The organism is Streptomyces sp. NPDC001515 (assembly GCF_053597115.1).
The window spans coordinates 1-56,869 of sequence record NZ_JBSFHN010000007.1; the positions used below are offsets into that span (position 1 = coordinate 1).

At 73.9% G+C, this 56,869-nt stretch carries 46 protein-coding genes and 1 pseudogene (1 of these 47 cut by a window edge); 15 read left to right on the top strand and 32 right to left on the bottom strand.

Translation table 11 applies throughout. The features are described from left to right. Positions 1 to 315: 315 nt before the first annotated feature. Positions 316 to 858 (top strand): annotated as a pseudogene (locus ACWCXC_RS09930) (amino acid permease); the annotation flags it as partial. A 153-nt stretch (positions 859 to 1,011) separates the two neighbouring features. On the opposite strand, the gene ACWCXC_RS09935 reads toward ACWCXC_RS09930, so the two are convergent. Further along, on the bottom strand, positions 1,012 to 2,886 hold the full coding sequence (locus tag ACWCXC_RS09935) for an ATP-binding SpoIIE family protein phosphatase (RefSeq protein ID WP_450887861.1): 1,875 nt from the start codon (positions 2,884 to 2,886) through the stop codon (positions 1,012 to 1,014). A 92-nt stretch (positions 2,887 to 2,978) separates the two neighbouring features. Then, entirely contained in the window at positions 2,979 to 3,140 is a 162-nt protein-coding gene (locus tag ACWCXC_RS09940) for a hypothetical protein (protein ID WP_383636134.1), read from the bottom strand. 281 nt (positions 3,141 to 3,421) lie between these two features. Between ACWCXC_RS09940 and ACWCXC_RS09945 the strand changes: the two genes are divergently transcribed. Beyond that, positions 3,422 to 5,317 carry an ABC transporter ATP-binding protein gene (locus tag ACWCXC_RS09945; protein ID WP_450686175.1) on the top strand — a complete coding sequence of 632 codons (1,896 nt, stop codon included), beginning with the start codon at positions 3,422 to 3,424 and terminating at the stop codon, positions 5,315 to 5,317. 86 nt (positions 5,318 to 5,403) lie between these two features. On the opposite strand, the gene ACWCXC_RS09950 is transcribed toward ACWCXC_RS09945, so the two are convergent. Both ACWCXC_RS09950 and ACWCXC_RS09955 read right to left on the bottom strand, forming a co-directional pair. Then, on the bottom strand, positions 5,404 to 6,249 hold the full coding sequence (locus ACWCXC_RS09950; RefSeq protein WP_450887864.1) for a PepSY domain-containing protein: 846 nt from the start codon (positions 6,247 to 6,249) through the stop codon (positions 5,404 to 5,406). Positions 6,250 to 6,328: 79 nt separating this feature from the next. Further along, the gene (locus tag ACWCXC_RS09955) at positions 6,329 to 7,726 is read right to left on the bottom strand and encodes an APC family permease (RefSeq protein WP_450685980.1); all 1,398 of its coding nucleotides are present in this window, start codon (positions 7,724 to 7,726) and stop codon (positions 6,329 to 6,331) included. 346 nt (positions 7,727 to 8,072) lie between these two features. On the opposite strand from ACWCXC_RS09955, the gene ACWCXC_RS09960 reads away from it, so the two are divergent. Further along, a complete protein-coding gene (locus tag ACWCXC_RS09960) occupies positions 8,073 to 8,390 on the top strand; it encodes a hypothetical protein (RefSeq protein ID WP_450887866.1) in 318 nt (105 codons plus the stop codon). 80 nt (positions 8,391 to 8,470) lie between these two features. Here the strand turns inward: ACWCXC_RS09960 and ACWCXC_RS09965 are convergent, their stop codons facing one another. The 7 genes from ACWCXC_RS09965 to ACWCXC_RS09995 form a co-directional block, all read right to left on the bottom strand. Continuing rightward, complete coding sequence (locus ACWCXC_RS09965; RefSeq protein ID WP_450887868.1) at positions 8,471 to 10,084, bottom strand: hypothetical protein; 1,614 nt, start codon at positions 10,082 to 10,084, stop codon at positions 8,471 to 8,473. Positions 10,085 to 10,279: 195 nt separating this feature from the next. Further along, complete coding sequence (locus ACWCXC_RS09970) at positions 10,280 to 11,005, bottom strand: hypothetical protein (protein WP_450685983.1); 726 nt, start codon at positions 11,003 to 11,005, stop codon at positions 10,280 to 10,282. Positions 11,006 to 11,235: 230 nt separating this feature from the next. Then, positions 11,236 to 11,430 (bottom strand): hypothetical protein, encoded by a 195-nt coding sequence (locus ACWCXC_RS09975; RefSeq protein WP_450685984.1) that lies wholly within the window; start codon positions 11,428 to 11,430, stop codon positions 11,236 to 11,238. 188 nt (positions 11,431 to 11,618) lie between these two features. Beyond that, a complete protein-coding gene (locus ACWCXC_RS09980) occupies positions 11,619 to 12,503 on the bottom strand; it encodes a phosphatidylinositol-specific phospholipase C/glycerophosphodiester phosphodiesterase family protein (protein ID WP_450887870.1) in 885 nt (294 codons plus the stop codon). Between the two features lie 149 nt (positions 12,504 to 12,652). Then, positions 12,653 to 13,777 (bottom strand): acyl-CoA dehydrogenase family protein, encoded by a 1,125-nt coding sequence (locus ACWCXC_RS09985; RefSeq protein ID WP_450887872.1) that lies wholly within the window; start codon positions 13,775 to 13,777, stop codon positions 12,653 to 12,655. Continuing rightward, positions 13,774 to 14,961, bottom strand: coding sequence for an acyl-CoA dehydrogenase family protein (locus ACWCXC_RS09990; protein WP_450887874.1), 1,188 nt, complete (start codon positions 14,959 to 14,961; stop codon positions 13,774 to 13,776). Before ACWCXC_RS09990 ends, ACWCXC_RS09985 begins: the two co-directional genes overlap by 4 nt. Continuing rightward, on the bottom strand, positions 14,958 to 15,926 hold the full coding sequence (locus tag ACWCXC_RS09995; RefSeq protein ID WP_450887876.1) for an NADPH:quinone oxidoreductase family protein: 969 nt from the start codon (positions 15,924 to 15,926) through the stop codon (positions 14,958 to 14,960). Before ACWCXC_RS09995 ends, ACWCXC_RS09990 begins: the two co-directional genes overlap by 4 nt. Positions 15,927 to 16,199: 273 nt before the next feature. Between ACWCXC_RS09995 and ACWCXC_RS10000 the strand changes: the two genes are divergently transcribed. Then, positions 16,200 to 17,117, top strand: coding sequence for an SDR family oxidoreductase (locus ACWCXC_RS10000; RefSeq protein WP_450887878.1), 918 nt, complete (start codon positions 16,200 to 16,202; stop codon positions 17,115 to 17,117). Positions 17,118 to 17,146: 29 nt separating this feature from the next. On the opposite strand, the gene ACWCXC_RS10005 is transcribed toward ACWCXC_RS10000, so the two are convergent. The 3 genes from ACWCXC_RS10005 to ACWCXC_RS10015 form a co-directional block, all read right to left on the bottom strand. Further along, on the bottom strand, positions 17,147 to 17,980 hold the full coding sequence (locus tag ACWCXC_RS10005; protein ID WP_450686189.1) for an enoyl-CoA hydratase/isomerase family protein: 834 nt from the start codon (positions 17,978 to 17,980) through the stop codon (positions 17,147 to 17,149). A gap of 98 nt (positions 17,981 to 18,078) precedes the next feature. Further along, a complete protein-coding gene (locus ACWCXC_RS10010) occupies positions 18,079 to 18,810 on the bottom strand; it encodes a PIG-L deacetylase family protein (protein ID WP_450887881.1) in 732 nt (243 codons plus the stop codon). A 74-nt stretch (positions 18,811 to 18,884) separates the two neighbouring features. Beyond that, positions 18,885 to 19,160 (bottom strand): metal-sensitive transcriptional regulator, encoded by a 276-nt coding sequence (locus tag ACWCXC_RS10015; RefSeq protein WP_383636083.1) that lies wholly within the window; start codon positions 19,158 to 19,160, stop codon positions 18,885 to 18,887. A gap of 166 nt (positions 19,161 to 19,326) precedes the next feature. On the opposite strand from ACWCXC_RS10015, the gene ACWCXC_RS10020 reads away from it, so the two are divergent. Beyond that, positions 19,327 to 19,899 (top strand): rhodanese-like domain-containing protein, encoded by a 573-nt coding sequence (locus tag ACWCXC_RS10020; RefSeq protein ID WP_450887883.1) that lies wholly within the window; start codon positions 19,327 to 19,329, stop codon positions 19,897 to 19,899. Between the two features lie 51 nt (positions 19,900 to 19,950). Here the strand turns inward: ACWCXC_RS10020 and ACWCXC_RS10025 are convergent, their stop codons facing one another. Both ACWCXC_RS10025 and ACWCXC_RS10030 read right to left on the bottom strand, forming a co-directional pair. Further along, positions 19,951 to 21,246 (bottom strand): alpha/beta fold hydrolase, encoded by a 1,296-nt coding sequence (locus ACWCXC_RS10025; RefSeq protein ID WP_450887885.1) that lies wholly within the window; start codon positions 21,244 to 21,246, stop codon positions 19,951 to 19,953. Between the two features lie 33 nt (positions 21,247 to 21,279). Beyond that, entirely contained in the window at positions 21,280 to 21,963 is a 684-nt protein-coding gene (locus ACWCXC_RS10030; protein WP_450887887.1) for a LysE family transporter, read from the bottom strand. Between the two features lie 304 nt (positions 21,964 to 22,267). Here ACWCXC_RS10030 and ACWCXC_RS10035 point away from each other — a divergent pair, with 304 nt between their 5' ends. After that, positions 22,268 to 23,419: a Gfo/Idh/MocA family protein gene (locus ACWCXC_RS10035; RefSeq protein ID WP_450888155.1), complete on the top strand. Its 1,152-nt coding sequence runs from the start codon at positions 22,268 to 22,270 to the stop codon at positions 23,417 to 23,419. Continuing rightward, the gene (locus ACWCXC_RS10040) at positions 23,416 to 24,345 is read left to right on the top strand and encodes a DUF6807 domain-containing protein (protein WP_450887889.1); all 930 of its coding nucleotides are present in this window, start codon (positions 23,416 to 23,418) and stop codon (positions 24,343 to 24,345) included. Before ACWCXC_RS10035 ends, ACWCXC_RS10040 begins: the two co-directional genes overlap by 4 nt. Before the next feature lie 15 nt (positions 24,346 to 24,360). Here ACWCXC_RS10040 and ACWCXC_RS10045 read toward each other — a convergent pair whose 3' ends face one another. Then, a complete protein-coding gene (locus ACWCXC_RS10045; RefSeq protein ID WP_450887891.1) occupies positions 24,361 to 24,939 on the bottom strand; it encodes a PadR family transcriptional regulator in 579 nt (192 codons plus the stop codon). A gap of 70 nt (positions 24,940 to 25,009) precedes the next feature. Between ACWCXC_RS10045 and ACWCXC_RS10050 the strand changes: the two genes are divergently transcribed. The 4 genes from ACWCXC_RS10050 to ACWCXC_RS10065 all read left to right on the top strand — a co-directional run bounded on the left by ACWCXC_RS10050 (position 25,010) and on the right by ACWCXC_RS10065 (position 29,310). Further along, positions 25,010 to 25,402, top strand: coding sequence for a nuclear transport factor 2 family protein (locus ACWCXC_RS10050; protein ID WP_450887893.1), 393 nt, complete (start codon positions 25,010 to 25,012; stop codon positions 25,400 to 25,402). Positions 25,403 to 25,544: 142 nt separating this feature from the next. Beyond that, entirely contained in the window at positions 25,545 to 26,843 is a 1,299-nt protein-coding gene (locus tag ACWCXC_RS10055) for a phosphoribosyltransferase family protein (protein ID WP_450887895.1), read from the top strand. Between the two features lie 371 nt (positions 26,844 to 27,214). Further along, positions 27,215 to 28,279, top strand: a complete 1,065-nt coding sequence (locus ACWCXC_RS10060) for a tetratricopeptide repeat protein (RefSeq protein ID WP_450887897.1) — start codon at positions 27,215 to 27,217, stop codon at positions 28,277 to 28,279. After that, entirely contained in the window at positions 28,276 to 29,310 is a 1,035-nt protein-coding gene (locus tag ACWCXC_RS10065) for a polyprenyl synthetase family protein (RefSeq protein WP_450887899.1), read from the top strand. The genes ACWCXC_RS10060 and ACWCXC_RS10065 overlap by 4 nt, the downstream gene beginning before the upstream one ends. A gap of 182 nt (positions 29,311 to 29,492) precedes the next feature. Here ACWCXC_RS10065 and ACWCXC_RS10070 read toward each other — a convergent pair whose 3' ends face one another. Beyond that, entirely contained in the window at positions 29,493 to 30,011 is a 519-nt protein-coding gene (locus ACWCXC_RS10070; RefSeq protein WP_450887901.1) for a mycothiol transferase, read from the bottom strand. A gap of 90 nt (positions 30,012 to 30,101) precedes the next feature. Next, positions 30,102 to 32,270 carry a discoidin domain-containing protein gene (locus ACWCXC_RS10075; protein WP_450887903.1) on the bottom strand — a complete coding sequence of 723 codons (2,169 nt, stop codon included), beginning with the start codon at positions 32,268 to 32,270 and terminating at the stop codon, positions 30,102 to 30,104. A 282-nt stretch (positions 32,271 to 32,552) separates the two neighbouring features. Here ACWCXC_RS10075 and ACWCXC_RS10080 point away from each other — a divergent pair, with 282 nt between their 5' ends. After that, the gene (locus tag ACWCXC_RS10080; protein WP_450887905.1) at positions 32,553 to 34,628 is read left to right on the top strand and encodes a SpoIIE family protein phosphatase; all 2,076 of its coding nucleotides are present in this window, start codon (positions 32,553 to 32,555) and stop codon (positions 34,626 to 34,628) included. Positions 34,629 to 34,673: 45 nt separating this feature from the next. Here the strand turns inward: ACWCXC_RS10080 and ACWCXC_RS10085 are convergent, their stop codons facing one another. After that, entirely contained in the window at positions 34,674 to 35,135 is a 462-nt protein-coding gene (locus ACWCXC_RS10085) for a hypothetical protein (RefSeq protein WP_450887907.1), read from the bottom strand. A 254-nt stretch (positions 35,136 to 35,389) separates the two neighbouring features. Here ACWCXC_RS10085 and ACWCXC_RS10090 point away from each other — a divergent pair, with 254 nt between their 5' ends. Further along, a complete protein-coding gene (locus tag ACWCXC_RS10090) occupies positions 35,390 to 36,274 on the top strand; it encodes a carbohydrate kinase family protein (protein WP_450888157.1) in 885 nt (294 codons plus the stop codon). Positions 36,275 to 36,349: 75 nt separating this feature from the next. Here ACWCXC_RS10090 and ACWCXC_RS10095 read toward each other — a convergent pair whose 3' ends face one another. Then, positions 36,350 to 39,349 (bottom strand): carbohydrate binding domain-containing protein, encoded by a 3,000-nt coding sequence (locus ACWCXC_RS10095; RefSeq protein ID WP_450887909.1) that lies wholly within the window; start codon positions 39,347 to 39,349, stop codon positions 36,350 to 36,352. A 321-nt stretch (positions 39,350 to 39,670) separates the two neighbouring features. After that, positions 39,671 to 40,270, bottom strand: a complete 600-nt coding sequence (locus ACWCXC_RS10100) for a TetR/AcrR family transcriptional regulator (RefSeq protein ID WP_450685954.1) — start codon at positions 40,268 to 40,270, stop codon at positions 39,671 to 39,673. Between the two features lie 145 nt (positions 40,271 to 40,415). Between ACWCXC_RS10100 and ACWCXC_RS10105 the strand changes: the two genes are divergently transcribed. Then, positions 40,416 to 42,707 (top strand): exo-beta-d-1,3/1,6-glucosidase, encoded by a 2,292-nt coding sequence (locus ACWCXC_RS10105; RefSeq protein ID WP_450685953.1) that lies wholly within the window; start codon positions 40,416 to 40,418, stop codon positions 42,705 to 42,707. A gap of 75 nt (positions 42,708 to 42,782) precedes the next feature. Here ACWCXC_RS10105 and ACWCXC_RS10110 read toward each other — a convergent pair whose 3' ends face one another. The 7 genes from ACWCXC_RS10110 to ACWCXC_RS10140 all read right to left on the bottom strand — a co-directional run bounded on the left by ACWCXC_RS10110 (position 42,783) and on the right by ACWCXC_RS10140 (position 51,612). After that, positions 42,783 to 44,447, bottom strand: coding sequence for an MFS transporter (locus ACWCXC_RS10110; protein WP_450887911.1), 1,665 nt, complete (start codon positions 44,445 to 44,447; stop codon positions 42,783 to 42,785). A gap of 114 nt (positions 44,448 to 44,561) precedes the next feature. Then, the gene (locus ACWCXC_RS10115) at positions 44,562 to 46,421 is read right to left on the bottom strand and encodes a dipeptide ABC transporter ATP-binding protein (protein ID WP_450887913.1); all 1,860 of its coding nucleotides are present in this window, start codon (positions 46,419 to 46,421) and stop codon (positions 44,562 to 44,564) included. Further along, complete coding sequence (locus ACWCXC_RS10120) at positions 46,418 to 47,299, bottom strand: ABC transporter permease (protein WP_450686131.1); 882 nt, start codon at positions 47,297 to 47,299, stop codon at positions 46,418 to 46,420. The genes ACWCXC_RS10115 and ACWCXC_RS10120 overlap by 4 nt, the downstream gene beginning before the upstream one ends. Positions 47,300 to 47,303: 4 nt before the next feature. Next, complete coding sequence (locus ACWCXC_RS10125) at positions 47,304 to 48,248, bottom strand: ABC transporter permease (protein ID WP_450686130.1); 945 nt, start codon at positions 48,246 to 48,248, stop codon at positions 47,304 to 47,306. A gap of 1 nt (position 48,249) precedes the next feature. After that, positions 48,250 to 49,842 (bottom strand): ABC transporter substrate-binding protein, encoded by a 1,593-nt coding sequence (locus ACWCXC_RS10130; protein ID WP_450887916.1) that lies wholly within the window; start codon positions 49,840 to 49,842, stop codon positions 48,250 to 48,252. 394 nt (positions 49,843 to 50,236) lie between these two features. Further along, complete coding sequence (locus ACWCXC_RS10135; protein ID WP_450686322.1) at positions 50,237 to 50,410, bottom strand: putative leader peptide; 174 nt, start codon at positions 50,408 to 50,410, stop codon at positions 50,237 to 50,239. Then, on the bottom strand, positions 50,407 to 51,612 hold the full coding sequence (locus ACWCXC_RS10140; protein WP_450887918.1) for an ROK family protein: 1,206 nt from the start codon (positions 51,610 to 51,612) through the stop codon (positions 50,407 to 50,409). The genes ACWCXC_RS10135 and ACWCXC_RS10140 overlap by 4 nt, the downstream gene beginning before the upstream one ends. 591 nt (positions 51,613 to 52,203) lie before the next feature. Here ACWCXC_RS10140 and ACWCXC_RS10145 point away from each other — a divergent pair. Further along, positions 52,204 to 53,154 carry a TauD/TfdA dioxygenase family protein gene (locus ACWCXC_RS10145; protein ID WP_450686413.1) on the top strand — a complete coding sequence of 317 codons (951 nt, stop codon included), beginning with the start codon at positions 52,204 to 52,206 and terminating at the stop codon, positions 53,152 to 53,154. 50 nt (positions 53,155 to 53,204) lie between these two features. Here the strand turns inward: ACWCXC_RS10145 and ACWCXC_RS10150 are convergent, their stop codons facing one another. The 3 genes from ACWCXC_RS10150 to pcaB form a co-directional block, all read right to left on the bottom strand. Further along, positions 53,205 to 54,380, bottom strand: a complete 1,176-nt coding sequence (locus ACWCXC_RS10150) for a 4-hydroxybenzoate 3-monooxygenase (protein WP_450887920.1) — start codon at positions 54,378 to 54,380, stop codon at positions 53,205 to 53,207. Positions 54,381 to 54,382: 2 nt separating this feature from the next. Then, complete coding sequence (gene pcaDC, locus ACWCXC_RS10155; protein ID WP_450887922.1) at positions 54,383 to 55,579, bottom strand: bifunctional 3-oxoadipate enol-lactonase/4-carboxymuconolactone decarboxylase PcaDC; 1,197 nt, start codon at positions 55,577 to 55,579, stop codon at positions 54,383 to 54,385. A gap of 125 nt (positions 55,580 to 55,704) precedes the next feature. After that, a protein-coding gene (gene pcaB, locus ACWCXC_RS10160) for a 3-carboxy-cis,cis-muconate cycloisomerase (protein WP_450887924.1) crosses the window boundary here: on the bottom strand, positions 55,705 to 56,869 show its 3' portion. 215 nt of this gene lie beyond the right edge of the window; only the last 1,165 of its 1,380 coding nucleotides appear in the window; the start codon falls outside the window, past its right edge; it ends in the stop codon at positions 55,705 to 55,707.

Sequence of the window (56,869 nt, forward strand, 5' to 3'; positions counted from 1 at the left end):
TACCCCGCATAACCCCGTGGGCGTCCGCTGTGGGGGGGGGTGGTGCCGTGGCGGGTACCTGGTCGGCCCCGGATCATGGGAGCGCTCCCATGAGCCGAGCCCATGAAGCCAGCCACTGGATGACGTGTCAACACTTCTGACAGGAACACCTCACGAGTAGGGGGGTTCCGACTGGACGCGGGGCCGCCGTTCCCCTCCACCCCACCCCCATGCGGCCACCCGTTCGGGTGACTTGGGCGCGCGAGGCGGCGCGCGGCGCCGGAAGCCGGCGTTTCGGACGCCGTCCCACCCCCGGCGTCCCGACCGGAGGTACGCATGAGCGCGACGGACATGCCGGCCGAGCTGCCGAAGGACGCGCCGCGGCCGGTGACCAGGGACCGGCCCGCGGCCCCGCGGCCGAGCTGGGTGACACTGGCGCTGACGACCACGGCCTCGGTGGCGAGCCTGCGGGCCGCGCCCACCACGGCCGTCTACGGACTCGCCTGTGTCCTCCTCTATCCGGTCCCCGCGATCGTCTTCCTCCTGCCGACGGCCCTGGTCTCCGCCGAACTGGCGTCGGGCTGGCCGGGCGGCGTGTACCGCCGGGTGAGCGAAGGGCTCTCCCAACCGCTCGGATTCCTCGCGGTGTGGTGCCAGTTCGCGATGACGATCTTCTACTATCCGAGCCTGCCGGCGTTCGTCGCCTCCACGATCGCGTACGTCATCGACCCCTCGCCGGCCTCCAACGGCGTCTACACCGCGATCGTCATCATGGTCCTCTACTGGACCGGGGTCTGGATCTCCTCGCGCGGCACCGAGGCGCTGGCCGGACTCTCCTCCTGGGGGCTCGTGATCGGCACCCTGGTCCCCGGCACCGTGCCGGCAGCTGAGCCTGACGGCCGGGGTGATGCGGGCGTTCGACGCGTTGCTCGTCACGCTGGTGACGGCGATCGGCCTGGGGCTGCTTGGGGGGGCGCGGTGGTGGCGCGGCGCCCGGACCCGGAGGGCTGAGCGGGCGGCCCCGGGGTCCGGTCAGTCAACGGGCTGGCCGGGGCCGTCGGCGGGGGCCTCCTCGGCCAGGGCGAACCAGGCGGTCTTCCCCTCGGGTTCGGGGCGCACCCCCCACTGGTCGGCCAGGATGTCGAGGAGCATCAGGCCCCGGCCCGACGAGGCGAGTTCGCCCGGTGCCCGCTGGTGGGGCAGTTCGTCGCCCCGGTCCATGACCTCGACGAGGAGGCGGCGCCGGCCGGTCTCCCCGGTGACCGACGCGTTCATGGCGCCGTCCTGGTCGGTGTGGACGAGCACATTGCCGAGCAGTTCGGTGGCGAGCAGCACCGCGGTGTCCACCTGGTCCGGGCGGGCCCAGTCGTGCAGCAGCGCCTTGAGCTGCGCGCGGGCCTCGGCGAGCCCCTCCGCCTGGTGCTGTCCGACGGTCAGCATCAGGCTGCGCGGGCTGAGCTCGGTGTGGGCGCGTCCCGAGTCGCGGCGCACCAGCAGCAGGGCCATGTCGTCGCCGTCGCGGCCGGGTGCCGTCTCCCGCTCCCCGGGCCCGGGGGTGAGCACCGTGCTCATCAGCCGGTCGGCCATGCCCTCCAGGTCGTCGGCGGGGCCGGGCGAGAACGCGTCGCGCACCCGGACCCACCCGCTGTACATGTCGTGCCCGCCGTTCTCGATGAAGCCGTCGGTGCAGAGCATCAGGATCTCGCCCTCGTGCAGGCGCACGATGTCGACCGGGTAGTCCTCCTCGCCGGGCATCAGTCCGAGCGGCAGTCCGCCGCTGATGTGCTTGATCAGACAGGTGCCGTCCGGGGTGCGCAGGACCGGGTGGGGGTGGCCGGCGCGGGCGATGTGCAGATCGCCGGTGGACGGGTCGGCCTCGATGTAGAGGCAGGTGGCGAAGCGGTCCTCGTCGAGTGTGGTCAGGAAGCGCGAGGCGCGGGCCAGGACCGCGTCGGGGCCGTGGCCCTCGGCGGCGTAGGCGTGCACGGCGGTGCGCAGTTGGGCCATCAGCCCGGCGGCGTGGACGTCGTGGCCCTGGACGTCGCCGATGACGAGGGCGAGACGCCCGTTGGGCAGGTCGATGCTGTCGTACCAGTCGCCGCCGACCATGAGCCCTCCCCCGGTGGGCACGTAGCGGGTGGCGACGCTCAGTCCGGTGAGGGCCGGGTCGGCGGTGCGCATGCTGCGGCGCAGGCCCCGGGAGAGTTCGAGTTCGGCGCGGCTGGCGCGGGCCCGTTCGAGGACCTGGGCGACGAAGCGCGCGGTCGTCGTCAGCAGGGCCCGTTCGGCGGCGGTGAACTCCACGGGGGTGCGGTAGGCGGTGAGCCAGACGCCGGTCACGCGGCCCGCGGCGACGAGCGGGACGAAAGCCCAGGACTCGCGGCTCTTGCGGTCGGAGAGGTGCCAGGTCGCGGGAAAGCGGCGGCGGTACTCCTCGGCGGAGGGCAGGAAGACGGAGCGCCCGGTCCTGGCCACCTCGGCGGCCGGGTAGCCGGTCGTCATCGGCATCCGGAACCCCCGGTCGGCGCCCCCGGGACGGAATCCGTACTGGCCGAGCGCGACCAGGTTGCCCTCGGCCAGGCCGAAGACGCACTGGCCGTCGAGCGGGAAGTCGGCGGCGTAGACCCCCGCGACCAGCTTCAGCGCCTCGTCGAGCGAGTCCGCCTCGGCGAGGGCGTGACCGGCCGAGAGCAGCAGCGCGTCGCGGCGTCTGGCCTCCTCGCCGCCGGGGCCGGCCGGGTCGGCGTCGGTCCGCCCCTCCGGTGCGTCCGGCGGGGCGGGCTCCATGCGGTTGAGGGCGTCGATCTGTTCCCGTTCCGACGCGAGCGCCCCCGGCGACGGCTCCTGCCGCTCACCACCCATCCGGCATCCCTTCGTCCCGGTGTCGTCACCGACTGCTCGTTCCATGCTCCGACGGGAGGGCCGGGTCCGCAGAACGAGAGGGTGGGCGGGGCGGGACACGGGGCGGGGCGCCCCGGGTGGGGAAGGGCCGGTCCGCTCTAGCGGTACGCCGCCGACCTGCGCACATCGCTGAAGTCGATGGCCCGGTCGGCTTCGCGCATCGTCTCCTCGGCCACCCGGCGCACCTCCGCCGGTACGTCCCCGTGTTCCTCCACGAGTCCGGCGTAGATCGGTGCATCGGTCCTGTCGGTGAAACTCACGTCGCACTGCCTCAATCGGTTGTGTGTGCCATCGTTCGGCCGGAAACAGGGGCCGATTCTACGTGGTCGCTCCGGGCGTCGCGGACGGGCCCGCGATGTGGCCGCACGCAGGGCGAATCGATGCCGGGCGCACCGTGTTCGCTCGTCCGGCCGACGTGTGCGCGGGCGGCGGGTCCGGGCAAACGGTTGACCTCAAGTCCGCTTGAGCTCATAGCGTTCGTTCCACGCCCCGGTCCGGTTCCGGCCTCCGGGGGCCGTCACGTCCGCCCCCGGAGGCACGTATGAGCATGGAAGTCACCGCCTGGTCGTCGATGCACAGCGCGATGAACGCGCAGGAGGACCGCAGACCGTTCTCGCGGGCCACGGTGCGCCGGATCGCCGCGTTCGCCCGGCCCCGGCGGGGCGAGGTGTACCGCTATCTGCTGCTGAGCGTCGTCATGGCGCTGCTCGCGGTGGCGACCCCGGTCCTGGCCGGCAAGGTGGTCGACGCGATCGTCCAGGGCAAGGAATCGGGCACCGTCACCCGGCTCGCGCTGCTGATCGCGGTGATCGCCGTGGCGGAGGCGGGGCTGGGCCTGCTGACCCGGCTGCTGTCGGCCCGGCTGGGCGAGGGGCTGATCCTCGATCTGCGCACGGCGGTCTTCGACCACGTCCAGCGGATGCCGGTCGCCTTCTTCACCCGGACCCGGACCGGGGCGCTGGTGAGCCGGCTCAACAACGACGTCATCGGCGCGCAGCGGGCGTTCAGCAACACCCTGTCCGGGGTGGTCTCCAATCTGGTGACGCTGGTGCTGACGCTGACGGTGATGCTGACGATCTCCTGGCAGATCACGCTGCTGGCGCTCGTGCTGCTGCCGGTGTTCGTCGTGCCGGCCCGGCGGATGGGCGCGCGGATGGCGCGTCTGCAGCGCGAGGCGGCCGCGCACAACGCCGCGATGGGCACGCAGATGACGGAGCGCTTCTCCGCCCCGGGCGCCACGCTGGTCAAGCTGTTCGGCCGGCCGGCAGACGAGTCGGCCGAGTTCGCCGCCCGCGCCTCGCGCGTGCGGGACATCGGCGTCCGTACGGCCATGGCGCAGTCCACGTTCATCACGGCGCTGACCCTGGTCTCCGCGCTGGCCCTGGCGCTGGTCTACGGACTCGGCGGCTACTACGCCCTGCGGGGCACCCTGGAGGCGGGCGCGGTGGTCGCGCTCGCGCTGCTGCTGACCCGGCTCTACGCCCCGCTGACCGCGCTGGCCGGGGCCCGGGTCGAGGTGATGAGCGCGCTGGTCAGCTTCGAGCGGGTCTTCGAGATCCTGGATCTCAAGCCGCTGATCGCCGAGAAGCCGGACGCGCGCAGGGTTCCGGACGGTCCGGTCTCCGTGGAGTTCGACGGCGTGTCCTTCGGCTACCCGGCCGCCGACAAGGTCTCGCTCGCCTCGCTGGAGGAGGTCGCGACGCTCGATTCCCGGGGCGGTACGCGCGTCCTGCACGAGGTGTCCTTCCGCGCCGAGCCCGGTCGGATGGTCGCCCTGGTGGGGTCCTCGGGCGCGGGCAAGTCGACCATCGCCCAGTTGCTGCCGAGGCTGTACGACGCCGAGGAGGGCGCGGTGCGGCTCGGCGGTGTGGACGTACGCGATCTGACCGCCGAGTCGATCCGCGAGACGCTCGGCATGGTCACCCAGGACGGGCACCTCTTCCACGAGTCCGTCCGGTCCAATCTGACCCTGGCCCGGCCGGGAGCGAGCGAGGAGGAGATCTGGGACGCGCTGCGCCGCGCCCGGCTCGAGGGGCTGGTGGCCTCGCTGCCGGACGGGCTCGACACGGTGGTGGGCGAGCGCGGCTACCGCCTCTCGGGCGGGGAGCGGCAGCGGCTGACCATCGCCCGGCTGCTGCTGGCCCGGCAGCGGGTCGTCATCCTCGACGAGGCGACCGCGCACCTGGACTCCACGTCGGAGGCGGCGGTGCAGGAGGCGCTGGCGGAGGCGCTGGAGGGGCGTACGGCGGTGGTGATCGCGCACCGGCTCTCCACGGTGCGGGCCGCCGATCTGATCCTGGTGATCGAGGAGGGCCGGGTGGTCGAGCGCGGGACGCACGAGGAGCTGCTGGCGGCGGGGGGCCGGTACGAGCAGCTGTACCGGACCCAGTTCGAGGGGCCGGAGACGGTACGGGAGGAACCCGCCGAGGCCGTCTGAGCCGGCCGTCCGAGCGAGCGGCCCCGCCCACGCCGATGCCCCCGGTCCGTGCGTACCGGGGGCATCGGCATGCGGGGGACGGGGGGTCAGTCGTCGTCGGTTTTCTGCGAGGTCACGGCGCCGGTGGCGGCGTCGATGTCGAGGGTGTGCTCGCGCCACGCCTTGTCCACGACGTCCACGGACCAGACGAGGACCTTCTTGTCGTTCTCGTCGAGCTCGGCGGAGGTGACCGTGCCCTTCTGCTTGTCCGTGGCGGCCTTGGCCGCCTGCTGGACGGTCTGCTTGGCCTGGGTGAGCCGCTCGGCCGTGCGGCTCTTCTCGGCGGCGTCCTGCCCGGTCTCCTCGACGTTCTGGATGACCTTGCCGGAGACCGCGTCGATGCGGACCATGTGCTCGGTGCCGTCCTTGGCCGCGACGGTGGCGACCCATTCCGGCCCCTTGGGGGCGGGCGAGGGGCTCGCGGCGGTCGGCGAGGCGGCGGTGCCGGTGGGCGACGCGCCGGTGCCGGTGGGCGAGGGGCTGCCGGTCGGCTCGGGGGACGCGCTCTCTTCGCGGTCGGTGTCGTCGTCGGACTTGCCGGGGCCGCGCAGGTCGAGCTCGACGACCTTGCCGCCGGAGACCGCGCCCTCGGCCGTGGTCACCGCCGTGTCGAAGGTGATCTTGGTGGAGTCGAGCAGGGTCTTGCGGTCCTTCATGTCCTTGGTCATCGAGGCGGCGGCGGATGCCTTCGCGCTCATCGAGGCCGTGGCGGTCCGCTCCGGGACGGCGCGGGCGGCCTCCGAGGTCGCGGTGCCGGTGGACGAGGAGCCGCCGCTGTCCTGGCCGCAGCCGGTCAGCAGGGCCGCGACCAGCAGGACGCCCGCGGCTCCGGCCGCCCGGAGGCGGTGGGCGCGCAGGGGCCCCGTGGTCTTCGGTGGGAGGTGACGTGTCATGCCGCAATCCCTAACCGCCGCGGCGGTCCGTCATGACGCATCACCGCCCGGAGTCACCCGATCAACCGCGTGCGGACGCTCATCCGCGGGCGTCCTCGGGGATGCTCACCAGCCACCGGGTGGCGCGGCGCGGCCTCAGGTACAGGGCCCAGTAGAGCGTGGCGGCCGCGGTGATCCCGCCGGTCCACAGCAGGTACGCGGCGTCCTGCTGGGTCAGGACGTAGCCGAGGACGAGGATGAGCAGCACGGGGACGGCCGGCCACAGGGGCATGCGCCAGGCGGGGGCGGTGCGGTGGGCACCGCGCCGGCACAACAGTGCGGCGACCGCCACCAGCAGGTACATCGCGGTGACGGAGACGCCGGTGACGCCGTACAGGGTGTCCAGGTCGACGAAGCAGAGGGCGGCGCCGGGGACGCCGACGAGGAGCGTCGCCACCCAGGGGGAGCCGAAGCGGCCGAGCCGGGACAGTGCCGTGTTGACGGGGGCGGGCCACGCCTTGTCCCGGGCGGAGGCGAACAGCACGCGGGAGTTCTGGATGACCATCACGATGCCCGCGTTGATGATGGCGAGGGCGACGCAGAGGCTGACGAAGGTGCCGACGGCCGAGTTCGACCAGGTCTCGACCATGGAGCCGAGATCGCCGGAGGTAAGCGCCGCGAGGTCGGGGGCGCCCAGGGTGAGGGCGATGACCGGGACGAGGATGACGGCGCTGGAGATGGCGAGGGTGGCGAGCACGGTGCGCGCCACGTTGCGCCGCGGGTCCTCCAGTTCCTCCGACAGATAGACGGCGGTGGAGAAGCCCTGCGTGATGAAGAGGGCGATGGCGAGCCCGGAGACGACCATCATCGCGGTCACCGTCGAGGTCGTGCCGTGCTCGGAGGCGACCGTTCCGTGGACGAGCGCGGAGGCGCCGCGTTCGGTGTGGGCGAAGCCGAGGACCGCGACGACGCCCGCCGCGATGACCTCCAGCACCAGGAAGACGCCGGTGATCCAGGCGTTGGCGCGCAGGTCGAGCAGTCCGGCGAGGGTGGCGAGCAGCATGACGCCCGCACCGGCCGGCGCGGCGGGGATGTGGACGAGCGGGGTGAGGTAGTCGGCCGTGCCCATGGCGATGACCGGGGGCACGATCATGACGACGAGCAGCGAGAGCACGAACACCAGCCAGCCGGCGAGCCGTCCGGCCATCGTCGAGACCATGGCGTACTCGCCGCCCGCGCTGGGGATCAGCGTGCCCAGTTCCGAATAGCAGAAGGCGACCGCGACGCACAGCAGCGAGCCGATGGCGATGGTCAGCGCGGTGTAGGTGCCCAGACCGGCGAAGAGGTCGGGCACCACGACGAAGAGCGTGGAGGCGGGGGTCACGCAGGAGAGCGTGAGCAGGGTCCCTCCGACGACGCCGATGGAGCGCCTGAGCTTCTGCGGGGTGGGTCCGGTCGCGGGGGCGAGTGCCTGGGGAGCGCTGAGCGTGTCGGTCATCGAGCGGGGTTCCGATCAACAGGTGCGGTGACTGAACGCGGGAGCGGTATCGCCTCCGGACAACGGTGTGGGGGATGGTTCCGGTGCTCCCGTCGCGCCATGCAATACCGACGCGTTCCGCAGGTCAATAGGGGTTTTCCTTCGGAATCCGTCGCCAAGATCGCTTCCGTCGACGGTTTGCGGCCAAGACCGGGCAGGGACAAAGGGATCGGGCGCTGCGGGAACCGCAGCGCCCGCCGGGCAAAAGTTTCCTCCGTTTCCCCGGCTCCCCGGCACCCGGCCGTGTGATTCCGGGAATCCGGGCGGGCGGGTCGCGGTACGCGGCCATCGGTGCGAGCCTGGATGCATGACCTGGGCCTCCTGGACGACGCGCGGAGTGTATTCGGGGCACGGCGGCGTGCTGACCGAAGAGGTCGGGCCGCTCTCGGGCGACCTGACCGTCCACACCACGTGGGCCGATGGCACCGCGCAGATCACCGTGCAGTACACCGGAGCGGCCGACTGGTTCACGATGGCGGGCAGCCCGGTGGAGTGCCCGTCGGAGGAGGCCAGCCGGGCGCTGCACGAGGCGGCGGTCGAAGCCGTCAGACAGGGCGACCGGGCCACGGGCCCCTTCGCCCGGCCCGGCACGGATCTGCCGGCCGGGGGCACGGCCGCCGACTAGCCCGGACTCCCCGCCCCCGCACGCGTGAGTGCCCGTACGCCGGTCGCGTACGGGCACTCGTCGACGGCCGGACCCCGGGCTCACCCGCTGTCGCGGACCGCCACGATGCCGTTGAAGACGCCGACGTACGCCGTCCCGTCGGGGCCGATGGTCACCGGCGCCCAGTTGTTGTCGTACGAGAGCCCGGTGCCGGTCAGCTTGGACCAGCGGCGGGCCCCGGTGCGGTAGTCGACGGCGGTCAGGTACCACGCGTCGATGCCGAGGACGTTGGGCTGCTTCTCGTAGAAGTAGAGGAGTCCGCTGGCGGTGGAGAGCTTGGGCACGGTGGAGGGCGAGCGGACGGCGCTCTCCCACACCGTGTCGCAGCCGCTGCCGTCGGGCCGCACGTCGATCCTGGCCACGCCGCCGACGACGCTGCGGCCGAGCAGGAGCGTGGTGACGTCCTCGTAGCCGTAGTTGTTCTCGACGACGAGGCTGTTCCCCCAGCTGATCATGGAGTTGTCCGTGGTGGAGGCGCCGGAGCCGAAGACGGGGACCTTGCAGACGAGCCGCTCGCCCTCGGGGATCCCCGGAGCGCGGCGGTAGACGAGGACGTTCATCCGGTCGTCGGCGTTGTCGGTGATGGCGACATAGGCGTCGCCGTCGCCGAACAGGTCGGGGGTGGTGCCCGAACCCTGGTTCACCGAGCCGGGTTTGGTGCCGGTCCCCCGGTCGTAGGTCTCCCGCCACTGGACGCGCGGGGTCCCGTCGTCCGTCGCGGCGAAGCTGTAGAGGGCGTGGTCGGTGACGATCGACACCCCGTCCTCGGCCACGGAGAAGGAGTTCTGGATCTCCTCGCCGAGTTCGACCGAGCGCACCACGGCGGTGCGGGGGTCGACGGTGCCGACGCGGCCGAGCCGGGTCACCCACCAGATGCGGCCCTGCCAGTCCGGCATGACGGAGGTGACGGGGTCGCAGGTGCCGCTCGGGTAGAGGTTGGTCCAGCTGACGCAGTCGTGCGGCACCCGGGCGGTGAGGTCCCAGTCGTCCACGACGGTGAACCGCCAACTGCCGTCGGCCGCCTGCTCGTGGGCGATGCGCTGGATGTGCTGGCGGGAGTCGGCCAGCACCACCCGGTCCCGGTCGTCCAGGTAGAAGTAGGCGCCGCCCGAGGTGTCCTTGAAGATCTTCGAGAAGTCGAGCCGGGTGATGGCCTCGACGGTCGAGGAGCGCTGCGGCAGCTTGTACTCGGCGAGGGTGTCGAGCGTGCGCGGGTCGAGCAGCTTGAGCAGGAATCCGGTGAAGGTGCCGCAGACCGTGATCAGGCGGCCCGCCGCGTCGAAGGTGGCGGTGGCGCACTCCCCGCCCAGCGGCGCGATCTGCTCGCTGTCCACCTGCGGGGACCGGCCGAGCGGGCCGGAGTACGGGTAGGTGCCGCTGCCGGCCGCGTCGGCGTGCATGCCGCTGCGGCCGTTCGGGGCGAGGAAGGGGTGCTGCGGCGCGGGGCGGCCGGGCACGGGCGCCGCGGTCGCGGGAGCGCCCTCGTAGTCGCTGACGAGCCGGTGTCCGGGGGCCCGTGGGATATCGGCCGCGCCGGCCGGGGCTCCGGACATCGTGAAGGCCCAGGCGCACAGCGCGAGCACCAGGGCGGTCGCGCGGAAGGGTCTGCTGCGGGACGGCGGGGACAGCCGGGGCGGCTGGGGCAGCGCGGGCATCGGACTCCTCGGTCGGGGGGCGGGGTCGCACCGGCGCCCGACGCTAGAACCGACCCCGTGAGGTGTCCATGGAAACGCCGCAGGTTTCATGGGCGCTTCACGGGGATGCAACAGGCCCGGGGCGCCGTCCCCTCCCCGCCGCCCGCCACGGCGGCCGCGATCCGTCCGCGGGTGGCCCGCCCGGCCTCGGACCCCTCAACGCGGGCGCCGCGTACGGCGGTCGAGCAGCTCGCGCCGGATCGCGGCCGCCGTCGCACGGGCCCGTTCCGCCCCCGCCCTGCGGTCGGCCTGTCCCGGTACGAAGCGGTGCAGGGGGATCGCGCAGCGCGGGCAGGGAGCGTCGGCGGCGAGCAGTCTGCCGTCCTCGCACCCCGGTTCGGCGCAGAGTCCCGGACGGAGGAGTTGTTCGGCGATGTCGAGGGGCCGTCGACGGTGTCCCGATTCGTCCGCCTCCCGGAGCGCATGGGACCAGCGGGCGTTCCACCGGCGTTCGATGCGGTCGAGGAGCTGGTCGGGGGTGCGCCGGACGAGTTGATGACGGACCAGATCCACCAGGTCGGCCGGGAAGCGGCCCCGGAACTCCCGCGCCAGGGACGGCGGCAACGCGTTCAGGACGTAGCCGACCGGATCGGCGCCCGGAAGCCGCCTGCGCGGGCAGGGACACTCCCCGTCGGCCGGGAGCCGGGCCCCGCAGCGCCCGCACAGTCCGCGGCAGTCCCCGCAGAGCCCGTGGTCGAGACCGTCCAGATGCGGGGCGGGCGCACGGCCGCACTCCCGGCAGCAGGAGGCGCAGAGTCCGCACAGCCGCTCCCCGCCGGCCTCGGTGGTCCAGGGCCGCTGCTGGCAGCGGCAGCAGCGGCTGCTCACGCAGTGCTCGTGGTGGGCGGGTCCCGTACCGCGCCCGGGGAGGGAGAAGGACATGGTCGCGCGCTCCGGGACCGGCTCGGTGCGCCGCCCGGCGGCCGTGTCGTACCGGCGGACGGGGCCGCGGTCCGGTCCGGCCCGCGCCCAGGTCGGACCGTGGCACACGGCGCCGTGCCGCGTCCCGGTGCGACCGAAAGAGCCGCACACCCGGCCGTAAAGATCCACTGGCCGCACGGGTTTGGGCAATCGCCGCCCGTTCACGTGCCGGAATCCGACCGGCCGCGCCGTCAGGGCCGGATGCCGCTGACCAGGTCGGCGGTGGCCGTGATCCCCTCGTGGATGGTCGGCGCCATGCTCGTCCCCGCGAGGAAGAACCCGAGGAGTGCGCAGACCAGGGCGTGGGAGACCTTCAGCCCTCCGTTGCGCAGGAAGATCACCGCGAGGATCAGCAGAAGCAGCACCACTGAGATCGAAATGGCCATGGCCAACCTCCTTCGCCGCGCCGGAATCGCGGCATGCGGCGCCAGTGTGGCGGAGCGGAGGGGCCGGGCGGCGCACCGGCGTGTACGCCAAACGGGTAAGGCTGCGGGAGAGGTGGGGTGCGGCGAGGTAGGGGCCGGCCGGGTGCGCCGGGCGGCCCGTACACGGACCCGCCCGGCGCACGGGCGTTCTATCGCGCGTGGCCCTCGTGGGCGCGCAGGAAGCGGGCGAGGCCGGCCAGGTCGTCCGAGTTGAGGTGGTCGACGCCGGCCGCCAGCAGTTCGGTCCAGACCGCGTCCCGCCGGGGTCCGGGCGTGTCGGGCGTGGCCCAGAAGCGGACGCGCTGTCCGGCGCGGTGCGCCCGGTCGGTGAAGTCCCGCAGCGCGGCCCGTTCGGCGGGCGGGATCGGGCCCTCGCCCTGCCAGCGGAAGGCGCCGGTCCAACTGGTGCTGACCAGCGGGACGAACGAGGCCGGGGCGGCGGTGCCGAGGTCCTCGGGGCGGCCGTCGTAGAAGGCGTGACGGACCTGCTGGGCCTCCATCGGCTTACGGGCGGCCCGGTCCCCCGAGATGACGGCGGTGACGGCGCCGGGGCGCACCCGGCCGTGCCGCCAGCTCGTCAGCATCCGCTGGTAGGGCCGGAGTTGGCCGTCGAGTTCCCGGTAGGCGGCGGCGCCGTCCGTCTTGATGTCGATGAGCAGTTGGAGCGGGGTGCGGTCACCGGGGAAGACGCTGCCGCGGTGGGCCGCGACGCGGGCGAGGAGCGGGTCGAGGTAGAGGGCGCGCAGGGTGCGGGCCGGGTCGAGGCCGGTGGCCTCGTGGGCGACGAGCAGGTCCCCGTCCACGAGGAAGATGTCGGCCTCCACGCTGGTGAAGCCCTGGTCCAGGGCGTCGTGGAGGGGGCGGGGGTGCAGGTAGTCGTTGTGGGCGTGCGCGTGCCGCAGCGGTCGCGGCCCCGGGGAGCGCCGGGCGGCGGGGACCGCGCTCGCGGTGGCCGCCGAGAGCGGCACGACGGCGCCCGCCGCGGCGGTGACCAGTGCGGTGGTGACGAGGTGACGACGGGTGGGGAACGCCATGGACTCTCCCGGGTGCGAGACGTGCCGGACGGGCGGACGCGACCGAGTATGGGAGCGCGGACGCGCCACCGGGCGGCGAACCGGGGAGAGTTGTCCGGTTCGCCGCCCGTGCTTCCCGTGGCGTTCCGCCCGTCGTGGCCGGATCCCCGCTACGCGGTGGGGGCCGGCAGGTCCGTCAGCGCGGCGAGCGCGGCGCGGTGGCGGCCGGCCGTGCCGAAGGCGGTGGCGTCGGCCTTGGCCCGCTTCAGATAGAGGTGGGCGGGGTGCTCCCAGGTCATGCCGATGCCGCCGTGCAGCTGAACGCACTCCTCGGCCGCGTGGACGGCGACGCGGGAGCAGTACGCCTGGGCCACGGCCACCGCGAGCGGGGTGTCGGGGCTGCCCGTGGCCAGGGCGTCGGCGGCGTTGCGCGCCGCCGCGCGGGCCGAGACGACTTCCAGCCAGAGCTGTGCCATGCGGTGCTTGAGGGCCTGGAAGGAGCCGATGGGGCGGTTGAACTGGTGGCGTTCCCGGGTGTGGCGGACCGTCTCCGTCAGGCACCATTCGGCGAGTCCGAGCTGTTCCGACGCCAGCAGTCCGGCTCCGGCCAGCAGCCCCTGTTCGACCGCGGCGCGTGCGGTCGCGGCGTCCGCGAGCGGCGTCGCGGCGGCCCCGTCGAGGGTGACCTCCGCGAGCGGGCGGGTCAGGTCGAGGGGGACGAGCGGGGTGACGGTGACGCCGGGCGCGTCGGCCGCCACGGCGTACAGGCCGTCGGCGGCGGGCACCAGGAGGACGTCGGCGGTGGCCGCGTCGGCGACGGGTCCGCGTGTTCCGTCGAGGGGGGCATCCCACAGCGGCGTGTCGCCCGGTGCGGTGGAGAAGGGGGCGGCCAGGGCGGCGGTGCGCCGGCCCTCGGCGAGATCGGTGAGGAGTGCGGCCGCCGGGCCGTCCGCGGCGTCGAGGGCCAGCAGGGTCGCGGTGGCGACGACGGAGCTGGTCAGATACGGGACGGGGGCGATGCCTCGGCCCAGTTCCTCCAGGACCACGGCGGCCTCGCGGGGGCCGGCGCCCTGGCCGCCCCGCTCCTCGGGGACCAGCAGCCCGGCCACGCCGATGTCGGTGGCGAGGGCCTTCCACAGCGCGGGGTCGTACGGCGTGTCGGTCTCGGTGCGGGCGATGACCCCGGGCGCGTCGCACCGGTCGGTGAGCAGCGCCCGTACGGCCGCCCGCAGGTCCTCCTCCGTCTCGGAGTAGAGGAGGTCGGGCGCCGCGTGGGGTTCGGTCGGTGCGGTCATCGGGAGAGGTCCTTCCAGGCGACGTCCTTGTCGTTGCGCGGTTCGGCGGGCAGGCCGAGCACGCGTTCGGCGACGATGTTGAGCAGTACCTCGCTGGTGCCGCCCTCGATGGAGTTGCCCTTGGAGCGGAGGTAGCGGTAGCCGGCGTCGCGGCCGGTGAAGTCGACGAGTTCGGGCCGTCGCATGGTCCAGTCGCCGTACAGCAGCCCGTCGTCGCCGAGGAGTTCGACCTCCAGGCCGCTGATCTCCTGGTTGAGCCGGGCGAAGGCGAGCTTCATGCCGGAGCCCTCGGGGCCGGGCTGTCCGGCGACGAGCTGCTGGCGCAGCCGCTCTCCGGTGAGGCGGGCGACCTCGGCGTCGACCCAGAGGGTCAGCAGCCGCTGGTGCAGGTCGTGGGTGCGCAGCTCGGGGCGTTCGCGCCAGGTCCGGGCGACGGGGCCGATCATGCCGCCCTCGCGCGGGATCCGGGATCCGCCGATGGAGACGCGTTCGTTCATGAGGGTGGTCTGCGCAACCTTCCAGCCCTCGCCGACCGGGCCGAGCCGGCGGCTGTCGGGGATGCGGACCCCGGTCAGGAAGACCTCGTTGAACTCGGCCTCGCCGGTGATCTGGCGGAGCGGACGCACCTCGACGCCGGGGTCGGTCATGTCGCAGACGAAGTAGCTGATGCCGCGGTGCTTGGGCACGTCCGGGTCGGTGCGGGCGATGAGGATCGCCCAGCGGGCCACATGGGCGCTCGACGTCCAGACCTTCTGCCCGTCCACCACCCAGTCCTCGCCGTCGCGCACCGCGCGCGTCCCGAGGGCGGCCAGGTCGGAGCCCGCCCCCGGTTCGCTGAAGAGCTGGCACCACACCTCCTCGCCCACCCACAGCGGGCGCAGGAAGCGCCGCTTCTGCTCGTCGGTGCCGAAGCCGAGGATCGTGGGCGCGGCCATGCCGAGGCCGATGCCGATGCGGCGTGGGTCGTTGTCCGGGGCTCCGGCCGCGGCGAGTTCGGCGTCCACGACGGGCTGGAGGGAGCGGGGCGCGTCGAGTCCGCCGAGTCCGGCGGGGTAGTGGACCCAGGCGAGGCCGGCGTCGAAGCGCGCCTTGAGGAAGTCGGTGCGGCCGGTGGTGGCCGGGGGGTGCGCGGCCAGCAGTTCGCGGGTGCGGCGGCGCAGTTCGGCGGCGTCGGGTGCGGTCATCGGGCGGCTCCTGACGGGAGGACGACGATGCGGCCGGTGCTGGTTCCGTCGGCGACGCGCTGGACGGCGGCCGCCGCCCCGTCCATCGGGACCCGTTCGCTGACCAGGGGGGCGACGATGCCCTCGGCGGCGAGCCGGGTCAGTTCGCGGTGGCAGTCGCGGACCGCCTGCGGGTCCCTGGTGTTGTAGAGGCCCCAGTGGAGTCCGAGGACGGAATAGTTCTTCACGAGGGCGTGGTTGAGGGCCGGGGCCGGGATGTGGCCGCTGGCGAAGCCGACGACGACGACGCGGCCCTCGAAGGCGATGCACTTGACGGACTTGGCGTAGGCGTCGCCGCCGACGGGGTCGTAGACGACGTCGGCGCCGCGTCCGGCGGTGAACTCCTTGACGGCGGCGACGATGTCCTCGGTGCGCCGGTCGATGACGAGGTCGCAGCCGAGCGCGGCGGCGGTCTTCGCCTTCTCCGGCCCGCCGACGACGCCGATGACGGTGGCGCCGGCGGCCTTGCCGAGCTGGACGGCGGCGCTTCCGGTGCCGCCCGCGGCCGCGTGGACGAGCAGGGTCTCGCCGGGCTGGATCCGGGCCCTGCGGTGCAGGCCGAACCAGGCGGTCTGGTAGCCGATGTGCAGGGCCGCCGCCTGCGCGTCGTCGAGGGCTTCGGGTGCGGGCAGCAGGGCCGCCTCGTCCGCGACGACGACGTCGGCGAAGCCGCCGTGGGGCAGGGCGGGGGTGGCGAGCACCCGGCGCCCGTCCTCGGTGCGTCCGCAGATCTCCACGCCGGGGGTGAAGGGCAGCGGCGGACGCACCTGGTACTGGCCGCGACAGAGCAGCGCGTCGGGAAAGTTGATGTTCGCCGCGAGGACGTCGACGCGCACCTGGCCGTCGCCGGGTACCGGCCGTTCCGTCTCCTCCAGGGTCATCACCTCGCTCGGCTCACCGTTCCGGTGCACTCGCCATGCCTGCATGAGGGGCCTCCACAACACTGTCGGCATTACCACTGCTCCGGCGCATACTAAGCGGTCGCTTGCCTCTGTGGGAACCTTCCTCGGCAAGGGATTCGCCCGGCTCGCGCACATGGGTGCACCGGCCCCTCCCCCGGCGAGGCGGGGCGCAGGAATGCGACGCCGACGGCGTCGTGGCGCCCGCAGGTCCGCGGCCCGGGCGACATCGGCGCACCGACCCGGTCGTTCGTCCCGACGTTCTGGTGTTCTGCCGGGGGATGGAGTAGGCATACGGCCATGACGGAGCGCACGCGCACGCCCGGATTCCCCGCCCCTCCCGCGCTCGGGGCGAGCGCCCTGCCCGCCGGGACGTACGAGGGGAGCGTCGTGCTGGTGACCGGCGGCGGCTCGGGCCTCGGGAAGGCCGTCGCGGCGGAGTTCGCCCGGCTGGGCGCGGATCTGGTGCTCGTGGGCCGCGACACCGGCCGGCTGGCCGCCGCCCGCGAGGAACTGCTCCCCCTGACCTCGGGCCGGGTTTTCACCTCGGGCGCCGACATCCGCGACCCCGGCCGGATCACGGAGGTGTTCGACGAGGCCACCGAGGCCCTCGGCCCGCCCGACGTGCTGGTGAACAACGCGGCGGCGAACTTTCCCTCCCCCGCCGAGGACCTGTCGCCGAACGCCTGGCGGGCGGTGCTCGACATCACGCTGACCGGCACCTGGTTCATGAGCCGGGAGTTCGGCCGGCGCCATCTGGCGGCGGGGACCCCGGGGTCGGTGATCTGCGTCGGGGCCTCGTACGCCTGGACCGGCGGCCCCGGCCACGCGCATTCGGCGGCGGCCAAGGCCGGGGTGAAGAACCTGGTGGAGACCCTGGCCGTGGAGTGGGGCCCCTACGGCATCCGGGTCAACGGCCTGGTGCCGGGGCTGATGCCGCACCCGGACCTGCCCGGGGCCCTCCGCGCCCACCTCGACCGCGACGGCGGCGACGAGGACGGCCTCGGCGCCCGGCAGCCGGCCCTGCGCGTGGGGCTGCCGCGTGAACTGGGCTGGGCCGCCACCTTCCTGGCCTCCCCGTACGCCGGATTCGTCTCCGGCCACTCCCTGGTGGTCGACGGCGCGAACTGGCAGCGCCGGTCCCTGGTCGCCCCGCCCGTGGTGCCGGTGCGCGAGCAGCTGGGCCGGGGCCCGTTCACCCTGCCCGGCGAGGCGTAGGGACGTACGGGCGGAAGGACCCCGAGGAGTCAGGTGCCCTCGAAGCGCGGGGGCCGGCGGGCGGCCTTCGCGGCGTACCCCTCCGACGCGTCGCGCGAGGTGAGGGTGAGGGCGGCGGCCAGGGCCGTGCGGTCCAGGGTCCGGGCGATGCCGTCGTCCGCGTAGGCGTCGACGGACCGTTTGATCTGGCGGACGGCGAGCGGCGCGTTGGCCGCCATCGCGTCGGCGAGGGCACGCGCGGTGGACTCCAGCTCGCCAGGCGGGGTGACGCCCTGGAGCAGCCCGATGCGTTCGGCGGTCGACGCGTCGATCCGGCGGCCGGTGAGCGCGAGGTACTTCGCCCAGCCGGCCCCCGCGTCGCGGGCGATCCGCAGATCGCCGCCCGCGTCCACGGCGACCCCGATACCGGCCTCCGGCAGGGCGAACACGGCGTCGTCGGCGGCAATGCGCACATCCGCCATGAGGGCCAGTTCGAAGCCGAATCCGAGGCAGTAGCCCTGCACGGCGGCGATCACCGGCTGCGGAAGTCCGGCGAAGGCGGCGAACCGCTCGTGCACCCAGCGGATGCCCTCGTAGAAGCGCTGGGTGCGTTCGGCCGGGGAACGGCCGGTGATGCCGCCACCGGGCGCGGTGACGTCGATCCCGGCGCAGAACGCCCGGCCTTCGCCCCGCAGCAGCACCACCCGGATCGCGTCGTCGAAGCGGATGCGGTCGGCCATGATCCCGAGCTGTCTGCTGGACTCCCAGCTCCAGCCGTTGAGCCGGTCGGGGCGGCAGAGCGTCAGCAGGCCGATCCCGTTCTCGACGCGCAGGGTGAGACGCTCCTCCCCCGCCGGGATCGTGTGGTCGAGGATGTCCAGCACGCCGCCCCTCCTACATTCCTGACGAGCCGTCAGTTCGTGGTGCGCGGCTCAGCGTACGGCGGGGGCGCGGCGGGGGCCAGAGCGCCGCGGGGGCGGGGTCAGCGGGCGAAGAGTTCGAAGGTGACGGCCGGGCGGCCCCCGAAGCGTTCGGCGGCGGCCTGCGCGGCGCCGGTGAGGAAGGTCCGGCAGTACGCCTCGGGCTCCTCGTCGGTGAGCACCTCGATGTAGGTGCGGTGGGCGAGCAGTGAGCGCACGGACCGCTCCAGGCCGTCGGTGGCGTCCACGGCGTGGGTGGGCGTCGAGGATCCGGCGACCGCCACCCAGCGCACCCCGTCCCAGGGTTCGAGCCCCTGCTCGGCCAGTTCCGGGAAGATCCACCGGTTCCCGGCGTCGGCCGCCGCGTCCAGGGTGGCGCGGCCGACCGCGCGGTGGTCGGGGGTGTTCCAGGCGACACCGCCCCAGGTGTCGCGGTGGTTGAGCGTGATCACCAGCTCCGGGCGGTGCCGACGCACGGCCGCCGCGATGTCGCGGCGCAGCGCCACGCCGTATTCGATCACCCCGTCGCGGTGGTCCAGGAACTCCACCCGGGAGACGCCCACGACCGCCGCGCTCGCGCGCTGCTCCTGTTCGCGCAGCGGCGCGCAGCGCTCCGGATCGAGGGTGTCGATGCCGGCCTCGCCGCGCGTGGCCAGGAGGTACGTGATGTCGCGCCCGTCGTCCGTCCAGTGGGCGACGGCCGCCGCGCAGCCGTACTCCAGATCGTCGGGGTGGGCGACGACGGCGAGGGCGCGCCGCCAGTCCTCGGGCATGGGCTTCAGCTGCTCGGTCATGCACGGCAGGTTAGGGCCCGGGCCCGCCCGGGTCCGGGTGACGCGCACACCGGCTCCCGGTGCCGCGGTCCGTCTCAGGCCAGCGAGAGGAAGAGCTTCTCCAGCCGTGTCCGCATCTGGTCCTGGTCCGCCGGCTCCGCGCCGTCGGCCATGCACTGCTGGAGCCCCGTCGCGATGATCGCGAAACCGGCCCGGTCCAGGGCCCGCGAGACGGCCGCCATCTGCGTGATGACGTCCTCGCAGTCCCGGCCCTCCTCGATCATCCTGATGATGCCGGTGAGCTGGCCCTGTGCGCGGCGCAGACGGTTGAGCACCGATTTGAGTTCGGCCGCCGCCATGTCGAGTTCCACACATCCTCCATTTCATACCCCAAGGGGTATTCTAGCCCGTGCGGGACGGAAGCGGCCCAGGGCCTTTCGTCCCGATCGGGCCGGACCCCGTGGTCCGCGCGCCCGGCGTGATCCGCGCGACGGGCCCCGCCTCCGTCCCCACCGGAGAAGAAAGGAATCACCACACGTGCCCAGCCCCGTGTCCCTCTCCCCCGCCCAGGCCGCCGCCCGTCTCGCGGAGTTCACCGTGATCGACGTGCGCGCCCCCGGCGAGTACGCCTCGGGGCATGTCCCCGGCGCCCTGAACATCCCGCTCGACCGGCTCCACGAGGCCGTTCCGGCGCTCAAGTCGGCCTCGGCCCGGGGCTCGCTGCTCGTGGTGTGCGCCTCCGGCGTGCGCTCCACGCGCGCCTGCGACATCCTCTCGGCCGCCGACATCGACGCGGTCACGCTGAGCGGGGGCACCTCGGCGTGGGAGGGCGACGGCCACGACCTGCACCGCCCGGCCGGAGCCCGCGCCACGTGGCCGATGGAGCGCCAGGTGCGGCTCGCGGCCGGTTCCCTCGTGGTGGCCGGACTGCTGGCGGGCGTGCGCATTCCGGCGGCGCGCTGGCTGGCGGCCGGGGTCGGCTCCGGTCTCGTCTTCTCCGCCGTGACCAACACCTGCGGCATGGCAGCGGTCCTGTCGAAGCTTCCGCACAACCGGTCCCCGCGCGCGGCGGGGGACCTGGACGCGACGCTGCTCGCCCTCCAGGGCTGATCCCTGCCGGCGTGCCGCTCCCCGGGACGGCGCCCCGGGGAGCGGTCCGGCTCAGATCTCGTCGCGGACCAGCGCCAGGAGCCGGTCCAGCACCCGGGGCCCGCCGGCCCGCAGCCCGTCGTGCTCGAACTCGTCGGTGACCCAGGTGCGCAGCCCCCGGATCGCGGAGGCGGTACGCAGGGCGTGGGCCGTGTCCACGTACATGTCGTCGTGGTAGACGGCGGCGGCCACCGGCACCTCGTTGGCGGCCAGGCGCCCGGCGTCGTACAGCGGCTCCCAGCCCGTACGGGCGGCGAGCAGGTCGGCGGTCTCGCGCAGCGGGCGCAGCGCCGGGTCGACGTCGAAGTGCCAGGGGTGGATGCTCTCGCCGGTGAAGAGGACCGGTCCCCCGCCCCGGAGCGCCGCCTCCGCGTCGAACTGCGGGAACTCCGCGCGCACGCGCTCGGCCGCCCAGCCGGTGGGGCGCTCGTCCTGTCCGTAGATGGCCTCGTGCAGCAGGGCGTAGAGCGGGTGCCCGGCGAACGAGGTGGCGGTGCGCACGGCCTCCTGGAAGGCGTCGGACAGCTCGGTGCCGTGCGGGGTGGTGACGAAGGCGTTCTCCATCAGGTAGTGGAGCTGGTGGCTGCCGCTGCCGCCGCCGAGCAGGATGCCGAGGGACTGGAAGCCCTCGGGCGTCAGCCGGTGTCCGGCGCTCTCGGGGCGGTGCTCGGCGAGGTGCGCGGTGATCGCGCGGGCGCGCTCGACGTCCTGGGGGTAGCGGGCGTAGTGGGCGGCGACCTTGCGCTCGATCCTCGGGTACGCGGCCCGGTAGACGTCGTCGGCGTGGGCGTCGAGGGAGGGCAGACCGCCGGTGATCAGGACGGTGCTGAGTCCCTCGGGCGCGGACGAGAGGTAGCGGACCGCGCAGAAGCCGCCGAAGGACTGGCCGAGGACGGTCCACGGCGCGCCGCCGGTCAGCTGCGGCCGGATCAGCTCGCAGTCGCGCACGATGCTGTCGGCCCGGAAGTGCGCGAGGTAGTCGGCCTGCTCCCGGGGGCCGCCGCGCAGCGGAAGCGTCTGGCGGTTGGCCGGTGTGGACCGCCCGGTGCCGCGCTGGTCCAGCAGGAGGACGCGGAACTCCCGCACCGCCCGCCCCAGCCACGCCTCCGCGCCACTGAACCGGCGGGCACCGAAGCCGGGCCCGCCCTCCAGGTACAGCAGCCACGGCAGGTCCTCGGAGATCCGGGAGGACGACACCACCTGGCGGCCGTACAGCTCGATCTGCTCACCGCCGGGGTCGGCGTGGTCGAGCGGCACGGTGAAGTGCCGGTCGGTGAGGACGAGGCCGGGCTGGCGGTAGCTGTTCACGGGATGCTCCTGGATCGATGGTTCCCCGACAGTTCAGCACACGGCCCCCGCCCGGTCCGCCCCGGGCCGGACGCCCGCGCCCCGTCCACTCCCCCGCATCACCAGCCGCACGGCGAGCACCGTGATCAGCGTGCTGGACCCGAGCGCGGTGACGAGCCGGCCGCGCCGGCCCGTGAGCGCCCGCCCCAGCAGCGCCCCGCCGCCGGCCACGAGCAGCTGCCAGGCGGACGACGCGGCGAAGGCCGCGAGGGCGAAGACCGCCCGGTGCGCGGGCGGCGAGGCCGCGACGGTCCCGCTGCCGAGGACGAGCGCCGTGAAGTAGACCACGGTCATCGGGTTCATCAGCGTGATCGCCAGCAGCGTGACGTACGCCCTCGACGGCGACGGCGGCACTTCGTCGTCGCGGGCCGCCCCGGGCCCGCCCCGGTAGTGGCCGAGCGCGGTGACCGCGCCGTGGACCGCGAGCCCGACCAGCACCACGGCCGAGGCCCGGCGGAAGCACGGCATGACCGGCCCGATGAACGGGGTGAGCGTCGATCCGCCGACGACGGCGACCAGGGCGTACAGCCCGTCCGCCGTCGCCACTCCGAGCGCCGCGAAGGCGCCGGTGCGCCGCGACGTGCGGATGGTGAGCGCGGCGAGACAGGCCGCGACCGCTCCGACCGGCATGGCGATGCCGAGTCGGGCGAGCAGCCCCGCGACCAGGGCGCCCGTCATCCGCCGAGCGGCACGGGCCTTTGACGGCGGTCACGCTGCTGTCGGCCGCTCGCCACCGGGGAGTCGGCGGGGCGCGGCGGCAGGGTGAGGTCCGAGGTCATGCGCTCATGCTGGGCGGGGCCCGGCGTGGAGGCAACGGGTTTTCGCACCCGGGGCGCGAGGGCCTCCGTTCCGGCGCGTGGCCGCCTCCGCAGGCCGGGCCTGCATCGCCGACCTGGGGGAACCTTGACCGGATAGCCGGCCAGAGCCTAGGTTTCCCCGGGAGAAAGCGCTTGCTATCAGGTGGGCGCCCTTCACCGTGGAGGTGTTTGTCACGCCCAGCCAGGCTTCCCCCAGCAGGCCGGTCCGGGTCGCGATCGTCGGGACCGGGGCCATCGCGCGCGTCAGTCATCTGCCGGCGCTCCGGGCGCTGTCCGATGACGTCCCGCTGGAGATCGTCGCCGGGGTCGATGTCGACGCCGCCTCCGCGGAGTCGTTCTGCGCACAGGCCGGTTCCGGCCGGCCGTACACGGATCTCGACGCGATGCTGGCGCGCGAGCGCCCGGACCTGGTCACGCTCGGCACGCCGCCGCGCTTCCACCGGGACCAGACCATCGCCGCGCTGCGGGCCGGGGCATGGGTGTGGTGCGAGAAGCCGCCGTGTCCGTCACTGGAGGACTTCGACGCCATCGAGGCGGCGGAGGGCGCGGAGGACGGGGGTCCGTTCGCGGCGATCGTGTTCCAGCACCGGTTCGGTTCGGGCTCCGGCCATGTCCGGTCCCTGCTGGCCGAGGGGGCGCTGGGGCGGCCGCTGGTCGTGCACTGCCAGACCACCTGGTACCGGGACGAGGCGTACTACGCGGTGCCGTGGCGCGGGCGCTGGGACACCGAGGGCGGCGGCCCCGCCATGGGCCACGGCATCCACCAGATGGATCTGCTGCTGGACCTCCTCGGCCCGTGGACGGAGATCCGGGCGATGGCGGGACGGCTGGTGCACGAGATCGAGACGGAGGACGTCTCCACGGCGCTGGTCCGGTTCGAGAACGGCGCGCTGGCCACGATCGTGAACAGCGTGCTCAGCCCGGACGAGGTCAGCCGGATCCGGATCGACTGCGAACGGGCCACGGTCGAGCTGACGCATCTGTACGGCCACCGCAACGCGGACTGGCGGATCACGCCGGCCCCCGGGGTCTCCCCCGAGGAGGCGGCCCGCTGGCAGGACTTCGGGGCCGACGTGCCCAGCTCGCACGAGGCGCAGCTGCGCGGCCTGCTGGCCGACTTCCGGGCCGGGCGCCGTCCGCGCAGCAGCGGCGCCGACGGCCGGACCAGCCTGGAGCTGGTGGCGGCGCTGTACAAGGCGGCGTTCACCGGGGGGACCGTACGGGCGGGCGAGATCCGCCCCGGTGACCCGTACTACAGCGCCCTGCACGGCAACGCGCCCGGCTGGGCTCCCGGCACGGCGGGAGCGGGCGCGTGACGGGCGGGCTGGAGCTGACGCACCGGCACGGCGACCATCTCGCGGTCACGTGCGGGGACACGGGGGTGGAACTGCTGCGGTACGTGTACCGGCCCGAGGCGGCCTGGGAGGCGCCGAAGCCGTACATCCATCCGCTGCGCACCCTGGCCGGCCACACGGTGACGGGCTACCGCCCCCACGACCACCGCTGGCACAAGGGGCTCCAGATGACCGCCTCGCAGCTGTCGGGGCAGAACCTGTGGGGCGGCAACACCTATGTGCGGGGCGAGGGGTATCAGCCGCTGCCCGAGCGGGTGGGGTCCATGGCGCACCGGGGTTTCGAGGAGCTGACCGCGGCGGCGGACCGGGTCACGGTCGCGGAGCGGCTGAGCTGGCATCCGCACGACGGCGCGCTGTGGGCGGAGGAGACCCGGCGGATCGAGGTGCACGATGTCGACCCGGACTCCGGGAGCTGGGTCCTGACCTGGTCGTTCTCGGTCACCAACCGCCGGGAGGAGCCGCTGCGGTTCGGCAGTCCGACCACGGAGGGCCGGAGCGCGGCGGGGTACACCGGGCTGTTCTGGCGCGGTCCGCGCGCCTTCCGGGACGGGGTGGTCCTGACACCGGACGGCGAGGGCCCGGCCGTGATGGGCGCGCAGGCACCGTGGCTGGCGTTCCGGGGCGAGCACGACGGGGCGGACGGGCACGCGACGCTGGTGTTCGCGCACGCCCCGGAGAACGACCACACGGGCGCTCGCGGGGAGCATCCCGCGCACTGGTTCGTCCGCAACGACCCGTTCGCCGCGGTGGCACCCTCCTTCGCGTTCCACGACCCCCTCGTGCTGGAACCGGGCGCCACGCTGGCCCGGCGCTACCGGGTGGTGGTCGCGGACGCGGCCTGGGACCGGGAGCGGATCGCGAGCGGACTGGCCGCGATCGGCTGGTGAACGGCGGCCCGGGGCTCAGCCCCGGGCCGCTCCGGCGTCCGCGGCCGCGCGGCGCTCCAGGACCGCCAGGGCGCGTTCGCCCCAGCGCAGGTTCTCCTGTTCGAAGGCGCGCCCGCGCATCAGCGTGAGGTAGGGGCCGACACGGTCCGCCCCCGCCAGGTACGCCTCCTCGTCGCGGCCCTCCAGCAGCCGCTCCCGCAGCCGGTCGTAGCGGGCGAGTTTGGCGCGCGACCACTCCATGCGCTCCGCGATCGAGGCGCGGACCGCCTCGGGGTCCCCGCCGTCCAGGGCCTGGGTCATGACCATGAGTTCGTCGCGGATGGCCGTCGGGCGGGGCGCGCGGGAGGTGAAGGCGGCCAGCTCGCCGCGTCCGGCCCCGGTGAGGGTGAAGACCCGCTTGTTGGGCCTGCGTTCCTGCTCGACGACGCGGGCGCCGATGAGCCCGTCCTCCGCCAGCCGGTCGAGTTCGCGGTAGAGCTGCTGCGGGGTGGCCGACCAGAAGTTCGCCACGGAGACGTCGAAGACCTTCGCCAGGTCGTAGCCCGAGGCCTCGCCCTCCAGCAGCGCCGCCAGGACCGCGTACTTCAGAGACATCTGGACAGGCTATCAGCGACATGATTAATCTCATGCGCACCTATTCAATTAATTGACTACGGGAGCGCAGATGCACCCCTTCCGCAGGGCCGCCGAGGCGGACGACCTCGGGGCGATCGAGGCGATGCTGGCCGAGGACGTGGTCTTCACGAGCCCGGTGGCGTTCACGCCGTACGCGGGCCGCCCGCTCACGGCGGCGATTCTGCGCGCGGTCTCCCAGGTCTTCACGGATCTGCGCTACGTGCGCGAGATGGCGAGCGCCGACGGCCGCGACCACGCGCTGGAGTTCGTGGCCAGGGTGGGCGACCGCGAGATCAACGGCTGCGACTTCCTCCACATGAACGAGGCCGGCGAGATCGACGCGCTGAAGGTCATGGTCCGCCCGCTGTCGGCCGCCCAGGCGCTCGCCGCGGCCATGGGCGAGCGCTTCGAGCAGATCGGCCGGGAGGCCGCGGCGGGCTGATCCCCCGCCCCGGCGCCCCCGCGCGTGCGGTTACGGGCGGGCCGGGGGCGGCCGGCGGTTGCGGGGCGGCGGACCGTGGGGTTCATTCGAAGGGCAGGTGTCCGGGCGGCCTCCGCCTCCCCGACCGTGGGGGTGATGCCCCGTGCTCTTCACCGACCGCGCAGACGCGGGACGGCGCCTCGCCGATGCCCTCCGCCCGGCCGCCGCCGAGGAGCCCGTCGTGCTGGGGCTGCCGCGCGGCGGCGTGCCCGTGGCCTTCGAGGTCGCCCGGACGCTCGGCGCCCCCCTCGATGTGATCGTCGTGCGCAAGCTCGGCGTCCCCTCCCGGCCGGAAGTGGCCTTCGGCGCCCTCGGCGAGGGCGGGATCCGGGTGATCAGCGAGGACATCGTGCGCCGGGCCGGCGTAACGCCGGCGCAGTCGGCGGCGGTCGAGCGGGCCGAGGAGGACGAACTGCTGCGCCGCGCACGGGCGTTCCGCGGCGACCGGCCCCGCATCCCGCTGGCCGGGCGCACGGTCGTGGTGGTGGACGACGGCGTCGCGACCGGCGCGACGGCGCTCGCCGCCTGCGAGGTCGTACGCGGCGCGGGCGCCCGGCGCGTGGTGCTGGCCGTTCCGGTGGCCGCACCGGAGGCGGCGCGGCGGCTGCGCGAGGCGGTCGACGAACTGGTCTGCCTGGAGGAACCGGCCGGGTTCGCGGCCGTCGGCGAGTGGTACCGCGACTTCGGGCAGACCCCGGACGAGGAGGTCGTGGCCCTGCTGGCACGGGCGGCAGCGCCCACGGCCCCGGCGCCCCCGGACCCGGCGAAGACCGCCGCCGAGGTCGAGGTGGAGGCCGGCGGCGTCACACTCCCCGGTGAGCTGACACGCGCCGGGGACGACCGCGCGCTCGTGGTGTTCGCCCACGGCTCGGGCAGCAGCCGGCACAGCCCTCGCAACCGTGCCGTCGCGGCGGCCCTGAACCGGGCGGGTCTCGGCACCCTGCTCCTCGACCTGCTGACACCCGACGAGGACGGGGACCGCGCCCGCGTCTTCGACATCGGGACCCTGGCCGGCCGGCTGGTGGACACCGTCGCCTGGGTCCGGCGCCGCTCCCCCGCCTCCGTGGGCCTCTTCGGTGCGAGCACCGGGGCGGCCGCCGCGCTGCGGGCCGCCGCCGCGCCCGGTTCCGCGATCGGCGCCGTGGTCTCCCGGGGCGGACGCCCCGACCTCGCGGGGCCCCACCTCGCGGACGTACGGGCCCCCACCCTGCTCGTGGTGGGCGGCGCCGACGGCCAGGTCCTGGACCTGAACCGACGGGCCCAGGCCCACCTGCGCTGCGAGAACCGGTTGAAGGTCGTCCCCGGCGCCACCCATCTCTTCGAGGAGCCGGGCGCCCTGGACCGGGTCGCCGAACTGGCCCGCGACTGGTTCACCGCGCATCTGGCCGCGCCCGGCGGCTGAAGCAGCCCGTCCCGGCACACCGACTCCCGACCCGCGCAGGCGAGTTCGCCCCCTCCGGGCGCCCCGGACACGCCCGGCGTTCGCCCCGCCCGACCCCCGGCAGGCGGGGCGAAGCCCGATCCGGAACCCGATCCGAAATCGGTTCCGGAGTCGGTTCCGAACATCGTTCCGGACTTCGTTTCCGAGCGAGGCAACCCTGGGCGCGTGTGCGCCGTCTTGATCCACAACAGGGCGGCACCCCCGCCCGGTCATCTTCGTCCACCCCACGCTTCAGCGCACGGGGGCAGAACCGCATGCCACTATGCGCTCTGTGTATACATGGAGCGCATAGTACGGCCTCCGCTGCCCCGGTCGCGCGCGAAAGGCCCCCCATGCAGAGCAGAGCACGGGCACCCGAGTACCAGGGCGCCCTGACCAGGATGTCCGTGAACGCCTCGCTCACCGACGTACTGGCCGAGGGACAACGCCATCTGGCGGAGGCCGAACGGGCCGGATCCGCACAGGAGGTGGCCCGCGCCGGGCTCGCGGTCGCCGAGGCGCACCGCAGGCTCGGCCAGGTGGACGAGGCGGACCGGGCCTGGAAGGCCAGCTACCGGGCCGCGCGCACGGCCGGCGACACGGGCGCCCGCGCGTGGGCGCTGTGGAGCGGCGGGACCCTCGCCCGGCAGTGCGGGCGGCTGCGCCTCGCCTTCCGGCTGCTGGAACTGGCCGCCCGGCTCGGCAAGGAGGGCGGGGACGTCGTCGCGCGCGGCTACTCGCTCGCCGGGCTCGCGGAGACCGGACGCATCCAGGGCGACTACGCGACGGTCGCCGCCCTGCACGAGCGGCTTCTCGCCGAGGCACGGGCCAGGGGCGAGGCCCGCCACACCGTCTGGGCCCTGGAGGGCATCGCCCAGATCCACCGCAACACCGGCTCCTTCGACACCGCCCTGGAGATGTTCGAGGAGGCGGCGCGTCTCGCCGGCGAGGCCGACGACCGGCGGGGCCGCGCCTGGGCGCTGCGGGGCATGGCCGACGTCCTCTCCGTCCGCGACGGCGACACCGACCGGGCGCTGGCCCTGCTGACCGAGGCCGAGGCCGTCTGCCGCGAGATGACCCTGTCCAGCGCACTGGCCTACAACCACAAGATGCGCGGCAACGTCCTCTACCGCGCCGGGCGGTACGAGGAGGCCCGGGACATGTACGCGGGGGCACTGGAGGAGTTCCGGGGGATGCGGGAGCCGCGCGGGACGGCGCTCGCCCGGCTCGGGCTGGTCAAGAGCCTCGCCCGGCTCGGCCGGGACCGCGCCGGGACCGCCGCCGATCTGGACCGGCTGCGCGACACCCTGGACCGGATCGGGCTGCTCAACGCCCGGGAGATGGTCGACCGGGCCTACGCCGAACTGGACGTCCGGCCGGCCGGGGAGAGCGCCGCCCCGGCGGAGGCCGGCCGATGACGCCGTCCCCGGTCCGCCACGGCGACGCGCCCCTGGTCCTCGCCCGCTGCCGCGATCTCGTCCGGCCGTCCCTGCGCCGCGCAGTGCGGGAACTGCATCCGTGGCACGCGGAGATCACCGCGTACTCCTTCGGCTGGGACGGGAGCGGCGGCGGGCAGGGCAAGGGAGTCCGGCAGGCGCTCGCCGTGCTCGGCGCGGAGGCCGTGGGCGCGCCCGCCGGGGACGCGGTTGTCGGCGCGGTCGCCGTCGAGCTGATCCACACCTTCTCCCTGCTCCACGACGACATCATGGACGGCGACGAGACCCGCCGGCGGCGGGCGACGGCGTGGAAGGCGTACGGGACGGGGCCGGCCGTCCTCGCCGGGGACGCGCTGTTCGCGCTGGCCGTGCGCATCCTGGCCCGAGCGCCGGGCGACGCCGGCCCCGCGGCCGTGCGGCTGCTGGCCGCGGCCCTGGACGACCTGGTGCGCGGCCAGGCCGACGACCTGCTCTTCGAGGAGCGGCCCTGGACCGGGCCCGATGCCGTGCGGCCGGACGAGTACCGGCTGATGGCCGAGCGGAAGACAGGTGCGCTGCTGGGCTGCGCCGCCGGTCTCGGCGCGGTGCTCGGGGGCGCCGGACGGTCGCGGACCGACGCGCTGTCGGCGGCGGGGCGCCATCTCGGGGTGGCGTTCCAGGTGGTGGACGACGTGCTCGGGATCTGGGGCGATCCGGCGGTCACGGGCAAACCGGTCCACAGCGATCTGCGCCGGGGCAAGAAGACGTACCCCGTGCTCGTCGCGCTCATGGACGGCGGCGCCGCCGCCGGGAGGCTCGGCGCGCTGCTGCGCTGCGGGGCCCGGCTGGACGACGGGGCCGCCCGGCGGGCTGCCGGGCTGATCGAGGAGGCCGGGGGGCGCAAGGCGGCGGAGGCGGAGGCCGCGCGGCAGGTGGAGAGCGCGCGGGCCTGCCTGGAGAGCGCCGCGCTCGCACCGCAACCGCTCGCGGAACTGCTGTCCCTGGTGGCGTACGCCGCCTTTCGTACCGGCTGACGTCCACGGACCGTGCGGCTCCCGCCGCCGAACAGGGGTGTGTCGAGGCACCCTTGAGGCCCTCGTCCTCGGCGTTGCGGGGGCGGCGCACGCCCCGGCCCGGCCGGGCCGGGGCCGTCGCGCGGCACCGGGGCACCGCGCCGGTGGCGGGCCGGCGCCGCCGTACGGGCTTTCGGCCCTGGTCAGCCGGACCGGCGGCGTTCCAGACAGCCCCGGACGAAGGCCGCCTGGCCGGCGTGCTGGAGGTCGTCCGACAGGACGCTGACCAGCCGCACGCCCAGGGTGACGGCCGGTGTCCAGGACTCGTCGACGATCCGGTCCAGCTCCCTGCCGTTCAGCTCCTCCAGGAACTCGGAGGTCCGTTCGTGGACGGCGTCGTAGTACCCGAGCAGCAGTTCCTCGGACGCCGAGCCGAGGGCGTCGACCTCGTGGCTGCTCTGGCCGTAGCCGGTGGCGTCGTGGGCGAAGGGGAGGCGGAAGCGGGAGACCCAGTCGCCGGTGAACCAGACCTGCTCGGTGCCGGCGGCGTCGGCGATGTGGTCGTCCTGGACCCGGGCGAGATGCCAGACGAGCCAGGCGATCGAGTTGGCGCCGTCGTCGAGGCGGGCGCCGAGGTCGTCGGGGCCGAGGCCCTCGACGGCCCCGTGCACGGTCTCCCGGATGCGGCTGTATCCCTCGGTGAGGAGGTCTGCGACATTCATTCCCTCACCCTGGCCGCTTCCGGCTCCGGGTCCGGACACCGACACGCGGGGAGGGCGCCGGCGGGGAAGAGCCCCCGCCGGCGCCGCCGTTCAGGCGTAGATTCCGAACTGCCAGAGCGAGTAGCCCCAGGCGGTACCGCGCTGGGTGAGATGGAGCTTCACATAGCGGGCGGTCTGGGCGATGTCCAGGTCGTCGGCGTCGCCGTTGCCGCTCGTCGTGGTGTACACCGAGCGCCAGTTGGCGCCGTCGTCGGAGACCAGCACCTCGTACGCCTTGGCGTAGGCCGGGTCCCAGACCAGTTGGATGTGGCGGAAGGACCTGCGCTCACCGAGGTCGACCTGGAGGGACTGCGGATCGCTCCAGTCGCTCGCCCAGCGGGTGTCGAGCCGCCCGTCGGTGGCCATCGCCGCCGTGCAGGGGCAGCCGCTGCCGCCGGCCTGCTCGGAGGTGGCCGTGGTGGGGCGGCCCCGCGCCAGATCGGTGCCGGAGACGGGCGGGACCACGACCTTGACGGACTTGGTCTCGATGCCGGCGTTGCCGTGGCCGTCCTCGGCCTGGATGTAGACCTTCCACACCCCGAGCCGCTCGGGCGCCGTCACCGCGAAGGTGCCGTTGCCGGTGGGCCGCCAGGCGGCCTCGACCAGAGCCTTGTCGCCGGTGGCGTAGTTGCCGCTGAGATAGACCCGGTACGTCAGCGCGTCGTTGTCCGGGTCGCGGATGTCGGCGCCGACGGTGAACTCCCGTCCGGCGGGGGTGCCTCCCGCGTTCTGGACGGTCATGTTCGTGATGACCGGCGGGGTGTTGTCCCCGGCGGTGCTGCCGCCGTACGCCTTCTTCAGCGCGTAGTACGAGAGCCGCTTCTTCCCGTCGGGCACGAGGTTGAACCAGACGCCGCCGAAGTCGTGTTCGGTGCCGTAGTGGAAGAGGGTGGCTCCGAGCGCGACGCCCCGGTGGCCGGTGACGCAGTTCCACGCCTTGGTGTATCCCTCGGCCTTCTGCACGTCGGTGGGCTCGTCGGGGACTCCGTTGGCGTCGTCGGGGACCTCCCACTCACCGGCGGGCCCGCCCTCGGTGATCAGATACGGCTTGGTGTAGCCGCCGGCCTCCCAGGTGCCGCGCACCGCGCAGATGTCCCCGTAGGAGTTGACCGAGTAGAGGTCGAGGTCGGGGGCGTTGCGCTTGTAGTACGGCCAGGCGCCCGTCCAGGCGTCGGTCGAGGTGACGGGGTGGTCGGGATCGATGGCGTGGATCCGCTTCGCCACGTCGTTGACGAACGTCGTGTACGCGTCGCGCTGCTTCTCCAGCGCGTCGCCGCTGTAGCAGTTCTGCAGTCCGAGCACCGACTCGTTGCCGACGTTCCACATCAGCACGCCGGGGTGGCTCTTGTACGTGTCGACCCATTTGGTGAACTCGGTCAGGGACGACGACTTGTACGCCTCGTCCGTCACGTAGTCGACGCAGCCGCCGCTCCCCGGACCGCCGCCCGGCTGGAGCCAGAAGCCGCTGACCACCCGGATGCCGTTGGCCGCCGCCGCGTCGAGCAGCGGCTTGGAGGTGCCGTCGGTGCCCCAGGTGCGGATGGTGTTGACGCCCATCGACCTCAGATCGGGCAGATAGCGCGCCGCGTCGTTGACGGACGGGCCCCAGGTCAACCCCTTGACCTGGTACGGCTTTCCGTCGACGGTCAGCTGCCAGTCGCCCTGCGAACCGGTGACGCGGACGGCTCCGCCGGTCGCCGGGGGCGTGGAGCCGGAGGTGCCGTACACCTGGAATTCCCAGAGGGAGTAGCCGTATCCGCCGGAGCGGGCGGTGCCGTACATCCGGACGTACCGGCCCGAGCCGGTGACCGCCAGATCGTCGGTGCCGCCGTCGCCGTCGGTGACGGTCTTCAGGGTGCGCCAGTCGGAGCCGTTGTCGGACGCCTGGATCGCGTACGCCCTGCCGTAGGCGGACTCCCAGGACAGCACCACACGGGCGAGGTCGGCGGTGGCGCCCAGGTCCACCTGGATCCACTGCGGATCGCTCCACGCGCTGGCCCAGCGGGTGCCGGGGTCGCCGTCCACCGCGGCCGCGGCGGTGAGTCCGGCGCCCTCGTGGGACGAGTCGGTGGCGGGCCTGCCCTGGGAGAGCAGGGTCTCGGCGGCGTGGGCGGGGGGTGACGTCAGCAGCACGAGCGACGACGCCAGAAGGGCGAGAAGGGTGATGAGCAGCGTGCCCGAACGCGGTCGCGCGGGCAGCGCTGTGCTGGCTCTGTGCACATTCTCTCCTGGCAGAGGAGTGGGGGACCGGTGTCCCGAACCGGATGGGAGAGCGCTCTCCCAGGAGACTGACGGGTGCCCGTGCACCTGTCAACGATCGTGACGGTTCCGGTTCCCGCCGCTTCCGGAAGCCCCGGATTCCGGACAGCGCGCGCCGCCCCCGGTGCGAAACAGCCCGGACCGGCTCCCCCGGAGCTGCGGACCGGACCGCTTCGGGGCGACCATGGAGGGAGGCGGACGTGTGTCCGGGCGGCGGGGTGGCGGGATGGGAAGGATCGGGCCGTGGGCGGCACTGAGGACATCCGGACGGGCTGGGGCACGGTGCGCCGCGAGGGTCTGCGCCGCTCCCCCGACGACGGTCTGCTGGACGTTCTCGGCGTGGCGGCGCTGGCGCTGGATCCGCAGGGCCGCATCGTGCTCTGGAGCCCGCGCGCGGAGCAGTTGTTCGGCTACACGGCGCAGGAGGCACTGGGCCGGTACGCCGCCAGGATCCTGGTGGACGAGACGCACTTCGAGCTGGTGCTGACGCTGTTCTCGCAGGTGATGAACAGCGGCGAGGTCTGGGCGGGAGTCTTCCCCGTCCGCCACAAGGACGGCTCGTCGCGGCTGCTGGAGTTCCGCAACATGCGGCTGCAGAACGACCGGGGCGGCTATGTCGCGCTGGGGCTGGCCGCCGACGCGGACACCCTCCAGCAGATCGAGCGCGATCTCGCGCTCTTCGTCCGGCTCGTCGAGCAGTCGCCGATCGGGCTGGCGGTCCTCGGCCGCGATCTGCGGTGTCTGGCCGCCAATCCCGCGCTGGAGGGGATGAGCGGGCTGGACGCGACCGCGCTGCTGGGCCGCCGGGTGGACGAGGCCCTGCCGTTCCTGGACCCCGAGGCCGTCGAATCGGAGCTGCGGGAGGTCCTGACGACGGGGGTGCCGCGGGTGGCCCGCGAGGTGACGGGCCGGACGGCGGCCGATCCCGACACGGAACGGGCCTGGTCGGTGTCGCTGTACCGGCTGGAGGACTCCGGCGGGCGGGTCCTCGGCGTGGCCGTCTCGGTGATCGACGTGACCGACCGCGACCGGGCCGCCGCCGAGGCGGAGCGGGCCCGCCGCCGGCTGGCGCTGATCGCGGACGCCTCGGTGCGCATCGGGACGACGCTGGAGCTGGAGCGCACGGCCAGGGAGCTGGCCCAGGTCACCGTCCCCGTCCTCGCGGACCTCGCCGCGGTCGATGTCCTGGAGCGCGTGCTGAAGGGCCGCCCCGTGGAGGAGGAGGGCCCCCTCTACGTCCGCCCGCTGGCCGTCGTCTCCGCCCGCCCCACCCCGGCCGTGCACGCGGCGGATCCGCCCGGGGTCACCGTCCGGTACGCCGAGGAACGGCTGGGCACCCGGTGCGTGCGCACCGGGCGGCCGGTGCGGGTGCCGCGTCTCGACGCCGCGCTGCTCTCCCGCATCGCCACCGACGATCAGTCCGCGCGGGTGCTGGCGGATGCGGGCGCGCACTCCTATCTGGCCGTACCGCTGATCGCCCGGGGCGAGGTGCTGGGCGTGATCGACTTCCTCCGGACGGACAATCCGCTGCCCTTCAGCGAGGACGACGAGGTGCTGGCCACGGAACTGGCCGCGCGGGCGGCGGTCAGCATCGACAACGCGCGGCTGTACCGCCGGCAGCAGGAGACCGCGCTGACCCTCCAGCGCAGCATGCTGCCCCGCCACCATCACGATCCGGTGGGCATGGACGTCGCCTCCCGCTACCAGCCCGCCGCCTCGCGGTACGAGGTCGGCGGGGACTGGTTCGACGTCATCGGGCTGCGGGACGACCGCACGGCCCTGGTGGTGGGCGATGTGATGGGCAGCGGGATCCACGCGGCGACCACGATGGGACGGCTGCGCACCGCCACGCAGACGCTGTCCCGGCTGAGCCTGCCGCCCGCCGAGGTGCTGGGTCATCTGGACGAGATCACGGCGGACCTGGACCCGGGCTTCGCGACCTGTGTCTACGCCGTGTACGACCCGGGGACGAACACCTGCCGGCTGGGCACGGCCGGTCATCTCCCGCCGGTGCTGATCCCGCGCGGCGGCCCGCCCCGGCTGCTCACGCTGCCGGCCGGGGCGCCGCTGGGCGTGGGCGGGGTGGAGTTCAGCGATGTGACGGTGGCGCTGGGCCCCGGCGACCGGCTCGTGCTGTACACGGACGGTCTGGTCGAGACCCGCGACGACGACATCGACAGCCGGCTGGCGACGCTGCTGGGGCTGCTGAGCGACCCCGACCCCTCGCTGGAGGTGTCCTGCGACCGCCTGCTGGCGGCGCTGCGCGATCCGGTGGGCCCCGACGACGTGGCGCTGCTGATGGCGCGCGTACGGGAGTGAGGCGCACCGGACCGGGGTCCGGTGCGGGCGTCGGCGGTGCGGGTGTCAGTGGTGCCGGCAGCCGCGGTGCCGGTGGCAGCGGCGGGCCGCCGGCCGGCGCGCGCCCGCGCCGAGGAAGCCCAGGCCGATGCCGAGCATCCAGGAGTCCTTGGCCAGGGCCGTGCCGGCCTGGGTGGGGCGCAGGCTGCCGCTCTCGCGCATGCCGGGGACCCGGAGGTACAGGCCCAGCAGTCCGCCGGAGAACCCGGTCAGGGCGAGCCCGGCGAGCCGGGTCGGCACGAAGGGCATGAGCAGGCTGCCGCCGACGGCGATCTCGGACCAGGCGAGCAGGCGGGTGAAGCGCTCCGGGGGGATCTTCTCCAGGAACGGGTAGGCCGTGCGGGCCATTCCGTGGAGCCCCTGGGCGGTCTTCGCGTCGGCCTTGAGCTTGCCGAGGCCGGAGTTGACGATGAACGCTCCGGTGGCGATGCGCGGCGGGATGTCGCGGGCTTCGGGCAACGGCAGCATGGGGTGCCTCCACGGTTCCGGTCGTCGGCCCCCGGTCGCGAGCATAGTCAGCGGGGCTCCGGGGCGCGCGAGGAGCGCGGCCGGTGCGGAGGGCGGCCCCGCGTGCCGGGCGGGGTGGACGGCTCGCGGGGCGGGCCCCGTGCGGCGGCCCGCGCCGGAGGCGGCGTGATCACCGTGCCGCCCGTCGGCGATACTGGCGGCGGCGGGTACGGAAAGGCGGCACGGTGGTCCAACAACAAACGGAATACGACGTCTTGGTGGTCGGCGGCAGCGGGGTGGACACGATCGTCCGCGTCGATGCCCTGCCGGTCCCGCTCGCCGATTCGGTGATGGTCGGCCCCATCGAGGAGTGGCCGGGTCACACCGGGGGCAATGTGGCGCTCGGCGCCCGCGCGCTGGGGCTGGACACGGCCCTGCTCGACTGCATCGGCGACGACTGGACCGGGGCGCTGGTGCGGGAGCGGCTGGCCGGGGGCGGGGTGGAGTTCCATCCGCTCGTCTCGGCGGCCGGGACCCGGCGGGCGGTGAATCTGGTGGACGCGACGGGGCGGCGGATGTCGTTCTACGACGCCCGCGATCCGGAGGATCTGCGGATGCCCCGGGAGTTCTACCTCCCCCGGCTGCGGCGGGCCCGCCACGTCCATCTGTCGATCATGAACTTCACGCGGTTCCTGTACGACGACATCGAGGCACTGTCCATCCCGGTCTCCACGGATCTGCACGACTGGGACGGACGGGCCGAGCACCAGCGGGAGTTCGCGCTCCGCTCGGACCTGGTGTTCTTCAGCGCGGCGGCGACGGGCGCGCGCACGGCGGCGGTGATGCGGGAGATCCTGGCCGAGGGACGGGCCTCCACGGTCGTGGCCACGGCGGGGGCGGAGGGGTCCTATGTCCTCACCCGGGAGGGCGGGCCCGATCCGGTGCACGTGCCGGCGACGGTGCCGCCGGCCCCGGTGGTGGACAGCAACGGGGCGGGTGACGCGTTCGTCACCGGTTTCCTGTACGGGCGGCTGAACGGCCGGGACGCCCTGGGGTCGGCGCGGCTGGGCGCGGTGGCGGGCGCCTTCGCGTGCACGGCGCCCGGGTCCACCGCGCTGATCGGCCGGGAGGCACTGCTGGCGGCGGAGGCCGGGGCGTAATCGCTGCGGTCGCGCGCGAGCGCCCCGGCGGGCCGGAGAGTTCCGGTCCGCCGGGGCGCTCGGCCGTGGGGGGGGTTACTTGAGGTAGGGGCCCGCCGTCCCGATCTTCCCGGGGCCGTTCAGTACGTAGACGCGCAGGTTGCCCTTGCCGGGGGCGGCGACGGTGAGCTTTCCGTCGGTGACGACCCGCGTGTCCCCGGTGACGGCGTCCTTGTAGGTGCCGTTGGGGATGCCGGTGTAGGAGGCGCCGCCGGTGACGGTGACGAGCGCGAAGCTGTCGGTCGTCCCGCTGGTGTAGCGGCGTTTGAACGCCATCTGGCCGGTGATGCCCTCGGTGGAGTACTGGCCCATCTGGAGCGCGGGGACGGCCCGGCGGATCTCGTTGAGCCGCTGGACGTGCTTGACCAGGGGCTTGGAGAGGGTCGTGGCGACCTCTCCGGTGGCGGAGCCGACCTTGGAGAAGTCGGAGGCCGTGACCTCGCCCGCCAGGTGGTCGCCGTAGTAGGCGCGGCCGGTGGTGGCCAGCGGGCAGGAGGGGCCGCAGTCGATCTTCTTGCCGGCCTGGAACTCGATCTCCGATCCGTAGTAGAGGGTCGGGATGCCGCGGAAGGTCCACATCAGGGCCATGTTCTCGGCCCAGGCGTCGGTGCCGCCCGCGTAGCGTTCGCCGCTCTTGTTGGGGCCGTAGTCGTGGCTGTCGACGTAGACGACGTTGTAGGTGGCGTCGTTGGTGGAGTCGTCCGAGTCCTTGCCGTTGTTGTAGGCGTTGTTGGCGTCACCGAAGTTCATGTGCATGCGCATGTCGATGATGTTCATGCCGGAGAACCGGCTGTGGTCGGGGGTGTGGTAGCTGTTGCCGTCCAGGAAGGCGTTGGTGGACGTCGGCTGGGCGCCGGTGCCGAGCTGCTCCTCGTAGTCGTACATCTGGAGGGCGGCCTTGGCGTCGTCGGCGTCGTACTCCTTGCGCTCCTTCCAGGTGAAGAACTGCGCGGAGTGGTTGACCGAGCCGCGGTTCCACTTGTCGTTGACGAAGGCGCCGACCTCGCCGAAGACGAGGAAGTCCCGGGCCGCGTCGGCGCCGAACCGCTGGGTCACGCGTTCCTGGATCGCGGGCAGGAAGCGGCGGTTCCAGGTGGTGCGCGGGATGTGCACGGCCGTGTCGACGCGGAAGCCGTCGACGCCCATGTCGATGTACTTGTCGTACGCGCCGATCAGGTAGTTCTGGACGGGCGCGGACTCGGTGTTGAAGTCGGCCAGATCCTCGTGGAGCCAGCAGGAACGGGAGTCCTCGCCCTCCCAGTTGCCGAGCCAGCAGGTGTGGTAGTACGCCTTCGGGAACATGCCCGAGGTCGGGTTGGGCCACTGGCAGTTGTAGATGGTGTAGCCCTCGGCGGACTTGCCGCCGGTCGGCTTGCCCCAGTTGAGACAGGTGTTGCCGGTGGGCTCCGCGGTGGACCACAGGTCGCCGTTGTAGTAGGACTTGCCGCTCTTGGGGTCGACGGTCAGTCCGTCGTACTCGAAGCCCTCGTTCTTCTCGTCGTAGTACCAGCTCCACTGCGCGTCACGGACGCCGTAGACGGTGGGGGTGTAGAGGCCCTTGGCGCCCCAGCGCGAGGAGTGGTTGTAGACGACGTCCTGGTAGATCTTGATGCCCTTGGCGTGGGCGGCGTTGATGAGGTCCTGGTACGAGGCCCCGGCGGACTCCAGCCGGGGATCGACCTTGTAGAAGTCGTAGCCGTGGTAGCCGTGGTAGTCGTAGTCGGAGCGGTTGAGGACGACCGGGGTGATCCAGATGGCCGAGAAGCCGAGCGCCTTGACGTAGTCGAGCTTCTTGACGAGCCCCTTGAAGTCGCCGCGGAACATGGGGTCGTTGTTGGCCGCGTTGCCGGACTTCACGTCCTGGCTGCCGCCGCGGTTGTTGCTCGTGTCGCCGTCGTTGAAGCGGGCGGTGAGGACGAAGTAGATCGGGTCCTTGCGCGGGTCGCCCCCGAGCGGCTTGCCCTGGGCCGCGGCCGGGGGCTTCTGCCCCGTGGTCGCCGTGGCGGGGGCGGAGGCGGCGGAGGTGTTGCCGGCCGCGTCGACCGCCCTGACGGTGTACGTATAGGTGGTGTTCTCCTCCAGGTTCGACTCGGAGAGCACGGTGGAGGTGACGTCGGTGACGACGGTGCCCTTCGTCCCGCCGGTCCGGGTGACCTGGTATCCGGTCACCTTCGTGTTGTCCTTGGCCGGTTCCCAGGTCAGGACGACCGCGATGCCGTCGGCCTTGGCGCTCACGGCGGTGGGAGCGGTGGGCGCCTCGGTGTCCGGCGGTTCGGCGACGCAGGGGTCGGCGGCGTCCTTGACCACCGTGCGGTCCTTCACCGTGCTCCGGCCGGCGGGGATGGTGTAGTCGCCGCCGTTGTTGTTGTCCCAGACGCCGTTGCCATTGTTGAAGGCGGCCTTCATGGAGGTCGCGGCGCCGAGGTCGACGGTCTTCCTGACCCAGCCCGTGCAGGCCGGTTCCATGCCGACGCCGGGCACGGCGGTCCAGGAGCCGCCGGCCGGCTGGTAGTGGAGGTTCGTGGTGGTCCAGCCGACCGTGGCCGTCGAGTAGTACACCGAGGCGGTGTGGGCGTCGTCCGTGGGACTGGGGCTCGGGTCGGGACCGGTGCCGTCCGCGCACGGGTCGCTGTGCGCCACCACCCCGTCCTTGACGGTGAGGACGCCGGTCCCCAGCGCGTAGTTCTTGCCGTTGTTGTTGTCCCAGACGCCCGAGCCGTTGTTGAAGGTCGCCTGAAGCCCTTCGGCGGCGCCGAGCGGCACGGTCTTCTTGACCCAGTCCGTGCAGGCGGCCTCCATCGCCACACCGGGGACCGTGGTCCAGGAGCCGCCGTCGGGGGCGTAGTGCAGCTTGTACGCGGACCAGTTCCGGGTCTTCGTGTAGTAGAAGACGGTCGCGGAGTTCTCGGCGGCGGCGACGGTCCGCGCGTCGAGCTCCGGCGACTCGGGCACGGCGGTGAACAGGGCAAGGACGGCCACCGCGGCCGTGGCTGCCGCCAGGGGGCGTCTCGGCAGCCTGTGAGGGGTGCGTCTCATCGGTGTCTCCAGGGCAGGGCCACGGCGACGACGAAGCCGTGGCGTCCGGGGCGCGGGAATCGGGGAACCGCGCCTCCCGCCGGAAACCCTGACGCGCCTCAAGGTCCGTGCGAAGGGGGGCATTCCGACTGGAAGTGCAATCGGAATGTTGCTGCAATCTCTTGCAGCACGGAAGTTACCGGCACATGACAAGGCCGTAAAGGGCCGAGGAGCCGCCCACCCGCCTCTCCTCAAACGGAATACCTCACTCCGACCCGCCCGCCGGGGTACGGGGCATCGGGCGACGACGGTGGAGGGGCTTCACCACGCCTCCCCCGAAGCTCAGAGCCGTACCGTCAACTGCGCCTGCACATGCGCGCGCAGCACCCCCGCCATGTCGGTCGCGCCGTCACTGAGGAGCCACTGGGTCTGGAGGCCGTCCATGAGGGCGATCAGCTGTTGACCGGCCTCGGCGGGGTCGATGCCCTCCCGGAGGGCGCCCTCGTCGCGGGCCTCTGCGTAGGAGACCCCGGTGCCGTGGACGGAGTCGCGGTAGCGCTCGACGAAGTAGGCGTGGGCGGGGTGGTCGGCGGACGTGGCCTCGGCGGCGAGCACGGAGTACAGCTCGACGATGCCGCGGCGTTCGGAGTTGAGGGCCGCGAGGCCGATCATCCGGCGCAGCCGGTCCACGCCCCGGGGGTCCCCGTCGGCGAGCCACGTGCCGTCGATCTCGTCGCGGTGTTCGAGCACGGCGAGGAGCAGGGAGCCCTTCGTGGGGAAGTGGTGCAGCAGCCCGGGGTGGGAGATCCCGCAGCGGTTGGCGATGACCCGGAGCGAGGTTCCCCGGTACCCGGACTCGCCGAACAGGGCCATGGCCTGGTCCAGGATCTCCACCCGCTTGGCGCGGCCCTTCGCATAGCCGCGACGCGCCTCACCCGTCACTCGCCGGCCTCCCCGGTCGTGTCGGACGCCGTCTGCGTCCGGCCGCATCCTCACATACTTACCACCCGGTCGGGATTCAGCGTACGGTAGGGCCCGCGGCCGATGCCGCGCCGTGCCGTCCCGCCGACCTCTGAAGGGAACTCCTGTGGGCTCCTCCCTGCCGTATCTCGACCCCGCGCTGTCCGTGCCGGAGCGCGTCGCCGACCTCGTCGGCCGGATGACCCTGCCCGAGAAGGTCGGTCAGATGCTCCAGCTGAACGCGAAGGACGGGGTCCGGCACCTCATCGAGGACCTGCACGCGGGATCGATCCTCCACGCCTCCCCCGACCGGGTCCTGGAGGCGGCCGCCCTCACCGAGCGCACCCGGCTGCGGATCCCCCTGCTGGTGGCCGAGGACTGCATCCACGGCCACTCCTTCTGGGAGGGCGCCACCATCTACCCCACCCAGCTGGGCATGGCGGCGAGCTGGGACCCGGCGCTCGTGGAGCGCATCGCGCGGGCGACGGCCGTCGAGGTCGCGGCGACCGGGGTCCACTGGACGTTCTCGCCGGTGCTGTGCATCACCCGCGATCTGCGCTGGGGCCGGGTGAGCGAGACGTTCGGCGAGGACCCGTTCCTGATCGGCGAGCTGGCGTCGGCGATGGTGCGCGGCTACCAGGGCGACGGCCTCGACGACCCGACGGCGATCCTGGCCTGCGCCAAGCACTTCGCCGGGTACTCGGAGACCCAGGGCGGCCGGGACGCCAGCGAGGCGGACATCTCCCGCCGCAAGCTGCGCTCCTGGTTCCTGCCGCCGTTCGAGCGGGTCGCCCGCGAGGGCTGCCGCACCTTCATGCTCGGCTACCAGTCGATGGACGGCGTCCCGATCACGGTCAACGACTGGCTGCTGGGCGAGGTGCTGCGCGGTGAGTGGGGCTACACCGGCACGCTGGTGACGGACTGGGACAACGTCGGCCGCATGGTGTGGGAGCAGCGGGTGTACGCCGACCACACGCAGGCCGCCGCCGCCGCGGTCCGGGCCGGCAACGACATGGTGATGACGACGCCCGCCTTCTTCGAGGGGGCGCAGGAGGCCGTCGCCGCCGGCGCGCTCGACGAGGCGGACATCGACGCCGCCGTCCGGCGCATCCTCACCCTCAAGTTCGAACTGGGGCTGTTCGAGAACCCGCGTTACCCCGACCGGGAGCGGCAGGCGGCGGTCATCGGCAGCGGTGAGCACGCCGCGCTGAACCTGGAGGCGGCACGCCGCTCCCTGGTCCTGCTGACGAACGACGGCACGCTGCCGCTGGCCGGCGGACTGACGGCCGGTCCGGACGGGCGCGCCGTCGCGGAGGGCGGGAGCGCTCCCCGTACGGTCGCCGTCATCGGGCCGAACGCCGACGACGCGCAGACGCAGCTCGGCGACTGGGCGGGCTCGTCCGGCCAGGCGGACTGGCTGCCCGAGGGCCAGCCGCGCGGGATGATCCGCACGGTGCTGGACGGGTTCCGCGCGCACGTGCCGGACGGCTGGACCGTGACGCACGCCCGGGGCGCCGACATCCTGACCGTGGGTCCGGACCCGGAGGGCGCGTTCTTCCCCGACGGGCAGCCCCGCCCGGAGATCGTCGTCCCGGCGGAGCCGGACGCGGCGATGATCGCGGAGGCCGTGGCGGCGGCCGAGGCGGCGGACTACGCCGTCGCGGTGGTGGGCGACCGTATCGAGCTGATCGGCGAGGGCCGCTCGACGGCGACGCTCGAACTGATCGGCGGCCAGATCGCGCTGCTGGACGCGCTGGTCGAGACCGGTACGCCGCTCGTCGTCGTGGTCATCAGCTCCAAGCCCCTGGTCCTGCCGCCGTCCGCGCACCGCGCGGCGGCGATCGTGCACGCCTTCAACCCGGGCATGCTCGGCGGTCGCGCCGTCGCCGAACTCGCGCTCGGACTCGTGGAGCCGACCGGCCGGCTGCCGCTCTCCTTCGCCCGCCACTCCGGCCAGCAGCCGACGTACTACAACCAGGTGCGCGGCCAGCACGGCACCCGCTACGCCGATCTGACGCAGCGCCCGGCGTTCGTCTTCGGCGAGGGCCTGAGCTACACCACGGTGGCGTATTCCGATCTGGAGGTGCTGACCGAGGTGGTGGGCGCGGCCGACACGCTGCGGGCGCGCGTCACGGTCGCGAACACGGGCGGGCGCCCGGCGCTGGAGACGGTGCAGGTGTACGTGAGCGACACCGTCACCTCCGTGACCTGGGCCGAGAAGGAGCTCAAGGCGTACCGCCAGGTGGCGCTGGAGCCGGGCGAGTCGCGTGTGGTCGACCTCGAACTGCCGGTCTCCGCGTGCACCCTGGTGGACGCCGAGGGCCGCCGGATCGTGGAGCCGGGCGCGTTCGAGCTGCTCGTCGGGCCCTCGTCGCGCGAGTCGGCACTGCTGCGGGCCGGCTTCACGGTCAAGGGCTGAACGTCAGGGGCTGGGCCCGCCCCGGGACGGGCCTCGCCCCCGCCCCGGGGCGGGCCGGGGGCGGGCGGCCCGCTGTCAGCCGCCGGGACCGTCCCGCTGTCCTCCGCCGGGGTCGGGGCTCCCCGGGCCGGGGCCGTCGCCCGTGGTGCCATGTGTTCCGGTCGCTCCGGTCGCCGGGATCTCGGCGGACGTGTCGGCGCCGGGCATCGCCGCCCCGCCGCGCAGCCGGGCCAGGTCGGAGGGGCGCACCTGGATGACGAGCAGGGCGATGAGCGCGGCGGCCAGGGCGAAGAGCGCGGCGACGATGAAGGCCCGGGAGACCCCGGTGGCGAGGACCTGGTCGCCCCAGGGCGGCGGCAGCTGGCCGGTGCGGCGGAACTGCGCGATCTCGGCGGGGTTCGCCTGGGCGAGGAACTTCGGGACCTGGTCGTGGGCCTCGTTGCGGCTGGCCGTACCGAAGACGGTGACCAGGATGGAGAGGCCGAGCGATCCGCCGACCTGCTGGGTGGTGTTGAGGATGCCGGACGCCGCCCCCGCCTCCTTGGGCTGCACCCCGGAGACGGCCATGAGGGTCAGCGACACGAACTGGAGGCCCATGCCGAGGCCGAAGACCAGCACCGGTCCCAGCAGGCTGCCCGCGTACGTACTGTGCACATCGGTCTGCGTCAGCCACCCCAGCCCCGCGGCGGCGAGGATCGCGCCCGTCACCATGAAGGGTTTCGGGCCGAACTTCGGCAGCAGCCGGGAGGCGAAGCCGGCGCCGATCGCGACGACGACGCTGACGGGCAGGAAGGCGAGCCCGGTGCGCAGCGGGCTGAAGCCGAGGATGTTCTGCACGAACAGGGTGAGGAAGAAGAACATCCCGAACATCGCGGCGGCCAGGCTGAGCATCATGCCGTACGTGCCGGCGCGGTTGCGGTCGCGGAACATCCACAGCGGGGTGATCGGCTGCCGGGACCGGCTCTCGATCACGACGAACGAGACGAGCAGGACCACGGCCGCGGCGAAGGCGACGAGGGTGAGGGTGTCGCTCCAGCCCTCCTCGGAGGCGCGGATGAAGCCGTAGACCAGCGCGACCATGCCGACCGTGGCCGTGAGGGCGCCGATGAGGTCGAAGTGTCCGGGGTGGCGTTCCGATTCCCGGATGTAGCGGCGCGTGGCGAGGACGATGAGGATGCCGATGGGCACGTTGACGAAGAAGATCCACCGCCAGTCGAGCCATTCCACCAGCACCCCGCCCGCGAGCAGGCCGATGGCGCTGCCGCCCGCCGAGACGGCGGCGAACACCCCGAACGCCCTGTTGCGTTCCGGGCCTTCGCGGAAGGTCGTGGTGATCAGCGACAGGGCCGTGGGCGAGGCGATGGCGCCGCCGACGCCCTGGAGGGCGCGGGCGGCGAGCAGTTGCCAGGACTCCTGGGAGAGCCCGCCGAGCAGCGAGGCGAGCACGAAGAGCGCGACGCCGAACATGAAGACCCGGCGCCGCCCCAGGATGTCGCCCAGCCGGCCGCCCAGCAGGAGCAGTCCGCCGAACGTCAGCGTGTACGCGTTGACCACCCAGGACAGGTTCTCCGTGGAGAAGCCCAGGGCGGTCTGGATGTGCGGGAGGGCGATGTTCACGATGGTGATGTCGAGGACCACCATCAACTGGCACGAGCAGATGACGAGTAGCGCGATCCCGCTGCCGTGCCCCGCTTTCGGGGACCGGGCGGCGTGCGCGGATGTGGCGTGGGAACCCGTCATGGGAGTGTGTGGCGCTCGGGCCGTCGGTGAACGCGATCGTTCACTCCCCCGACGGTAGCCCGGCCCGGGGCCACCCGCCATTCGGGCGACGCGGGGCCGGGCCGGACCTCGTCGTCAGGCCGGCACCCCGGTCCTGCGGTCCGCCGCGCGCTCGCGGGCCGGGACCGGTGCGGGGTCCGGGGCCGCCGCGAGAAGGGTCCGGGTGTACGGGTCCCGGGGGTGGTCGCAGATCGCGTCGGCGGGTCCCGTCTCCACGATCCGGCCCCGGTGCATGACCGCGATGCGGTGGCTCACCTGACGGACGACGGCGAGGTCGTGGGCGATGAAGACCAGGGCGAGCCCCAGATCGCGCTGGAGGTCCGTGAGCAGTCCGACGATCTGGGCCTGGACGGACACGTCGAGGGCGGAGACCGGTTCGTCGCAGATCAGGACCGAGGGTTCGGGGGCCAGGGCGCGGGCGATCCCGACGCGCTGGCGCTGTCCGCCGGAGAAGGCGCGCGGATACCGGCCGGCGGCGTCCGGGTCGAGCCCGGCCCGGCGCAGCAGGTCCGCGACGCGTGCGGCCCGGGTCGCGCGGTCGCCGAGGCCGAAGGCGATCAGGGGCTCCGCCACGATCTCCCCGACCGTCATCCGGGGGTTCAGCGAGGCGTAGGGGTCCTGGAACACCATCTGGACCTGGCGGCGCACCGCGTGCAGGGCGCTGCGCGACGGCCGGGTGATGTCCTCGCCGCGCAGCCGCAGCGTGCCGGCGTCCGCGCGGTGGGCGTGGGCGAGGATCCGGGCCAGGGTGGACTTCCCCGAGCCGGACTCCCCGACGATGCCCAGGGTCTCCCCCGCCGCGAGCGTGAGGGAGACGCCGTCGAGCGCGGGGGCCGGGGCCTTGCGCAGACCGCGTCCCCGGTAGGTCTTGCGCAGCCCCTCGGCCTCCAGGACGACGGCTCCGGGCGCGGGCCGGTGGAGCCGCGCGGGCGGGGCCGGGGCGGGCAGGGGTTCGGTGCGCCCGGCGGCGGGCAGGCAGGCGACGCCCACCCCGTCGCCGGCCGGGGCGAGCGGGGGCGCCGCGGTGCGGCAGCGGTCCTCCACGAGGACGCAGCGTTCCGCGAAGGCGCAGCCGGGTCCGAGGAGCGCGAGGTCGGGCGGGCTGCCCGGAATGCCGGTGAGCCGGGTCCCGGACGGGGTGGAGAGGCGGGGCACGGCGGCGAGGAGTCCCGCGGTGTACGGGTGGCGGGGGCGGGTGAGGACCTGGGCGGTGGGGCCGTCCTCGACGACCGTGCCGCCGTACATGACGAGGACGCGGGCGCAGGAGCGGGCGACGACGCCCATGTTGTGCGTGATGAGGACGAGCGCGGTGCCGGTCTCGCGATTGAGGTCGGCGAGCAGGGTGAGGATCTGGTCCTGGACGGTGGCGTCGAGCGCGGTGGTCGGTTCGTCGGCGAGGAGGATGTCGGGTTCCCCGGCGAGGGCCATGGCGATGAGGATGCGCTGGCGCTGTCCGCCGGAGAACTGGTGCGGGTGGTCGGCGGCGCGCCGGCGGAGTTCGGGGATGCCGACCCGGCCGAGCAGGTCGAGGGCGCGGGCGCGGCGGGCGGCCCGGTCGTGGTGGCCGTGGGCGCGCAGCACCTCCTCGATGTGGGCGCCGGCGGTCAGGACGGGGTTGAGGGCGGTCATGGGGTCCTGGAAGACCATGCCGATGCGGGCGCCGCGCACGGCGCGCAGCTCCGCTTCGGTAGCGGCAGTGAGGTCCTGGCCGTCCAGGTGCACGGTGCCGGTGGTGATGCGGCCGGTGCCGGGGAGCATGCGGTTGAGGGCGAGGGCGGTGGTGGACTTCCCGGACCCGGACTCGCCGACGACGGCCAGGGTCTCGCCCCGGTCCAGGGTGAAGGAGACTCCGCGTACGGCCGGCAGCGGGGAGCCGTCCGGGGCGGTGAAGTCGACACCGAGGTCGTGGACCCGGAGGAGGGGGTGCGCGGTCATCGGCGTATCTCCCGGTTGAGCGCCTCGGCGACGAGCGAGAGTCCGAGGACGAGGGCGGTCACGGTGATCAGGGGTCCGGCGGCGAAGTGGGGCGCCTGGGCGAGATAGGGCATGGACTGGCTGAGCACGGAGCCCAGGGTGGGTTCCGGGGGACGCACGCCGACGCCGAGGAAGCTCATCGCGCCCTCGATGAAGACGGCGACGGTCAGCGAGACGGCGATCTGGACGACGAGCGGGTCCACGGCGTTGGGCAGGATGTGCCGGACGAGCACCCGGCGGGCCGGCGTGCCGCCGACGCGGGCGGCGGTGACGTACTCCCGTTCGCGCTGGGCGAGGATCCCGGTCCGCAGCAGCCGGCCGAAGACCGGGATCTCGGCCAGCGCGATGACCAGGACGACGGGCACGCGCCCCGGGCCGAGGATCGCGGTGACGGCGAGGGCCAGGATCAGCCCGGGGAAGGCGAGGAGCAGGTCGAAGACCCGTTGGACGGCGGTGTCGACGGCCGGGTGGGTGGCGGCGGCGAGGGCGAGGAGGCAGCCGAGGGCGGCGCCGAGCGGTACGGCGAGCGCGATGATCCCCAGGTCGGCGCGGATGCCGAAGAGGATCCGGCTGAGCAGGTCCCGGCCCAGGTCGTCGGTGCCGAGGAGGTGACCGGGGGTGCCGGGACCCGCGAGGCTCCGGCCGCTCTGGTCGGTGGGCCCGTGCCCGGTCAGGAGCGGGGCCAGCAGTCCGGCGAGGATCACCGCGCCGACGAGGACGAGGCCGGTGCGGGCGCGCGCGGTGGACAGCGCCCTGCGGTACGGGTGGCGGGCGCGGCCGGAGGCCGGGCGGGAGGCCGGGGACGCGGGGCGTCCGGTGGAGGCGGTCGTGGAGGTCATGGCGTTACTCCCACCTGATCCGGGGGTCGAGCCAGGCGTGGACGAGATCGGTGAGCAGTTGGACGAGGACGAAGACGGCGACCAGGAGGAGCAGCAGGTCCTGGACGACCGGGTAGTCCCGGCGCTGGAGGCCCTGTTCGGCGAGCTGGCCGAGGCCGGGCCAGGCGAAGATCGCCTCGACGAGGACGGCGCCGCCCAGAAGGTGCCCGGTCTGCATGCCGAGCAGGGTGACGACGGGGGGCAGCGCGTTCGGCAGGGTATGCCGCCACAGGAGCCGGCGCGGCGCGATCCCGGCGGCCCGCGCGGTGCGGATGTGGTCCTCGGCCAGTCCGCGTTCGATGCCGTCCTGGAGGGCGCGGCCGAGGACGGCGGCGCTGGGCAGGGCGAGGCAGAGCGCGGGCAGCAGCAGGTACTGGGCGGCGAGATCCGGTGCGGTGAGGAACGCGACGCGTCCGCCCGGCGGCAGCACCCCCAGCACCACGGCGAACAGCAGCACCAGCAGGACCCCGCTGACGAACGGCGGTACGGCGAGCGCGGCCGTGGTGGCCGCCCGTACCGCCCCGCCGGTCCACCGGCTGCGGGCGGTCGCGCCGAGCACCCCGAAGGCCGTACCGAGGACGACGACGAACAGCAGGGCGGCCAGGGTGAGTTCGGTGGTCGCGCCGAGCCCGTCGCGGATCAGGTCGGCGGTCTGTCCGCCGATCGCGTACGAGGGGCCGAGGTCGCCGGTGAGCAGCGAGCCGAGCCAGTGGAGGTACTGGGAGAGCAGCGGCGCGTCGAGGCCGAGCCGGTTCCGGATCGCGGCGACGGTGGCGGCGTCGGCGTCCGGGCCGGCCAGGCTTGTGGCCGGGTCGCCGGGGACCAGCCGCAGCACGGTGAAGATGAGGAAGGAGGCGAGGAGCAGGACGAGGAGGGCCGACGGCACCCGTCGGATCAGATAGGTGCGCATGTCAGGCCAGGTACGCGTCGTCGAGGTTGAGATAGGAGAACTTGTTCAGCGTCACCCCGTGCAGCCGGTCGGCGGAGACCTGGATCTGTCCGCGCACGACGAGGTCGATGAGGAATGCCTCGTCGAGCAGGAGCGTGGAGATCTTCTCGTACTGGGCGTGGGCGGCGGCCCGGTCCGCCGGGGGCTCGGTCCATGCCTCGCGGACCAGTTCCGTGTAGCGGGCGGAGCGGTAACGGGAGGTGTTCTTGGCCTCGTTGAACGGATAGGCGCTCACGGCGAGGGTGGAGGGCTGGACCTGGGCGAAGCCGTGGCCCATGGTCCACAGGGCCGGCATGTCCTGGGAGATCAGCTTCTTCTGTCCGGTGGCCGGGTCGGTGGGCTGGAGGGTGACGCGGACCCCCACCTGCTTCAGGTCGTACTGGAGGGATTCGGCGATGGCGGTCTCGGCGGGCAGGGCGAGGTGCAGCAGCGGGAACGCGAGGCCGCGGTGGCCGGCGGACCTGAGCAGGGCGCGGGCCTTGGCCGGGTCGTGGGTGTAGTGGGTGCGGTGCGCCTCGGTGAAGGCGGGTGAGGACCGGGGCCAGGGCGCGGACGAGGCCATGCCGTAGCCGCCGAGGGTCTGGGCGAGGAGCCGGTCGCGGTCGACGGCATGGGCGAGGGCCTGGCGGACGGTGCGGTCGTCCAGCGGGGCGACGGTGGTGTTGACGCCGAGGTAGACCGCGCCGCCGCCGGTGTCGTAGTCGGTGATGGTCAGGCGCGGGTCGCTGCGGACGGTGGCGAGGCTCTTGCCGGGGACGTTGAAGGAGAGCTGGGACTGGCCGGAGCGCAGGGAGGAGACGAGGGCGTCGGCCTGGGGGACGACGCGCAGTTCGACGCCGTCGAGGTAGGGGCGGCCGGGCCGCCAGTAGTGCGGGTTCCGGGCCAGGCTGAGGCCGGCTCCGGGGCTCCATTTCTTCAGGGTGAAGGGGCCGGTGCCGATGAGCCGCCGGCCGGCGACGGCGTCCTCGACCGACGCCGGGTCCGTGATGATCATGAACTCGAAGAGGTCGAAGAGGTTGTTCACCGGATGCGCGAGTTTCAGGACCAGGGTGTGCGGGCCGCGCTTCTCGAATCCGGTGACGGTGGCGGCGGTCGCTCTCAACTGAGCCGCGCGCAACGGTTTCTGAAGGTTCCTCACGGCGAAGATCACATCGTCCGCGGTGAACGCGCGCCCGTTGTGGAAGCGCACGTCGTCGCGCAGCTCCAGCGTGATGCTCCGGCCGTCCTTCGCGTACGTCCAGGAGCGGGCCAGCTCCGGCCGGGGAACGAGCTTGTCGTCGTACCGGGTGAGGGTGTTGAAGAGCAGCCGGTGCTGGAGCGACTGCGCGCTCTGGGAGAAGAGCAGCGCGGGGGTGAAGTCGCTGTTCACCGCGATGTCGAGCACCCCGCCGCGCCGGGGCCGGCCGTCGGTGTCCCGGGCACGGGAGGAGGCGTCCGACACCGCCGAGCGGCAGCCCGCGAGCGCCGTTCCGAGAAGCAGGGCGCCGCCTCCGGCGGCGCGCAGGGCCGTGCGGCGGGAGGGGCCGGGCGAAGTCAGGGGATACAGCTCGGTCATCGAAGCCTGCCTGTGACGGAGAGGGACGGTGAAGGAGAGGGGCGGTGAGGGAAAGAAGCGGTGGCGGGAGGGGTGGGCGCACGAGGCCGCGCGCCGTCCGCCTCCAGGGTTCGTTCCGCTGCGGAAGAAAGAGAGGCACCGCGTGCCCGGGGGCACGAAAAGAGGAGCCCTTCCACGGCACTTCACGGCGTGTCGCACACGTGCGGAAGGAGCGCGGGGCGGGGGAACGGCCGACGCCGGAAGACGTCCGCACGGAAGGGGTTCCGGGTCGCGTCGGCGGCTACCCGCTGCGGGCGGGTGGAACCGGGCACGGGCCCGTCCGGGGATCAGCCCCGGGGAGCCTCAGGACAGCGGGACCCGCCCGGAAGGAGCCGGGTGCACGGACCGGAGCCGGTCAGCGGACGGCACAGACCGCGCTGGCCTGCCGACAGAGGTCGACATGCCTGCGGGAGACGAGGCGCTTGTCCGGGTTCACGGGAGCAATATGACAGCGGCCCCGCCGGACGGTCAACCGGACCCGTCCGGATCCTGGACGGCGGTGACGGTCCGTCCGACGACCCCCGGTCACCGGTCGTCGGCTGCGAGAGGGCTTCTGAACAGCGGATTCAGGACGACCGTGCCGGCCGCGACGGGCAGCACCGCCGTCCCGGCATGCGGACTGACGATGCGCTCGGGGTCCCGGCAGACATGGGACAGGTCCACGGCGGCGCCCCGGATCTCCTCCAGGTAGTCGGGGTGCACCAGACTGGCGTGCTCGGTGACCACGACGACGTCCGGGTTGAGGACGTCGAGGAGCAGCGCGAGGGCCCGGCCGACCGCGCGGGCCCGTTCGCGCAGCAGCCGGTCCGCGCGCCGGTCCCCCGCCGCCGCGGCGTCCACCACCAGGAACGCGTCGGCCTCGGGCACGATCCCGCGCCGCACGGCGGTCGTGGCGAGCGCGGTGTTGGAGGCGGTGGCCTCCAGACAGCCGGTGCGCCCGCACGGGCAGCCCGCCGTCGAGTCCGGTACCGGCAGATGGGCCACGTCCCCGGCGCGCGATCCCGGCCCCTGGTGGACCACGCCCGCGATGCCGAACGCCGCGTCGACCACGTTGCCGACGAAGAGGTGGACCAGGCTGCGGCGGGCGGCGGGCCGGCCGAACAGGATCTCGGACTGGGCGACGGCACGGGCGTGGTTGTCGACCCGGACCCGGACTCCGCCCAGGTCACGGGCGAGTTCGGCGGCGAGGGGCCGCTGCCGCCAGCCGAGGGCGTCGTGCCGCACGGCCGTTCCGGTGCCGGGGTCGACCCAGCCGCCGAGGGCCGCGCCCACCCCGAGCAGCCGCCGGCCCGGGGCCGCGTCGGCGAGGAAGGCGCGCAGCCCGTCGGCGATCCGGCGGGCGCGGGCGCCGGGGTCCGTGCCGTCGTCGGGCAGGGTGCGCCGGGCCAGGAGCCGGCCGCGCAGGTCGACCAGGCCGAACGTCGAGGAGGGGACGCCGATGTGGACGCCGCCCACCACGGGCCCCCCGCTCGCCCCGGTGTGCAGATCGACGGGGATCTGCGGGCGGCCCACCCTCGTGACGGCCTCCCGCTCGGCCAACTCCCGTACGAGGCCCCGCTCCACGAGGTCGGTGCACTGGCGGGACACCGCGGCCGGGCTGAGTCCGGAGAGGTCCGCGATCGTGCGGCGGGCCACCGGTCCGTGGTCGAGGACGGTGCGCAGCACGGTGGCCGCGTTGGCCTCGCGCCGGCCGTCGCCGGCCGCCCGGAAGACGTACGGGGCTGCGGTCATGGGGCCTTCCTCCGGTTCCGCGACCCCGGGGGGCGGTCGCAACATTGCGGGGGCGTGAATTCGTGCCCGGCCCCGGAGCAGTCTGCGGGGCAGGGGGTGCGCCGCCCCCGGGCGGGCCGGGGAAAGCGCAGTTCAGCAGCGTTTTCCTGGTGTGCGCACGATGGGCCGACGGGGCCCGCGCAGGCGCCGATTGAACCACTCCTGGAGGCGTCGGGGGGCGGCCGGGGGCGCTTGACGCACGCCGGGGCGCGCTGCGAGTCTCCGGAACATGTTCGCGACGGCCTCCACCGATGCGCGGCCCGCCCGCGCCGGCCGCCCCGCACCCCGGCCCGGATGTCCGGGCCGCTGTACCGCCGCCTGACCCGGTTCCGCACCGCGCCCTGGCGACTCCCGCTTGGCGCGCCGGCCGCCCGCCGTTCCGTTCCGGAAGGGCATCCCTTTCCGCATCACCCACCCCGTGCACGGCTCCGTGCCGCGCCGGGCGGTGCCCGAGGGCCTTTTCTTCCGCTCCGACATCAATCAACTCCCCCGCCCGCAGGCTCTGTGCCGGAGCCGGGCGGGGACCGTTCTCTCCGAAGGGATCCACCCGTCATGACCACCACCGCACCCGCCACCGTCACCGTCCACAAGCTCGGCGGCCGGATCGGCGCCGTCATCTCCGGGGTACGCCTGGGCGGCGACCTCGCCCCCGAGACCGTCGCCGCGATCCGGGCCGAGCTGCTGGCCCACAAGGTCGTCTTCTTCCGGGGCCAGGACCATCTGGACGAGGAGAGCCACGAGGCGTTCGGCCGGCTGCTCGGTACCCCGGTCGCCCACCCGACCGTCCCGTCCGCCGACGGCCGCTACTCGCTCGGCATCGACTCGGACCACGGCGGCCGGGCCAACCAGTGGCACACCGATGTGACGTTCGTGCCCGCCTACCCGGCCTTCTCCATCCTGCGGGCCGTCGTCATCCCGCCGTACGGCGGCAACACCCTGTGGTCCAACACGGCCGCCGCGTACGCGGAGCTGCCGGCCGGGCTGCGCACCCTGGCCGACGGGCTTCGCGCGGTCCACTCCAACGACTACGACTACGTCGCGGTGCGTCCGGACGCCCTGCCGGAGGCGCTGGCCCAGTACCGCGAGGTGTTCACCTCCACGAAGTTCCTCACCGAGCACCCGGTGGTCCGGGTCCACCCGGAGACCGGTGAGCGGGTGCTGCTGCTGGGCAACTTCGTCCAGCGGATCACCGGGCTGAACGGACGGGACTCCCGGGCGCTCGTCGACCTGTTCCAGTCCCACATCGAGCGCCCGGAGAACACGGTGCGCTGGGACTGGCAGGTGGGCGACGTGGCCATCTGGGACAACAGGGCGACCCAGCACTACGGCGTCGACGACTCCGACACGCACGAGCGCAAGCTGCGGCGCGTCACCATCGACGGCGACGTCCCCGTCGGCACGGACGGCCGGACCTCCACGCTCCTCAGCCCGGAGACCGTGCCCGACCCGTCCTTCGGCATCCCTTCCGGCGCGTCGACGGCGTCGACGGCGGCGACCGCGTAGTCGCGGGTGCGATCGCGGGCGGGCGGCCCGGTGCCGCCCGCCCGCGGGGGTCACGGCAGCGGCAGGCCCGCGTAGTTCAGCGCGAGTTCGGCGGCGGCGTGCGGCGATTCCGCGATCCGGTCGAGCTGCGCGAGCTGGAGGCGGGTGTCGAAGCCGCTCCCGTCCGGCGCGGTGTGCAGGGTCGTGGTCATGAAGGACGAGAAGTGCTCGGCCCGCCACACCCGGCGCAGACAGGTGTCGGAGTATGCGTCCAGCAGTTCGGCCGAGCCGGTCGTGTGGAGCCGTTCCAGGGCGCGGGCGAGGACGACGACGTCGGCCGCCGCCAGGTTCAGGCCCTTGGCCCCGGTGGGCGGGACGATGTGGGCGGCGTCCCCGGCCAGCAGGACGCGTCCGTACCGCATGGGCTCGGTGACGGAACTGCGCATGGGCAGGACGGACTTGGCGGTGACGGGGCCGCGCCGCAGCTCCCAGTCGCCGTCGACGGCGAAGCGGGCGTCGAGCTCGTCCCAGATCCGGGTGTCGGACCAGTCGGCCGGGTCCGTGCCGTTGGGCACCTGGAGATAGAGCCTGCTGACCTCGGGCGAGCGCATGCTGTGCAGGGCGAAACCGCGCGGTGAGTGGGCGTAGATCAGCTCGTCGCAGGAGGGCGGCACGTCGGCCAGGATGCCGAGCCAGGAGTACGGGTAGACCCGGTCGTGGGTCCTGCGGACCGACTCCGGGATCGCGGCGCGGGTGACGCCGTGGAAGCCGTCGCACCCCACCACGTAGGCGCAGTCGAGCCGTTCCTCCCGGCCCCGGTGCGTGAAGCGGACGGCCGGCCGGTCCGTGTCCGCGCCCTCCACGGAGGTGACGGTCGCCTCGAAGAGCAGCGGCGGGCCGTCGTCGAGCTGGAGGGCGACGAGGTCCTTGACGACCTCCGTCTGGGCGTAGACCCAGACCCGTCGGCCGCCGGTCAGGGAGGGGAAGTCGATGCGGTGGGACCGGCGGTCCCAGCGCAGTTCGATGCCGTCGTGGACCAGTCCCCGGGCGTCGAGGCCCCGGGCGGCACCGGCCTCGCGGAGCGCGTCGACGGTCGGCTGTTCCAGGATGCCCGCGCGCTGGCGCCGCTCGACGTACGCGCGGTCGCGGCTCTCCAGAACCACGCAGTCGATGCCCGCGCGGTGCAGCAGCCGGGCCAGCAGCAGTCCGGCCGGTCCGGCCCCGACGATTCCCACGGTGGTCTGCACGGCTACTTCTCCTCTGCGGGCAGGGCGAGTTCGGCGAGGATGCGGTCGGCGGCGGCGAACGCGGAGTTGGCCGCGGGCACCCCGCAGTACACGGCCGCCTGGAGCAGCACCTCGCGGACCTCCCCGGGGGTGAGGCCGCCGTCGGAGAGCGCGGCCCGCAGATGCAGGTCGCGTTCCTCGTGGTGGCCGAGGGCGATCAGGGCGGTGAGGGTGAGGCAGCGCCGGGTGCGGTGGTCGAGGCCGGGCCGGGTCCAGACCTCTCCCCAGGCGTAGCGGGTGAGGAAGTCCTGGAAGTCGGCGGTGAACGGGCTCGTCCGGGCGGCGGCCCGGTCGACGTGGGCGTCCCCGAGGACCGTGCGGCGCACGGCCGTTCCGGCAGCGTGCCGGGAGGCGTCGTCGGCGGAGCGGGCAGCCGCGGCGGCGAAGTGGCCGGTGAGCGCGGCGGTGACGGCGGCGGGCGATTCGACGTTGGCGAGGTGGGCGGCACCCGGGAGTTCGAGGAGCGCGGCCCCGGGGATCGCGTCGGCGAGCGCGCGGGCGTCGGCCACCGGGGTGGCCGGGTCCTCGCGCCCGGCGACGACCAGCGTGGGCGCGGTGATCCGCCCCAGGGCGTCGCGCAGATCGTAGGTGGCGAGGGCCTCGCACAGCGCGGCGTACCCGGCGGGGTCGACGTCGTGGAGACCGGCGAGCAGGGTGCGGGCGGCCGGTTCGTCCGCGAAGTCCCCGGTGAACCAGCGGCCGGCCGCCGTGGCGGCCACGGGCCCCATCCCCCGGTCGCGTACGAGCGCCGCGCGCTCGGTCCAGGCGCGCGGCTCCCCGAACCGCGCCGAGGAGCACACCAGGGCGAGCGCGCTGATCCGGTCGGGGTGGTGGACGGCGAGCCAGGTGCCGACGGCTCCTCCGAGCGAGATGCCCGCGTACGCGAACCTGTCGATGCCCAGCGCGTCCGCGAGGCGCAGCACCCGCGCACCGAGACCGGCGACCCCGCCGCCGGGCGCGGCGGGCGAACCTCCGTGCCCCGGCAGGTCCCAGCGCACGACGCGGTGGTTCCGGGCCAGGGCCCCGGTCTGCGCGTCCCAGACGGTCAGTGCGGTTCCGAGCGAGGGCCCGAGGAGGAGCGGCGGCGCGGTGGGCGAACCGTCCTCGCGGTGGTGGAGCGGACCGGTGGTGGGGAGTCCGGACGGGTCCGGGGATGGCATGGGTCCTCCTGGTGGCCGCCACGAGGGCGGGTCGGGGCGGCGGGTCGGAACGGATGCGGTGCGGTTGCGCGGGCGGGGGCCGTGGTGCCGTGTCCGTGCGGTGCGGCTGCGTGGTGGCGTACGACTCAGAGGCGCGCCGGGCCCCGGCGCAGCGCGTGGTCGACGAGGGGGCCGGCGGCGCCGGTGTAGCCGGAGGGGTCGGTGAGGGCGGCGAGGTCGTCGTCGGCCAGGACGCCCGCGAGGGCGGGGTGGGCGGTGAGGGCGTCGCGGAAGGCGATCGGTTCGCGGGCGGTGCGGGCCGCCGCCTCGGTCACCGCCGTCCGGGCGGCGGCGCGTCCGAGACGTGGGGCGAGCGCGGCGGCGATCCGTTCGCTGACGACGAGTCCGCCGGTCGCGTCCAGGTTCTCCCGCATGCGGCCGGAATGGACCCGCAGCCCCTCGGTGAGCGCGGCGGCGGCCTCGGCGGCACCGCCGGTGGTGCGCAACGCCTCGCGCAGGGGCTGCCATTCGGCGTGCCAGGCCCCGGGCGGGCGTTCGTCCTCGGCGGCGACCGCGCCGTACAGGACGGCGGCGAGCGCGGGTACCTGCCGGGCCGCCGAGGCGATGAGCACGGCGCGGGCGGGGTTCGCCTTGTGCGGCATCGCGGAGGAGCCTCCCCCGCCGCCCTCCGCGAGTTCGCCGATCTCGGTGCGGGAGAGGACCAGGACGTCCGCCGCGATCTTCCCGAGGGCGCCGGAGGTGAGGGCCAGTGCCCCGGCGAGGTCGGCGACGGGGGTGCGCAGGGTGTGCCACGGGAGATCGGGGACGGCGAGTCCGGTCTCGGCCGCGTATGCCTCGACCAGGCGGATCGCGGCCCCTGGGTCCGGTTCCACCGGGTCGGTGAAGGCCGCCAAGGTACCTGCCGCGCCGCCGAGTTGAACGGGAAGCCGGGCCAGGACGGCGGCGAGGCGGTCGCGGGCGTCGAACACCAGGGAGCGCCAGCCCGCCGCCTTCAGGCCGAAGGTGGTCGGGACGGCGTGCTGGGTGAGGGTGCGCCCGGCCATCGGCGTGTCGCGGTGCTCGGCGGCGAGGCGCGCGAGGGCGGCGGCGGTGCGGTCCAGATCGGCCAGGACGGTCCGCAGCGCCCCGGCCGCGACCAGCATGGCCGCCGTGTCCAGGATGTCCTGGCTGGTCGCGCCCCGGTGCACCTGGGCGGCGGCCTGCGGGGAGTGCGCGGCGACGGCGGCCGTCAGGTCGGCGACCAGCGGGATGACCGGGTTGCCGCCGGCGCGGGCGCGGGCCGCCAGGGAG

Coding starts and splice junctions, on each gene's coding strand:
- ACWCXC_RS10030 (WP_450887887.1), bottom strand. CDS start 21,963: ATGACGGGCGCCCTGGTCGCGGGGCTGCTCGCCCGACTCGGCATCGCC.
- ACWCXC_RS10050 (WP_450887893.1), top strand. CDS start 25,010: ATGCACCCCTTCCGCAGGGCCGCCGAGGCGGACGACCTCGGGGCGATC.
- ACWCXC_RS10125 (WP_450686130.1), bottom strand. CDS start 48,248: ATGCGCACCTATCTGATCCGACGGGTGCCGTCGGCCCTCCTCGTCCTG.
- ACWCXC_RS10085 (WP_450887907.1), bottom strand. CDS start 35,135: ATGCTGCCGTTGCCCGAAGCCCGCGACATCCCGCCGCGCATCGCCACC.
- ACWCXC_RS09975 (WP_450685984.1), bottom strand. CDS start 11,430: ATGGCCATTTCGATCTCAGTGGTGCTGCTTCTGCTGATCCTCGCGGTG.
- ACWCXC_RS09955 (WP_450685980.1), bottom strand. CDS start 7,726: ATGACCGACACGCTCAGCGCTCCCCAGGCACTCGCCCCCGCGACCGGA.
- ACWCXC_RS10070 (WP_450887901.1), bottom strand. CDS start 30,011: ATGAATGTCGCAGACCTCCTCACCGAGGGATACAGCCGCATCCGGGAG.
- pcaDC (WP_450887922.1), bottom strand. CDS start 55,579: ATGCCATCCCCGGACCCGTCCGGACTCCCCACCACCGGTCCGCTCCAC.
- ACWCXC_RS10095 (WP_450887909.1), bottom strand. CDS start 39,349: ATGAGACGCACCCCTCACAGGCTGCCGAGACGCCCCCTGGCGGCAGCC.
- ACWCXC_RS10110 (WP_450887911.1), bottom strand. CDS start 44,447: ATGACGGGTTCCCACGCCACATCCGCGCACGCCGCCCGGTCCCCGAAA.
- ACWCXC_RS09960 (WP_450887866.1), top strand. CDS start 8,073: ATGACCTGGGCCTCCTGGACGACGCGCGGAGTGTATTCGGGGCACGGC.
- ACWCXC_RS09950 (WP_450887864.1), bottom strand. CDS start 6,249: ATGACACGTCACCTCCCACCGAAGACCACGGGGCCCCTGCGCGCCCAC.
- ACWCXC_RS10045 (WP_450887891.1), bottom strand. CDS start 24,939: ATGTCTCTGAAGTACGCGGTCCTGGCGGCGCTGCTGGAGGGCGAGGCC.
- ACWCXC_RS10065 (WP_450887899.1), top strand. CDS start 28,276: ATGACGCCGTCCCCGGTCCGCCACGGCGACGCGCCCCTGGTCCTCGCC.
- ACWCXC_RS10060 (WP_450887897.1), top strand. CDS start 27,215: ATGCAGAGCAGAGCACGGGCACCCGAGTACCAGGGCGCCCTGACCAGG.
- ACWCXC_RS10130 (WP_450887916.1), bottom strand. CDS start 49,842: ATGACCGAGCTGTATCCCCTGACTTCGCCCGGCCCCTCCCGCCGCACG.
- ACWCXC_RS09965 (WP_450887868.1), bottom strand. CDS start 10,084: ATGCCCGCGCTGCCCCAGCCGCCCCGGCTGTCCCCGCCGTCCCGCAGC.
- ACWCXC_RS10000 (WP_450887878.1), top strand. CDS start 16,200: ATGACGGAGCGCACGCGCACGCCCGGATTCCCCGCCCCTCCCGCGCTC.
- ACWCXC_RS09985 (WP_450887872.1), bottom strand. CDS start 13,777: ATGACCGCACCGACCGAACCCCACGCGGCGCCCGACCTCCTCTACTCC.
- ACWCXC_RS09970 (WP_450685983.1), bottom strand. CDS start 11,005: ATGTCCTTCTCCCTCCCCGGGCGCGGTACGGGACCCGCCCACCACGAG.
- ACWCXC_RS09990 (WP_450887874.1), bottom strand. CDS start 14,961: ATGACCGCACCCGACGCCGCCGAACTGCGCCGCCGCACCCGCGAACTG.
- ACWCXC_RS10120 (WP_450686131.1), bottom strand. CDS start 47,299: ATGACCTCCACGACCGCCTCCACCGGACGCCCCGCGTCCCCGGCCTCC.
- ACWCXC_RS09995 (WP_450887876.1), bottom strand. CDS start 15,926: ATGCAGGCATGGCGAGTGCACCGGAACGGTGAGCCGAGCGAGGTGATG.
- ACWCXC_RS10115 (WP_450887913.1), bottom strand. CDS start 46,421: ATGACCGCGCACCCCCTCCTCCGGGTCCACGACCTCGGTGTCGACTTC.
- ACWCXC_RS09935 (WP_450887861.1), bottom strand. CDS start 2,886: ATGGAACGAGCAGTCGGTGACGACACCGGGACGAAGGGATGCCGGATG.
- ACWCXC_RS10145 (WP_450686413.1), top strand. CDS start 52,204: ATGACCACCACCGCACCCGCCACCGTCACCGTCCACAAGCTCGGCGGC.
- ACWCXC_RS10140 (WP_450887918.1), bottom strand. CDS start 51,612: ATGACCGCAGCCCCGTACGTCTTCCGGGCGGCCGGCGACGGCCGGCGC.
- ACWCXC_RS10010 (WP_450887881.1), bottom strand. CDS start 18,810: ATGACCGAGCAGCTGAAGCCCATGCCCGAGGACTGGCGGCGCGCCCTC.
- ACWCXC_RS09980 (WP_450887870.1), bottom strand. CDS start 12,503: ATGGCGTTCCCCACCCGTCGTCACCTCGTCACCACCGCACTGGTCACC.
- ACWCXC_RS09945 (WP_450686175.1), top strand. CDS start 3,422: ATGAGCATGGAAGTCACCGCCTGGTCGTCGATGCACAGCGCGATGAAC.